The organism is Ureibacillus chungkukjangi (assembly GCF_003217295.1).
GTDB classification, from domain to species: domain Bacteria; phylum Bacillota; class Bacilli; order Bacillales_A; family Planococcaceae; genus Ureibacillus; species Ureibacillus chungkukjangi.
On sequence record NZ_QJTJ01000003.1, the window covers coordinates 57672 to 115342 of the forward strand.

The 57671-nt window shown below is 36.5% G+C and carries 55 protein-coding genes, 2 pseudogenes and 1 other annotated feature (1 of these 58 only partly in view); of the genes and pseudogenes, 44 read left to right on the forward strand and 13 right to left on the reverse strand.

Translation table 11 applies throughout. The features are described from left to right. Nucleotides 1-44: 44 nt before the first annotated feature. The 5 genes from BJ095_RS03680 (at nt 45) to BJ095_RS03700 (ending at nt 3663) form a co-directional block, all read left to right on the forward strand. Nucleotides 45-248, forward strand: coding sequence for a hypothetical protein (locus tag BJ095_RS03680; RefSeq protein WP_107932105.1), 204 nt, complete (start codon nt 45-47; stop codon nt 246-248). 309 nt (nt 249-557) lie between these two features. Beyond that, nucleotides 558-827, forward strand: a complete 270-nt coding sequence (locus tag BJ095_RS03685) for a hypothetical protein (protein WP_146223194.1) — start codon at nt 558-560, stop codon at nt 825-827. A gap of 1183 nt (nt 828-2010) precedes the next feature. Continuing rightward, entirely contained in the window at nt 2011-2364 is a 354-nt protein-coding gene (locus BJ095_RS03690) for a hypothetical protein (protein ID WP_107932108.1), read from the forward strand. A gap of 88 nt (nt 2365-2452) precedes the next feature. Further along, the gene (locus BJ095_RS03695; protein WP_107932110.1) at nt 2453-2791 is read left to right on the forward strand and encodes a hypothetical protein; all 339 of its coding nucleotides are present in this window, start codon (nt 2453-2455) and stop codon (nt 2789-2791) included. Nucleotides 2792-2838: 47 nt separating this feature from the next. Then, nucleotides 2839-3663, forward strand: a complete 825-nt coding sequence (locus BJ095_RS03700) for a tyrosine-type recombinase/integrase (RefSeq protein WP_107932112.1) — start codon at nt 2839-2841, stop codon at nt 3661-3663. 48 nt (nt 3664-3711) lie between these two features. Here the strand turns inward: BJ095_RS03700 and BJ095_RS03705 are convergent, their stop codons facing one another. Then, a complete protein-coding gene (locus BJ095_RS03705) occupies nt 3712-4419 on the reverse strand; it encodes a helix-turn-helix domain-containing protein (RefSeq protein ID WP_107932113.1) in 708 nt (235 codons plus the stop codon). A 198-nt stretch (nt 4420-4617) separates the two neighbouring features. On the opposite strand from BJ095_RS03705, the gene BJ095_RS03710 reads away from it, so the two are divergent. The 4 genes from BJ095_RS03710 (at nt 4618) to BJ095_RS03720 (ending at nt 7428) form a co-directional block, all read left to right on the forward strand. Further along, nucleotides 4618-4941, forward strand: coding sequence for a hypothetical protein (locus BJ095_RS03710; RefSeq protein ID WP_107932115.1), 324 nt, complete (start codon nt 4618-4620; stop codon nt 4939-4941). A 302-nt stretch (nt 4942-5243) separates the two neighbouring features. Beyond that, nucleotides 5244-5393: a hypothetical protein gene (locus BJ095_RS18965; RefSeq protein WP_181417954.1), complete on the forward strand. Its 150-nt coding sequence runs from the start codon at nt 5244-5246 to the stop codon at nt 5391-5393. Then, on the forward strand, nt 5393-5860 hold the full coding sequence (locus BJ095_RS03715; RefSeq protein WP_107932117.1) for a recombinase family protein: 468 nt from the start codon (nt 5393-5395) through the stop codon (nt 5858-5860). Before BJ095_RS18965 ends, BJ095_RS03715 begins: the two co-directional genes overlap by 1 nt. Next, complete coding sequence (locus tag BJ095_RS03720) at nt 5860-7428, forward strand: recombinase family protein (protein ID WP_107932119.1); 1569 nt, start codon at nt 5860-5862, stop codon at nt 7426-7428. The genes BJ095_RS03715 and BJ095_RS03720 overlap by 1 nt, the downstream gene beginning before the upstream one ends. Before the next feature lie 339 nt (nt 7429-7767). Here the strand turns inward: BJ095_RS03720 and BJ095_RS03725 are convergent, their stop codons facing one another. Then, complete coding sequence (locus BJ095_RS03725; protein WP_107932121.1) at nt 7768-8241, reverse strand: winged helix-turn-helix transcriptional regulator; 474 nt, start codon at nt 8239-8241, stop codon at nt 7768-7770. 148 nt (nt 8242-8389) lie between these two features. Here BJ095_RS03725 and BJ095_RS03730 point away from each other — a divergent pair, with 148 nt between their 5' ends. From BJ095_RS03730 to BJ095_RS03770, 9 genes and pseudogenes are all read left to right on the forward strand, one after another. After that, complete coding sequence (locus BJ095_RS03730; RefSeq protein WP_025731574.1) at nt 8390-8908, forward strand: DJ-1/PfpI family protein; 519 nt, start codon at nt 8390-8392, stop codon at nt 8906-8908. Nucleotides 8909-9302: 394 nt separating this feature from the next. Beyond that, complete coding sequence (locus BJ095_RS19210) at nt 9303-9455, forward strand: putative quinol monooxygenase (RefSeq protein WP_235867562.1); 153 nt, start codon at nt 9303-9305, stop codon at nt 9453-9455. A gap of 351 nt (nt 9456-9806) precedes the next feature. Beyond that, entirely contained in the window at nt 9807-10154 is a 348-nt protein-coding gene (locus BJ095_RS03740) for an ArsR/SmtB family transcription factor (RefSeq protein WP_051476243.1), read from the forward strand. Nucleotides 10155-10165: 11 nt separating this feature from the next. Then, entirely contained in the window at nt 10166-11125 is a 960-nt protein-coding gene (locus tag BJ095_RS03745) for a TIGR03571 family LLM class oxidoreductase (RefSeq protein ID WP_107932123.1), read from the forward strand. 43 nt (nt 11126-11168) lie between these two features. After that, a complete protein-coding gene (locus BJ095_RS03750; RefSeq protein ID WP_025727350.1) occupies nt 11169-12191 on the forward strand; it encodes an LLM class flavin-dependent oxidoreductase in 1023 nt (340 codons plus the stop codon). A gap of 337 nt (nt 12192-12528) precedes the next feature. After that, on the forward strand, nt 12529-13041 hold the full coding sequence (locus BJ095_RS03755) for a type 1 glutamine amidotransferase domain-containing protein (RefSeq protein ID WP_025727351.1): 513 nt from the start codon (nt 12529-12531) through the stop codon (nt 13039-13041). Nucleotides 13042-13126: 85 nt separating this feature from the next. Next, nucleotides 13127-13843, forward strand: a complete 717-nt coding sequence (locus BJ095_RS03760; protein ID WP_025727352.1) for an SDR family oxidoreductase — start codon at nt 13127-13129, stop codon at nt 13841-13843. Between the two features lie 175 nt (nt 13844-14018). After that, on the forward strand, nt 14019-14918 hold the full coding sequence (locus BJ095_RS03765; protein WP_107932124.1) for an aldo/keto reductase: 900 nt from the start codon (nt 14019-14021) through the stop codon (nt 14916-14918). A 51-nt stretch (nt 14919-14969) separates the two neighbouring features. Continuing rightward, nucleotides 14970-15137 (forward strand): annotated as a pseudogene (locus BJ095_RS03770) (spore coat protein); the annotation flags it as partial. A 398-nt stretch (nt 15138-15535) separates the two neighbouring features. Here the strand turns inward: BJ095_RS03770 and BJ095_RS03775 are convergent. Genes BJ095_RS03775 through BJ095_RS03785 form a run of 3 tightly spaced genes read right to left on the reverse strand, consistent with a single transcriptional unit; the run spans nt 15536 to nt 19236 of the window. Beyond that, the gene (locus BJ095_RS03775) at nt 15536-16594 is read right to left on the reverse strand and encodes a Ger(x)C family spore germination protein (RefSeq protein ID WP_235867563.1); all 1059 of its coding nucleotides are present in this window, start codon (nt 16592-16594) and stop codon (nt 15536-15538) included. A 31-nt stretch (nt 16595-16625) separates the two neighbouring features. Beyond that, nucleotides 16626-17756, reverse strand: a complete 1131-nt coding sequence (locus tag BJ095_RS03780; RefSeq protein ID WP_235867564.1) for a GerAB/ArcD/ProY family transporter — start codon at nt 17754-17756, stop codon at nt 16626-16628. Nucleotides 17757-17760: 4 nt separating this feature from the next. Further along, on the reverse strand, nt 17761-19236 hold the full coding sequence (locus BJ095_RS03785) for a spore germination protein (protein WP_107932394.1): 1476 nt from the start codon (nt 19234-19236) through the stop codon (nt 17761-17763). A gap of 270 nt (nt 19237-19506) precedes the next feature. Here BJ095_RS03785 and BJ095_RS19485 point away from each other — a divergent pair. After that, a pseudogene (locus BJ095_RS19485) lies at nt 19507-19821 on the forward strand (DUF4317 family protein). A 202-nt stretch (nt 19822-20023) separates the two neighbouring features. Here the strand turns inward: BJ095_RS19485 and BJ095_RS03795 are convergent. Further along, nucleotides 20024-20851, reverse strand: a complete 828-nt coding sequence (locus tag BJ095_RS03795) for a hypothetical protein (protein ID WP_107932130.1) — start codon at nt 20849-20851, stop codon at nt 20024-20026. Next, on the reverse strand, nt 20841-21365 hold the full coding sequence (locus BJ095_RS03800) for an RNA polymerase sigma factor (protein WP_107932132.1): 525 nt from the start codon (nt 21363-21365) through the stop codon (nt 20841-20843). The genes BJ095_RS03795 and BJ095_RS03800 overlap by 11 nt, the downstream gene beginning before the upstream one ends. A gap of 867 nt (nt 21366-22232) precedes the next feature. Between BJ095_RS03800 and BJ095_RS03810 the strand changes: the two genes are divergently transcribed. The 8 genes from BJ095_RS03810 (at nt 22233) to BJ095_RS03845 (ending at nt 32502) form a co-directional block, all read left to right on the forward strand. Then, nucleotides 22233-23015 (forward strand): transporter substrate-binding domain-containing protein, encoded by a 783-nt coding sequence (locus BJ095_RS03810; RefSeq protein ID WP_107932135.1) that lies wholly within the window; start codon nt 22233-22235, stop codon nt 23013-23015. 32 nt (nt 23016-23047) lie between these two features. Then, a complete protein-coding gene (locus BJ095_RS03815; protein WP_107932137.1) occupies nt 23048-23713 on the forward strand; it encodes an amino acid ABC transporter permease in 666 nt (221 codons plus the stop codon). Nucleotides 23714-23731: 18 nt separating this feature from the next. After that, nucleotides 23732-24469, forward strand: coding sequence for an amino acid ABC transporter ATP-binding protein (locus tag BJ095_RS03820; protein ID WP_404427998.1), 738 nt, complete (start codon nt 23732-23734; stop codon nt 24467-24469). 367 nt (nt 24470-24836) lie between these two features. Beyond that, on the forward strand, nt 24837-25634 hold the full coding sequence (locus BJ095_RS03825; protein WP_235867572.1) for an endonuclease I family protein: 798 nt from the start codon (nt 24837-24839) through the stop codon (nt 25632-25634). Nucleotides 25635-25977: 343 nt separating this feature from the next. Beyond that, on the forward strand, nt 25978-26553 hold the full coding sequence (locus tag BJ095_RS03830; protein WP_107932398.1) for a sterol desaturase family protein: 576 nt from the start codon (nt 25978-25980) through the stop codon (nt 26551-26553). Between the two features lie 316 nt (nt 26554-26869). Continuing rightward, entirely contained in the window at nt 26870-27877 is a 1008-nt protein-coding gene (locus BJ095_RS03835) for a GGDEF domain-containing protein (RefSeq protein ID WP_235867565.1), read from the forward strand. 173 nt (nt 27878-28050) lie between these two features. After that, nucleotides 28051-30828 carry a bifunctional diguanylate cyclase/phosphodiesterase gene (locus tag BJ095_RS03840; protein WP_107932141.1) on the forward strand — a complete coding sequence of 926 codons (2778 nt, stop codon included), beginning with the start codon at nt 28051-28053 and terminating at the stop codon, nt 30826-30828. A gap of 30 nt (nt 30829-30858) precedes the next feature. Further along, nucleotides 30859-32502, forward strand: a complete 1644-nt coding sequence (locus BJ095_RS03845) for a thiamine pyrophosphate-binding protein (RefSeq protein WP_181417955.1) — start codon at nt 30859-30861, stop codon at nt 32500-32502. A 43-nt stretch (nt 32503-32545) separates the two neighbouring features. On the opposite strand, the gene BJ095_RS03850 is transcribed toward BJ095_RS03845, so the two are convergent. Beyond that, nucleotides 32546-33172, reverse strand: coding sequence for a hypothetical protein (locus BJ095_RS03850; protein ID WP_107932145.1), 627 nt, complete (start codon nt 33170-33172; stop codon nt 32546-32548). Nucleotides 33173-33554: 382 nt separating this feature from the next. On the opposite strand from BJ095_RS03850, the gene BJ095_RS03855 reads away from it, so the two are divergent. Beyond that, nucleotides 33555-34727: a ParM/StbA family protein gene (locus BJ095_RS03855; RefSeq protein WP_107932401.1), complete on the forward strand. Its 1173-nt coding sequence runs from the start codon at nt 33555-33557 to the stop codon at nt 34725-34727. Nucleotides 34728-34736: 9 nt separating this feature from the next. After that, entirely contained in the window at nt 34737-35354 is a 618-nt protein-coding gene (locus tag BJ095_RS03860; protein WP_107932147.1) for a hypothetical protein, read from the forward strand. A 59-nt stretch (nt 35355-35413) separates the two neighbouring features. On the opposite strand, the gene tcuA is transcribed toward BJ095_RS03860, so the two are convergent. Next, nucleotides 35414-36922 carry an FAD-dependent tricarballylate dehydrogenase TcuA gene (gene tcuA / locus BJ095_RS03865; RefSeq protein WP_181417956.1) on the reverse strand — a complete coding sequence of 503 codons (1509 nt, stop codon included), beginning with the start codon at nt 36920-36922 and terminating at the stop codon, nt 35414-35416. A 136-nt stretch (nt 36923-37058) separates the two neighbouring features. Between tcuA and BJ095_RS03870 the strand changes: the two genes are divergently transcribed. From BJ095_RS03870 to BJ095_RS03905, 8 genes are all read left to right on the forward strand, one after another. After that, on the forward strand, nt 37059-37916 hold the full coding sequence (locus BJ095_RS03870) for a LysR family transcriptional regulator (protein ID WP_107932149.1): 858 nt from the start codon (nt 37059-37061) through the stop codon (nt 37914-37916). A 78-nt stretch (nt 37917-37994) separates the two neighbouring features. Then, nucleotides 37995-39587 (forward strand): ATP-binding protein, encoded by a 1593-nt coding sequence (locus BJ095_RS03875; RefSeq protein WP_107932151.1) that lies wholly within the window; start codon nt 37995-37997, stop codon nt 39585-39587. A 15-nt stretch (nt 39588-39602) separates the two neighbouring features. Next, nucleotides 39603-40310 carry a response regulator gene (locus BJ095_RS03880; protein WP_107932153.1) on the forward strand — a complete coding sequence of 236 codons (708 nt, stop codon included), beginning with the start codon at nt 39603-39605 and terminating at the stop codon, nt 40308-40310. A gap of 157 nt (nt 40311-40467) precedes the next feature. Then, nucleotides 40468-41448 carry a tripartite tricarboxylate transporter substrate binding protein gene (locus tag BJ095_RS03885; protein ID WP_107932406.1) on the forward strand — a complete coding sequence of 327 codons (981 nt, stop codon included), beginning with the start codon at nt 40468-40470 and terminating at the stop codon, nt 41446-41448. A gap of 13 nt (nt 41449-41461) precedes the next feature. Further along, nucleotides 41462-41911 carry a tripartite tricarboxylate transporter TctB family protein gene (locus BJ095_RS03890; protein WP_107932155.1) on the forward strand — a complete coding sequence of 150 codons (450 nt, stop codon included), beginning with the start codon at nt 41462-41464 and terminating at the stop codon, nt 41909-41911. A gap of 16 nt (nt 41912-41927) precedes the next feature. Continuing rightward, complete coding sequence (locus tag BJ095_RS03895) at nt 41928-43436, forward strand: tripartite tricarboxylate transporter permease (RefSeq protein ID WP_107932157.1); 1509 nt, start codon at nt 41928-41930, stop codon at nt 43434-43436. A 69-nt stretch (nt 43437-43505) separates the two neighbouring features. Next, nucleotides 43506-44867: an SLC13 family permease gene (locus BJ095_RS03900; protein WP_107932159.1), complete on the forward strand. Its 1362-nt coding sequence runs from the start codon at nt 43506-43508 to the stop codon at nt 44865-44867. 146 nt (nt 44868-45013) lie between these two features. Further along, nucleotides 45014-45511 carry an LURP-one-related/scramblase family protein gene (locus BJ095_RS03905; protein ID WP_107932161.1) on the forward strand — a complete coding sequence of 166 codons (498 nt, stop codon included), beginning with the start codon at nt 45014-45016 and terminating at the stop codon, nt 45509-45511. Nucleotides 45512-45563: 52 nt separating this feature from the next. Here BJ095_RS03905 and argS read toward each other — a convergent pair whose 3' ends face one another. Then, entirely contained in the window at nt 45564-47243 is a 1680-nt protein-coding gene (gene argS, locus BJ095_RS03910) for an arginine--tRNA ligase (protein ID WP_107932163.1), read from the reverse strand. Between the two features lie 36 nt (nt 47244-47279). After that, nucleotides 47280-47502 (reverse strand) — a binding site (T-box leader). A gap of 55 nt (nt 47503-47557) precedes the next feature. Then, nucleotides 47558-48235: an NAD(P)H-dependent oxidoreductase gene (locus BJ095_RS03915; protein ID WP_107932165.1), complete on the reverse strand. Its 678-nt coding sequence runs from the start codon at nt 48233-48235 to the stop codon at nt 47558-47560. Nucleotides 48236-48416: 181 nt separating this feature from the next. On the opposite strand from BJ095_RS03915, the gene BJ095_RS03920 reads away from it, so the two are divergent. From BJ095_RS03920 to BJ095_RS03930, 3 genes are all read left to right on the forward strand, one after another. Next, nucleotides 48417-49403: a LacI family DNA-binding transcriptional regulator gene (locus BJ095_RS03920; RefSeq protein WP_107932167.1), complete on the forward strand. Its 987-nt coding sequence runs from the start codon at nt 48417-48419 to the stop codon at nt 49401-49403. Nucleotides 49404-49605: 202 nt separating this feature from the next. After that, nucleotides 49606-50886 carry a histidinol dehydrogenase gene (gene hisD / locus BJ095_RS03925; protein WP_107932169.1) on the forward strand — a complete coding sequence of 427 codons (1281 nt, stop codon included), beginning with the start codon at nt 49606-49608 and terminating at the stop codon, nt 50884-50886. A gap of 30 nt (nt 50887-50916) precedes the next feature. Further along, on the forward strand, nt 50917-52233 hold the full coding sequence (locus BJ095_RS03930; RefSeq protein WP_107932170.1) for a GntP family permease: 1317 nt from the start codon (nt 50917-50919) through the stop codon (nt 52231-52233). 111 nt (nt 52234-52344) lie between these two features. Here the strand turns inward: BJ095_RS03930 and BJ095_RS03935 are convergent, their stop codons facing one another. After that, a complete protein-coding gene (locus tag BJ095_RS03935) occupies nt 52345-53388 on the reverse strand; it encodes a DUF2804 domain-containing protein (protein ID WP_107932172.1) in 1044 nt (347 codons plus the stop codon). A 204-nt stretch (nt 53389-53592) separates the two neighbouring features. Next, nucleotides 53593-55029: an anion permease gene (locus BJ095_RS03940; protein ID WP_107932408.1), complete on the reverse strand. Its 1437-nt coding sequence runs from the start codon at nt 55027-55029 to the stop codon at nt 53593-53595. A gap of 516 nt (nt 55030-55545) precedes the next feature. On the opposite strand from BJ095_RS03940, the gene BJ095_RS03945 reads away from it, so the two are divergent. From BJ095_RS03945 to BJ095_RS03960, 4 genes are all read left to right on the forward strand, one after another. Next, nucleotides 55546-56160: an NUDIX hydrolase gene (locus tag BJ095_RS03945; RefSeq protein WP_107932174.1), complete on the forward strand. Its 615-nt coding sequence runs from the start codon at nt 55546-55548 to the stop codon at nt 56158-56160. Between the two features lie 229 nt (nt 56161-56389). Further along, nucleotides 56390-56659, forward strand: coding sequence for a hypothetical protein (locus BJ095_RS03950; RefSeq protein WP_107932176.1), 270 nt, complete (start codon nt 56390-56392; stop codon nt 56657-56659). A 116-nt stretch (nt 56660-56775) separates the two neighbouring features. After that, nucleotides 56776-57465 (forward strand): DNA/RNA nuclease SfsA, encoded by a 690-nt coding sequence (gene sfsA, locus BJ095_RS03955; protein WP_107932178.1) that lies wholly within the window; start codon nt 56776-56778, stop codon nt 57463-57465. A gap of 55 nt (nt 57466-57520) precedes the next feature. Next, a protein-coding gene (locus tag BJ095_RS03960; RefSeq protein WP_107932180.1) for a gamma-glutamyltransferase family protein crosses the window boundary here: on the forward strand, nt 57521-57671 show its start. 1451 nt of this gene lie beyond the right edge of the window; only the first 151 of its 1602 coding nucleotides appear in the window; it begins with the start codon at nt 57521-57523; its stop codon lies beyond the right edge, outside the window.

The window sequence follows — 57671 nt, forward strand, 5'->3', positions numbered from 1 at the left end:
AAGTTACTTTAGTTACTTAATTGTATCTCTAGGAGGTGATTCTGGTGTGCAAAGAACAGTTTGAAGAAATTCTTACAGAAATCCGAGCAGAACTTCTCCTTCCTTTAGTAGACCAACTATTCGATGGTAGAGAGAATCGATTCGTACTCTCTGATTTAGACGAAATGTTATATGAGTTTCAAATTCGTATAGAGCAGCGATTTGGTGCAGAGGGAAATGAGACAAACGCATTGATTAAATGTAAGTAACCTTCTTTATATTAGGCTTTTAGACAACCTTCCCACTTTTTTTCTCCTTTTTTGCAGGAACAAACAATTTAATGTTTAAATGATAAATTGTGTTCAGTTCGTTCTGAACTACCTTTCTATAGTGTATATGTACAATCCTATAAAAGCAGTGAATTCCGCTGCTTTTATAGGGACAAAAAAATTAAGAAGTTTGTAAGAGACAGAACAATATAAATGTTTCACAAGGATATTTACTAAAAATAATCCTTGCTTATTAAGCAAAAATATAGGAATGGAGGTGCAGAGGACTTGAAATATTATGGAAACGAGGTGAACGGAAAATTAGTTCATGTGAAACAACTCTATGGTTCTAAATACAACATAATACATCATGGTTATGTAGATTTCTTAGGGGCAGAGCAATACAATATTCAGCAATATTACGTACTCAGGAAATTTGAACATGGAAAGTTTCTATTCAAAAAGACCGTCTCAGAAGGTAAAGCAAATGCCTTAGAGTTAATGGGGTGGGAATTAATAAAAACTAAAGGTACTAATCATGTAGACGAATCTTATAAGGAAGTAATTGAACACAGATAAACCGGATCAAACCAATACATAACAACAAAACATTGTTCCAAATATTTGATTAAATGGAGTAAGAGCAATGAAAGGCATTCGGTTAAAAAGAAGAAAAGGAGAAGGTTACAAACCAATTGCAATTTAATCTTCTCTTCTTCTTTTTTAAATACAGTTTTGCTGATAAAAAAAGAAACTTTATAAGAAAGTTATAGTGTTAGAAGTTCATAATTAAACGGTAAAGTAGTAAGTTCAACTATGGATGATGGAGATTCTTCGCAATAAGAAACACATTTTTGGTGATGTCATCAAAACAAGTCTTATTTGGGGTTGAAAGGATTAAGTAAGATTCGTTAATAACGGTTATGACCAGATATGGTTAAATATGAATGATTATGAACGGTTAATACTTATTCATAATGTGCGTGATTGGTTATTAAATACGATGAAATGTTATGAATCGGTTTACCATTAACAAGTGAGGAAATCTTTTTTTTCAGGAATTCTTTTAAAGTCCTGAAAAAAGTCCTGAAAAAAATCCCTATAGAGAGCAGAAGAAAATGAAAGTATATGAAAAAAATGAATAAAAGAGAAAGGATAAGAATAACTTCTTCTTTTTTTAATTTTGCAATTAAAATCGACTCAAACGACTGAAAATCGGTTAAAATAGCGAATCGAAGAAAAAGACCATTTAAAGGTTTTCTAACTGATTTCCATAATTATAAAAAGGGGGACAAAAGAAAAAAAGCCGGCTCAAAAGTTAATAATGCTCCCTTGGTGCTGCTTGTGCCATTAAGCATGCTAGTGGCATTAGTCGTAGCCACGTTACATCAATCAATAATTACTTTTTACTTTTAAATTTATAAAGTAACAACAAACGGGTGATCTAATGTTCGTGCAAACATTAAATTGCCCGTTTGTTTTTTATTCTCATATAAACTTCTTAATTTTATAAGTTGCGTAGAAAGACTTCGTAGAATTTGTATACTATGCCATTTCAAAATCCATATTGGCGGAAAAAACACCGATATTTTGTAAATAACGATAGAAAAAAATTGCGTAGAATTATTTAAGTTCAAATTCTTAAGAATTGTGTAAGTGTATTACTGACTTTTCATAATGACAGTAGATTGCAATATTTGTTAAATCGATTCGGTCCGCGTTAAACTTTTATTAAAAGACTGAGAAATATGGAGGAATGCTTATGGAGAAATCTGAAATGCAAAACTCAAAGATCTATCTGGGGCTTGTGTGGGGCGATAATAACACATTGAAAAAGTATCAGTTAACTAAATATGCTGCGAAGAAGGATTACGATATGGAAATTGCTCATATTGTTCATATGGATTTATTGGATTTAGTGCTGACTGATTTTGGAATTGAGCAAATTGAACGAGTGATAGTTCATTGTATTAGTGATTTTAGGGATATGACAGAGTTCTATATGTTATACCAGTCTTGTAAAGACTTAGGGATTTCGTGGGTTGTAGCAAATCAGTGTATACGGAGCGAGGATTTTAAAAGGGATTCTGAGTTTAGGTCTTTTATAAGTTTCTAATATACAAAAAATTAGTCAAGTTAACTTGAAGATGATTCAGATGCGCGTTAAGTTTTCAGTAGAAATAAACTTACTAGGAGTTGATTGTATGCTGAAACTTGATGAAGAAGGTTTATATCGTGGTGAAGTGAAACAACTTGAAGACGGAAGTTTAGAACTGGATATTACATTAGAAAGCGAAGGAAGCGGTATCTATGATATTGATAGCACAATTATTGTTTTTCTAACACAAGAGTGTAATCCAATAAATATACGTGTTTTTAGATTAAATAGATTGTCGTTAATGAGAATGGATAATACCAATGATTATCTTGGAAATGACGGCATATATCGTATATCTATCATTGATTACTTTACGATTGAAAAAACAAAACAAACCGTAATGTTTATTAATATTAAGCCCGTAGTGAAGAAGTCAAGTGTTTAGTAGTTTTGCTTAATATTTTAAGTAATGAATGAGGAGGTAATTTTATTATGCTGAATCAATTTTTAGAAGAAGGGCTTTTAGGCAAATCCAAAACAACAATCCAAACTTACGCCAATTCACTAAAATTATTTTCGGAATGGTTAGACGGTGCTGGGGCAAGTTTAGAAAACTATTCAAGAAGTGATGTGCAGCAGTATATCGATTATCTTGTAAGTCGAAGAAAAAACCCATCCACTATTAATAAGCATTGGAGTGCCATAAAAAAATTCAGTTGTTGGTCAGATAATGAGCGTGCAATTGAAGAAATTGCGGTTATTAAACCAATAGAATATACTAAATTGTCTCCAAAATCTCTTAGCAGGGTAGAAGTTAATCGCCTTATCCGGGAAATTGATAGGGAAAATAATTCACGAGATATGGCAATTACTCAATTATTGCTAAATACAGGCATACGTCTTTCTGAATTGGTTTCTTTAGATAAAAGGGACATTGAGATTAGTGAACGTAAAGGTGAGTTATTTGTTCGAAATGGGAAGGGAAATAAAACAAGACATATTCCGTTAAATAAAGAAGCACGTAGAGCCGTTAACAAATACTTATGTGAACGTAATGATAACATAGAGGCTTTGTTTATTTCTAACAGAGGAAAAAGAATAAGTGTCCGCAGCGTTCAGCATATCTTTGAGAAAAAAGGGGTTAATGTTCATGCGTTACGTCATACGTTTATTACCCATTTAATTCGCAACGGTACTGATTCGAGTATCGTACAGTCTTTAAGTGGGCATTCAAGCGCAGAGATGCTGTTTAGATATTCAGTGCCAACCGAGGAAGATCAACTACAAGCGTTAGAGTCAATTTGGTTAAATCAATAAATAAAGGCAACATAGTGCTGCTTCAAACAGTGCTATATTGCCTTTTTATTATTCATTTTCTAGTTCGTTTAGCAAATTGATTGCTCTTTGTGTTGTAGCAATATTTTGTTGTAGGTAAGACTTTAATAATGCAATTTTTTCCGAATGCTCTAATTCCGTATTCTCCTCTAAGTTGCTTATGATTTGTTCATCTGTGAAGCGGTAATCCCCATCATTATAAAGTTGAATGTTCTCATGCAATAATTCCGCTTCTGCTATGCTAAAATGTGGGCTATTCGGCATGTCTATAATATTCATGCAGGTTTTAACTAATGTATCAACAGTAAAAATAAACTTCTCCTTTTCTTCACCTATAAAATCCTCTAATGTTCGTCCGTTACTTAATGAATTGAACACTATATAAAAAAGCAGTGTATAATGTGTATCGGATGAAGGTAAGGTGTAATTACCGCGTTTGATAAAATAATCATTAATCTTCTCTTTTGAAAATTCGCCAAATTCTTTTAAAAAATCATAATCCCATGTATCTAGAACATAGTCAGTATATCCAACAATGTAATCAACGGAGGTATTGAAAATTCTTGCCAAGTTAACAAGATGCTCGAGTGAAGGTCGTCTTACATTAGTTAAATATTTTTGCATACTAGATTTTGCAAAACCAAATTCTGTTAGTAGGGTATCCTTATCAATATCCATACCATTTTCATTTATTAAATGTTTTAAGCGATCTCCAATCATTATTCTATCTTCATTCACACATAAGCCCCCTTTATTATTATATATTTTATCCCGTTTAGTCCGTTTTGTAAAACAAAAAATACACTTAGTCTTTACAAAAGTATTATATTTGGTTATTATAAAGTTATGAATTAGATTATTCTAATTTATTAAAAATATATGGGTGCCATCAAAATACCACATCAAAACACATCCCAAAATAACGGGAGTGATTTTATGTACAAAAAATTAGTATTTAAATCAAAGCAAGAGGTTAATGAATTCATTGCTGAGATGTTTGAAAATTACGGGTATGAGACAAGTTTTAGTTCACCAATGTCTAACGGGATAAGTGTTTATGGGGAGTGGGTAACAATAAAACTTTATAATGGGTTTTACCACTTTCTTGAATATGATGGTGAGGAATATATTCACTATTGGACAAATGGCAACACCCGTGATAGAGAGATTAGTTATATTTCCAAAGACACAATTATTGATTGGTTATGGGAAGACAGAAAATATGCCTTTGTGCGATTAAATGAAGCATATTACAAGTAAAATCAAAAAGTGAAAAAAGGTTTTCTTTGAACAGGTATTGTTTAAAGAAAACCTTTTTTCATTATATAGGGAGAATAGATTAAGAAATATTAGTTATTACTCAAAAAGGTATATATTACTTAAGTATTTCCTGTTTAGTCTCTTTTATTAAAAATAAAATGCGTTTGGTCTTTACAAATTTTCCAAATCACCTTATTATGTAGACAAGGAATTAAGGAATTCCAATTTAATTTAAATACATAAGGGTGCCATCAAAACACTACATCAAAACATATCCCTTCCAAATTAGGGAGGATATAGTTATGACATCATTAAAAAAACCATTAAAGAAAAGCAACATTTTTGAAGTAAAAACAAAGGAAGATCTAAAAAGGGAAGAATTTTTAGATGTGTTAGCAGAAATGATTTATTTCCATATCCAAAAGAATAATGACAAGGAGGCTGTAATGTAATGACAAAAGAAAATCCTAAAGTAGCAATTTACACTCGTGTAAGTACAGAAGAACAAAAAAAGGTTGAATCCTTGTTAGAAGCACAAAAGGAGGCGCTAACAGCCTTCGCTGCACAAAAAGGATATGAAGTATACGATTATTATTCAGATATAGATTCTGGTAAAGATTTTAGTGGACCGGGCATTCAACGCCTCTTTATTGACATGCGAAATGAAAGGTTTGATGCCATTATTGTTTGGAAAGTAGACCGTATTTCGCATAATAATAGTGATGTAATTCGTTTGGTTGACGAGGAATTAAGACCTAGAGGTGTGAAATTATTAGTTTCAACATGTGATATTGATAGTAGTACGGCAAATGGCTACATGTTCATTTCCCTTTTAGGGGCTTTTGCTGAATATCAAGTATCTTGTAGAAAAGACTTATTTCAATTCAAAAAAATAATGAAAAAGGAGGTTGTAATGTAATGACAAAAGGAAATCTAAAAGCAGCAATCTACACCCGTGTGAGTACAGAAGAACAAAAAAGAGTTGGATTCTCGTTAGAAGGACAAAAGGAGGATCTAACAGCCTACGCTGCACAAAAAGGATATGAAGTATACGATTATTACACAGATTCAGATTCTGGTAAAGATTTTAATAGATCAGACATTCAACGCCTCTTTATTGATATGCGAAATGAGAAGTTTGATGCGATTATTGTTTGGAAAGTGGACCGTATTTCACGCAAAAATAGTGATGTACTTCGTCTGATTGATGAAGAATTAAAGCATAGAGGTATGAAATTATTAGTCTCAACATGTGACATTGATAGTAGTACATCAAATGGCTATATGTTCATTTCTCTTTTAGGGACTTTTGCAGAATATGAGAGATCATTAATCATTGAACGGGTATCAGCAGGTATGGAGAAAAAATCAAAGTTGGGTCAATGGAACGGAGGAGCCTTATTAGGTTATAACGTTATTGATAAAAAATTAGTGGTAAACGAAGAAGAAAGTTTAATAGTTAAAAGAATATTTGAGTTAAGGGCGCAAGGGAAAGGTTATAAAGCAATTGCTCGTGATTTAAATAGTCGAGGCTACAGAACTAAGAAGAATAGTTCCTTTGGTATTAATGCTGTTAAAACAATATTGGAAAATGAAACCTATATTGGTAATGTCCGTTGGGGTAGATATAGAAACTGGGCTGCACTTCGAAGAAAGGGGAAAGATGCAGATTATCATGTAGAAAAAGGTATTCATGAGCCAATCATAGATATGGATACATGGGAGTTGGTTCAGCAAATTGCTACTGTGAATCGAGAAGCAGCCGTCAATGAAAAGAATATAAAAACTGATTTCTTGCTTTCAGGCATTTTAAAATGTCCTGAATGCGGAAGTGGAACAGTTATGAGCAAAGTTAAAAAGAGAAAAGACGGCTATTATTATTATTATATATGCCAAAGTTACCATACTAAGGGGATAGAGGTTTGCCGCCCAAATGTAATTAATAAGGATTGGATTGAAAAATCAATTCTAGAAATTATTAAAGAATTAGTGGCGAAAAGAACTATTGTAGATGAACTTGTAGAAGAAGTGAATCAAAACTATATTGAAGAAAATGAAGAGATAGTCCTTCAATATGAGGAGAATAAAAAGCGAATAGTAGAATTAGAAAAGGAGTTAAACAAACTGGACCTTGATTATCGAAAGGGGGATATTACTCCTAAATCATATGGTAGACAAACAAAGAATATTGAACTTGATATTGAAACTTTAGAAGAGCAAGTTGTTGAGTTTGAAAGAAAGAATGCTGTGCAGAAAGAGACTATTTCTGCTGAAAAAGTGAGTGAATTATTAAAAGCCTTTGATCAAGTATTTGATCAAGCAGATATGCCTTCAAAGAAATTACTCATTCGTTCACTAATAAAAAGTATCGAAGTAAATTTGGACAGAAAATCACTAAAACGTATTGTCTTCTGGAATTCAGAAGACAGTACAATTTTTTCAGAAATTGTTTTACCACAAGAACCGAGACGGAGAACCGTACCATAAGTAAATGAGGTTTTTGAGGGAATATAAGAATCTAAATATTGAAAAACAGTTAATTTATCTAATCAAGTTTTTAAATTGACTAGCACTTTGAAAGGATGTTGACAGGCTAGTAAAGCAAAAAGGCTGACTAAAAAAAGAAATTTCTTTTAGCCAGCCTTTTGGATTATACAGTTTTGGAAATGATTTAGTTATTTTTTAATAAGACCCTTGATTCATCATTAGTGGAATAGAAACTTTTTCCTATAGTTCTTTTATGTATAATTTATTTTAAATAAAAGAAAACACAATCCCCGTTCAGTTGAACCAATCCACAGCATAAATGATCTGAATACTGCGCAATTAAGCATAAGAAGCACCTTCCTTACAGTTAAGTGAAGGTGCTTCTTTTCTAATAGGTTTTGTAAAGCAACATTGTAAATGTAAGCTTATGCTTAATTCCGAAATATCCATTTCTTTTATGATTTCTGCTATCCGATTTTTTCCCCATTCATACATCATTTCAACGATAGGAAGTAAAGTCATCCCCAATTCAGTCATGGAATATTCCACTTTCGGTGGAACTTCTGGATAAACCTCACGATGAACTATTCCATCTTCCATCAGTTCTCTTAATTGATTCGTTAATATTTTATGAGATATTTTTGGAAAAAGCCTTTGGAGATCACTGAATCGATGTGGTCCTTCTACCCCTAAATGCCATAAAATAACAATTTTCCATTTACCACTTATAATTGATAAGGTAAGTTCTTTTTCACAATTATAATCACCATTTATGATCTTTTCTTTAACTTCATCTCTAAATGTACCTGGCATAAATTCTTACCTCCTTATTTATATCAATTGTAACCTGTCGGTAACCTCCTTACAAAAAAGTGCATTCTTCACAGTGAAGAAAACAAGCAGTAGAATGAAATGGTCGTCTTACCGGCAAATCTTTTACATTAATGAGGAGGAACTACTAATGAGTAAAAAAGCACTTTTAATTATACCACCAGAACGATTCAATGAAGACGAATTATTTCAACCAAAAGCGGAATTGGAAAGCAACGGAATTGAAGTGACAATTGCAAGTACAAAAACAGGTGAAATCATAGGGGATTATGAAGGTAAAGCAACCGCTGAGGTCATTTTCTCAGACGTTTCTGCTTCTGACTATGATGTTGTATCTGTTATTGGTGGATCTGGTACTAACGATCATTTATGGGAAAATCAAGAATTACAAGACTACTTGAAACAAGCGTATACTAATAAAGTTCTTGTAACAGGAATTTGTGCAGGTGCGGTTACTGTAGCTAAAACGGGTTTACTTACTGGAAGAGAAGCAACTTGCTATCCAGTAGATATACAAAAAGACCAATTAAAAGCGAATAAAGTAACATATGTTGAAAAACATGTTGTTGCTCATGATGATATTATCACTGGTGATGGTCCAGATGGCGCTAAAGAATTTGGAGAAGCTTTAGTAAAAGCATTAAGCTAATTCTACAGTCTCTTCGCTGAATTTTCATATAAACGAAAGCCTACGGAATTAATTCCGTAGTCTTTTGGCTATCCAAATGTAAGAAAAATACACCAAAAATTAACTCAGATTCAACATGAACCGTGTTACGATATTTATATAGTTTTACTAGTTCGTCTTTTAGTTGAATATCAATCAAATTCAATTGAAAACAAGCCTCAACTTTTTGGTCATACTAAAAAAGTTAAGAGTAAACAGTTAAAAGTTTACATAATTGAAGCGGATAAGAGATTTAAAAGGGTATATTTTTTACACGATGCTGGGAAGAACATAAACTCCACTGCCACCTTAAAAACTTTATAAAAGAAAGGCAAACCACTCATTATTAAGAGGGATAAAAATGGAGCATATTATAATGACTGCTGTATTAAAACCAAAAGAAGGCCTGCAGGGGCAACTATTATCAGAACTCAAAAATGTACAAGCGGCATCAAGGGAAGAGGCAGGTTGTATAAAGTATGACTTGCACCAATCTGAAGACCAAACTTTCGTTTTATATGAAGTTTGAAAGGATGAGGAAGCGCTGGAATACCATATTCAGTCTGCTCATTATCAGGAATACAGGAACAATATTGCAGACCTTGTATCAAATAGAGTAGTGTATAAGCTAAAAAAAATGGAATAAGTTCAAAGATGGAGTGGCGGAACCGTCGAACAAACCTGTTATTTGTAGATTTTTTAGTGGTCTTTTTTAAGATGGGAGCTTTTCGCCGTATCTCCTTCGAAACAAATCATTTGATTTGGAAGGATCAGATGGCTAATATGGTAATATCGTAAATTATCGATTTGGCATGATGCTTTCAAATCATCTATGCAGCTTCCATTGGGATATAGTGATAATCGATATAGAAAGAGGCAAATGACATTGAAGCAGGAATTGGAAAGCTTAAATGATGAACAAGCCGTTGAAATTTTTAAGGCATTGTCGAACCAGACGAGGGTGAGCATTCTTCAAATGTTAAAAAATCCCCACAGTCATTTTTCACCGCAAGCCCATATTATTGCTGATGAAGGATTTGAAGGCGGGGTTTGCGTAGGGGATATCCGAAGCAAGGCGGGGATTTCGCAATCCACTACTTCACAGTATTTATCGATTCTGCTGCAAAGCGGACTTGTTGAAATAAAGCGAATCGGACAATGGACGTATTATCGCCGTAATGAGGAGACGATTAAAAAGTTCGAAAAATACATTGGTACAAAAATTTAAGGAGAATTGAAGTGAGTTTATTACAGCATCGAGCATATAACAGGTTGTATCAAAAGGATAAAATGACGCTTGGTTTCGCGATTCCGACGGCAAGGATGTCCAAATATCCGATTATGGAAAATCAGCTGTCGCTTGCCCGCAAAATTGAAGACCATGGTTTCGCGGCATTGTGGCTTCGGGACGTTACGATTCAGAATTTGAATATTGATGATAATGGTCAAATGTTTGATGTATGGATTTATTTGACCTATCTTGCGGCCCATACAAAGGATATTGCACTTGGGACGGCTAGTGTGGCCCTCCCTCTGCGCCATCCTGTCAGAGTTGCAAAGGAAGCATCATCTATTGACCGGTTGTTTCCCGAACGGCTGATCATGGGAGTGGCTTCAGGAGACCGGGATAAAGATTTCACAGCTTTGGGAATATCCAAGCTCGAAAGCGGAGGGCTGTTTAAAAAGAATTATGCATTCCTTGAACGGCTATTAAAGGAGGACAGTCCGACAATCAACAGCGATTTAGGCGTCATCGATGGAACGGATATGAGAATGATCCCCAAGCCTTTTTCTTCGATTCCGACCATGGTGACAGGATTCAGCAATCAATCGATTGAATGGATCGCCCAGAATGGGGACGGTTGGATCCAATACCCGAGGATTATCCCACAACAAACTCAATTGATTAACGAGTATCGCGAGTTGTCGGAAATTCACGCCCCAGGAGTGTTTAAACCTTTCACTCAGACTTTATTTATCGATTTATCGGAAAATCCCGATGCGTTTCCTATTCCGATTCCTTTAGGATTTCGTGTAGGGCGCAAACAGTTATTAGAAATTTTATATCAATTTCAATCCATTGGTGTCAATCACCTGGCATTTGTATTGTATTTTTCAAAGCGCCCTCCCGAGGAAGTCATACAGGAGCTTGGAGAGTTTGTGCGGCCTTACTTTCCGACTCATGAAATTCCAGTATGAGATTAGCTTTTAATAAAATTAGATAAGGGAAGAAGATGAACTTATGTCTAAACATGCAATTAAACTAAACGAAATTCCATTCTCGGTGCTGGATCTTTCACCGATAACAGCCGGAAGTACTCCTGCTGATTCTTTCCGCCATACATTAGAACTCGCACAGCATGCTGAAAAACTTGACTACAACCGTTTTTGGCTCGCTGAACACCACAATATGCCGTTTATCGCCAGTTCCGCCACTTCTGTGGTGATGTCCCATGTGGCAGCCGGTACATTAAAAATCCGGGTTGGTTCAGGAGGAATCATGCTGCCGAATCACGCTCCACTCGTCATCGCTGAGCAGTTTGGCACTCTTGAATCCTTATATCCTGGGCGAATTGACCTTGGTCTGGGGCGGGCACCCGGTACAGATCAGGGGACCGCTCGTGCATTGAGACGCGACTTGGGAAGTACCGGAGATGACTTTCCTGAGCAATTAGCGGAACTCCGCGGTTACTTTGATCCATCCTTGGCCCAAGGAAACCCTATAAAAGCGATTCCGGGTGAAGGTTTGAATATTCCAATCTGGCTGCTGGGTTCAAGCGGCTTCAGTGCGCAGCTGGCCGGAGAACTGGGTTTGCCATTCGCGTTTGCCTCCCATTTCTCGCCACTTAACACTCTGGGTGCTCTACAGATCTATCGTAAGGCGTTTAAGCCTTCGAATGTTCTCGATAAGCCGTATGCGATGGTGGCATTGAATATCATTGCAGCAGAAACGGATAAAGAGGCAAAACTCCTTTTCACAACCCTGCAGCAGCAATTTTTGAATCTGATGAGCGGCAACCTTACACAGCTTCAACCACCGGTAGATGACATATCCGAAGTGGCCAGCAGCTACCAATTAAAGGCTCTCGAGCAGCAATTAGGCACATCGATTGTTGGCAGCCAGCAGACGATAAAGGACAAGCTTCATACATTTTTGAAGGAGAGCCAGGCTGATGAAATCATGGCCATTGCCCAAGTTTACGACCACAAAGCTCGCCTGCATTCATACGAGCTTCTGGCAGAAATTATAAAAAGCGAAAGGTAAAAAGAGGACATCAGCAAGGAAACCTTCTTGATGATTTTTCTAAGGCATTGAATATGGGTGAAACCGTGAGATCAGGTTATGAGGTTGTTTACAGGATTCCTTAATTAAAAGGAGATCTGATCAAGTATTTCTATGTGCCGCAAGCAGGATTTGACATCACGAAATCTTCCAAAATACATCATCATCATTAAACAAGTGACAGAGCGATACTAATTGTTTTTATACTCCCATAGATCTAGCAGTAACATATACTAAACACGGTAGATTACTTATATTTATTGTGTTAAATGAGAATAATACCAACGATGCTTTTCCAAATTTAAGGGGGCTTATCATTATGAGCAAAAAAATCGCTACACTAATAACAGACTTATTTGAAGATGTAGAATTCACAGAACCAGCACAAGCATTTAAAGATGCTGGTCATCAAGTGATCACAATCGACATACAGGCTGGAAAAGATATTACTGGTAAAAAAGGTGAAACAGTAAAAATAGATAAAGGAATTGGGGAAGTTAATCCTCAAGACTTTGATGCTTTACTAATCCCTGGCGGCTTCTCTCCTGATTTATTACGTGAAGATGACCGTTTTGGTGAATTCGCAAAAGTATTTATACAAGAAGGTAAACCTGTTTTTGCGATTTGTCATGGCCCACAAGTATTAATTGATACAGACCTATTAAAAGGCGTCGACATAACAGGTTTCAAATCAATAAGGAACGATCTCAAAAATGCAGGTGCTAACTACAAAGATGAAGAAGTTGTGGTAAGCAATAATATTGTAACAAGCCGTTTTCCGGATGACATTCCTGCCTTTAATCGTGAATCCTTAAAATTATTAGCTGAATAATAGGTACTGAATAGTATCGTTTTAGAAATAAATTTCACAATGAATGATCAATACAAAAAGGGTTTTAAGAAGGAAGGGTTTTATTATGTCACTAAATGGTAAACGAGTAGTTGTTTTAGGGGGTACTTCTGGTATTGGTTTAGCAACTGCTAAAGCGTTTCTAGATCAATCTGCTCAAGTGATCATTGCCAGCCGTTCTGTTTCCAAATTAAATGAAGCAAAACAAGTTCTTCGTGGCAGTGTAGAAGCAATTGAAATCGATTTTCGAAGCGAAGAAAAAGTAGCAGAATTTTTCAGTAAGGTTGGAAAATTTGACCACCTTGTGGTAACAGCAGGTGAAGGCGCAATGGGGCACTTTAGCGAACTGCCTGTGGCAAGTGCTAAAGAGGCGTTTGATAGTAAGTTCTGGGGGCAATATATTACTGTCCGTTCAGCACTTCCATATTTAAGCAATGAGAGCTCAATCACCTTAACCTCTGGTGTATATGGCGTTCGTCCTCCTCAAGGCGCTACTACGTTAGCGGCAATCAATTCAGCCATTGAAGGATTGGTTCGAGGACTTTCCGTAGACCTAGCCCCTATTAGGGTAAACGTGGTTTCACCTGGAATTGTAGATACTCCAATCTATGCTGGAATGTCAGATGATCAGAGGCAAGCACTGTTCAACGGCATTGCACAACAGCTCCCTGTTGGACGGATTGCAAAGCCGGAAGACATAGCTGAAACCTATGTATACCTTGCTAAAAATGGTTTTACTACTGGGACGGCTGTTCTTATTGATGGTGGAGCTCACTTAGTATAATGCCTAAATGGATGTTGAACCGAAGCTTACCACCCTACCAAGCAGCAGCTCTAACTAAAATAGAAATAAGGTAAGAATTGAGTGATTTACTGGTGGCAACACTGCAAAAGAGTATTGCCGCCTTTTTTTGTTCATTAGGCACATAAAAAGATACAAAAGGAAGTGTTGATTTTTAATGAGTGTACAGGACGAAAATAAATTAACAAAAATAAAAAATTCCCTTGAAAGTCGTGTAGTTACATTGCCTGATGGAACTTCTCTACCAAGAATAGGACAAGGAACTTGGTACATGGGAGAAAATCCTCAAATGAGAGAAAGGGAAATCAAAGCTTTACAACTCGGAATAGATTTAGGAATGAAACTTATAGATACGGCGGAAATGTATGGTGATGGCGATTCTGAACGCTTAGTCGGTGAAGCAATTAAAGGACGTAGAGATGACGTCTTTTTAGTATCAAAGGTGTATCCTCATCATGCAGGATTAGATATGATTGCCAAAGCGTGTGAAAACAGTCTAAAAAGGCTGGGAACCGATCATCTTGATTTGTACCTTTTACACTGGCGAGGACGTGTGCCATTAGCAGAAACCATTGAAGGAATGGAAAAGCTACGCAAGGAAGGAAAAATAGTAAGGTGGGGAGTCTCCAATTTTGATACCGATGATATGAAAGAGTTATGGAACACCACTAACGGAAAAAATTGTATGACTAATCAAGTGTTATATCATCTTGGTTCAAGGGGTATAGATTATGATCTCTTACCATGGCAGCGAGAACATCACATGCCTATTATGGCATATAGCCCGCTAGCTCAAGGAGGTTCATTAAGAAGACAATTGTTAACGGATCCAACCATTAAAGAGATTGCAGAAAAATACGCTGTACAACCCTTACAAATCGCTCTCGCTTGGACAATCCGTTCTAACGATTGTCTAGCTATTCCAAAAGCTGTTCAAGAAGAACATGTACTAGCAAATGCGAAAGCTACTATAATTGAATTAACAAAAGAGGATTTAAATAGACTTGATGAGGTATTTCCGCAACCGACTAGAAAAATGCCTTTGGACATTATATAGAAATTTTAGAGGATAGACAAAGAGATAGGGGATTGAATGTGTATGTCAACAGAGGTATTGGAAGATTTACTCCAGATGCAGCTAAAACCTCTTGATATGCATGAACAAATTTCTAGTTATATGGTAGAAAAGGGATGGTACCACGCTTGGGATATGAACGAACAAATCAATTTGGATCTCGATAATATTAATACAGCATTAAACTTACCTAATCTATAGAAAATTTTTAGGAACAGTTTAACATTGACCAATAAAATTAAGCTGTATAATATGAAAAACACCTATTTATATAATTGATTTTTCAACCAGATTCAATTGAGAGTATCTTACTCATCTAAAAAGGCAGATTTACTTAGATGCTCTCCAGCAACAATTAGGCTCATCGATTATTGGTAGCAAACAAATGGTAAAAGAATAGCCGCAGACATTTTTGGAGGAAAGCCAGGCGGATGTGATGAAATCATGGTTATTTCCAAAGTTTTCGACCACAACGCTAGCTTGTGTTATTGTATAATATGACAGAAATTACGCAAAGCAATAGATTGTAAACAAAATGCCCTAGAATCTTTAGATTCTAGGGCATTTTGTTTGCGTTATGGGTTATTCGATAGGGAAAATTAAAGGTTTTGCCTTTTTGAATTTGCATCCGTCAAAGGATCAATATTAATATTGTATTTTATTTTAATGTCCATCTTCTCAAACATTTCAATCCATTTTTTTTCTTCCATTGGTTTTGAGAATGGTCTTTTTGTTTGTATGCCAAGCTGTAATGGATCCACTTTCAATTCTTGCATCTTTTTAACTAGTTCATGTGTTTGTTTTTCAAGATGGGTTTCGATATCTTTTTTCATATTTTCTAACTGCTTTGGGTCAAATAATTGCTTCTCTCCCCGGTATTCCTCAATCCTAGTGTCTATATTCACGGTATAGGTCATTGTAGAATAACTGCTATCGATATCTACTATTACTTTAGATCTAACATGACCCAGTACAATTTCAAATTTTTGAATCGGTAAAACAACTAAGTAGTGATCGTTGTTTATCAGCTGGAAGATACGATCATCTAAAGATGAAATAGTTTCAACTAGCTTGTCATCTTTAAACAAGGCTGTACCTTCATAGTTGACCCCATCCTCTTCTAATTTGAATACAGGCAAGAAAGGATCTGAATAAGGAGTATAGAGCAAATTTTTAAATTCATGAAGATTAACGACAGTTAATTCTCCTTGGTTTTTTTCCTCATAATGCTTCAGCATTCGGTAAAACGAGTAATCAAAGTTTTCATCTTTGTCCAATTGACTTTCCAAGTATTCATCAAAATTTCCTTTTACGATTACTAAATAGATTCTCGGAGAAATATCCGGATCAGTCAATAATACATTTATAATGGACATAATCCCGTCTCTTCCAAGTTCATCACTAATTACCAGCATCCGCATTTGTCCGGATTTCATTTCCTGGTAGAAGTTTAAATTGTACTTCTGTACTCCCTCCTTTAATAAGCTGACTTCTTGCGACATAACAAACTTCTTTTCTTTACTTAGAGGAGGCATAATTGTACTGACTGTTAATTTCCCTTTATCCCCCTTACTAATTGACAAAAAGGTAACGGGAGAAATTTCTTCAATAAGCTTGTTTTCAGTAAAAGGGGCACAGCCAGATAACCAAAAAGTCATAAAAAGGAGTATCAATCTTTTACATATCTTTTTATGTAGACGCATGTTTTTTAACCCCCTCTTTTTTCATTACTAAAACAATAACAAGAGGAACAAGAAAATAGCTTATGCTTCCAGCTATAATTTGGAGATTAAGTAAAAAGGTCTGCTTCTCCTCAGACTTCCAAAATAATTCATTCATAAGAACCATTCCGATAAAAATAAGGAAAACATTGGATAACAAACCTTTTCCACTGGTTGGCTTGCTCATTTTACCAAAAGCTATTTTAGATGCTCCATAAAACAATAGTAAAAATAGAGAAACTGCAAAAACTAGGTTAAATAATTCAAAGGAAAGCAAGATCATATCAATTCGTTCAAACACTGGGTTTTGAAAATAACGGGACATATTAATAATTGGATATTGAGTTTTACTTAAATAATTGGAACCGAAAAAAAATAGGGATGCTATAAATAGGAATACATACTCTACAACGGTGAGAGCGTTGCCGTAACACAAATAGCGAAAGGTTTTATTGTTTGTTTTAAGCCATGGTCCCAAAAATACCAGAAATTCCGGACCAGAATAGGAAGACAAAATTAAAAAAAAGGCTTTCCAATTTTCTACTTTCCACTCCATTGGAATAAGCGGATACAAATCACTGAGTTGAGCTATTGGGGGAAAGAAGAAAAAAACGAAAAATGTGATCATCGAAAATGTACAGAAAAAAGAAATCAACACAAAACGAATGGTATGTTCAACGCCCTTACCTGCGACATAAAAACAGAACAACAAAATAAAAAAGACAAGAAAATTTGTATCTGTTGCTGGAAGCATAAATGTTTGAACAATTTGGCTGAATCCTAAGGTTATGACGGAAAGTTTAAGCAGAATAAAGAACAACCCGATGAAAGAGAGAAATCGTACCAATTTTTTTCCAAACATTTGGACAAATCCATTATATCCATTGCTAGATAAACGGGTTAAAAGCCACTTCGATAAAAGAAAAAGGTTTAGTTGGGATAATATCCCGACAGCTATAAGCACCCAAATCATATATGGATGGATCAAGATATTTGGCATAATCAGAAAAAAGTAAAGCATTTGGAGGCGATTTACCAACAACATGGCATAGAGCCCATTATAGGTTTCATTCTTTTTAAATAATTGGTAAGTTCCCATCAAGTCATCTCCTAGTTTTATATCTCTTCAGTTTTAGAGGTTTAAGATGCTCTGGACGCTCCAACATCTTGGTTAATGGCCCTCGAATGAATAAGTCTATCCAATCCTTTCTAAAGAAAGGGGAAACTGGTGAAAAATAGGGTTGCTTGATTGAAGACAAGCTATTAAGATGGGCTAAAATAGCAATGCTTCCTAGTGCAATCCCAATTATCCCAAGTAAAGAAGAAAAAACAAGAAGCATCAATTGCATTAATGAATTTGCTTTTGTCATAAGGTAGTTGGGGATAAGAAAGGAAGCTATCGTCGAGATCCCAACCATGACAATTAATACGTTGCTAGCGAATCCAGCCTCAACAGCCGCTTGGCCAATCACAATACCACCAATAACCCCAAGTGTTTGACTTGTTTTTGTAGGCATCCTTAAACTTGCTTCTTTTATGATTTCAATAAAAATTAACATGATAAATGCTTCCCAAAAAGGAGTGAAAGGAAGCTTGCTCCTTGAGTCGACCAAGACTAGAAGTGTTTGTATAGGAATCATTTGATAGTGATGAGTTGTCAATGCCACATAGATAGGAATCAATGAGACTGACAGAAGAAAACAGACATATCGGATGATGCGCAAAAAACTGGCAACTACCCATCGATTAATATAGTCCTCGGGTGATTGGAACAAATGGAAAAAAGTAATGGGTGCAACAAGAGCAAATGGTGTATTGTCTACCAGAAGGGTGATCTTTCCTAATCCCAGAGAATAAGCAACTACATCAGGCCGGTCAGTTTGCTGAAACTGAGGAAAAATACTGTTTTGATGATCCTCCAGGAATGCCGCAACTTGAGAGGAGTCAAAGAAGAGATCAAAATTAATTTCAGAAATCTTCTCTTTGACTGTTGAAACAAAATCTGGATTAGTCAGCCCCTCTATGTACATTAAAACAACACTTGTCTCACTCATAGAACCGACAGTAAACTTCTCTGCTTTCAGTTCATGTATGGGGAGTCGTCTTCGAATAAGCGTAATATTTTGTTCTACTTGTTCACTAAAGCTGTCTTTTGCTCCGAACATGATGGTTTCTGTTTCAGATGTTTCAATGGCACGTCCAATAGGATTTTTTAATGGCACAGCTAACCAAAGGTTTTGCGAAGAATCAAATAACAAAATGGAACCTGAAAACAACTGTTTTTTTGCCTCTATAAAATTAGGAATGTGAATAATGGAGGAATTCGTAATACAATCTTGAATAGACGGTTTGGAACATTTAGTTAAAGGTTTTATAATGCTTTCATTTAATTTTTCTTGGTCAATGAGAGTTCGTATGTAAACAAGATGAATTTTTCGAATAACGGAAATGTCAATTTCCACAAATTCTGCATCATCCATTTGAACGAGGCTTTTTTTCAGAGCTTCTATCGATAATTCTGATTCAGTTATTGATTGAGCAACAAGCTTATTTTCAATTTGTTTTTTTTTCCAAAACATGTACATCGCACCCCTCTTATTGAGAAAAAACATTTCTAGTCGTACTTAAAAATTCCTTATTCATACATATTATTAGCAATTTAATTTAAAGTATACAAAACACGTAGAGGTACATAACGATCCAAGAAGAACAAAGGTAATCCATAATAGATAGGCCTTCTTCATCTTAAAGATTGTTATAATAAAGAAGTGTCAGAAGCTAACTGTAGCTTTGGATGCTCTTTTTTGTCCAAAACACGAATCTTACTAACCAGGGAGTTAATTTTAGAGATGAATAACAAAGATATAGCGAAGATTCTAAAACAATTTAAGTTGGATAACGATTTACTGAAAATAGTGGAAAGGGCATTTCAGCAGGTGGTTGAAGACAAAACGTATGAAATGAAAGCAAGCCATATCGTTCCGAGTTACGCGTCCAAGTCCATTAAGATCAGCACAAAAATAGCGAATATTGCGATCAGCCCTTAAGACTTGAGATATGTCAAACAGGTCAATTACAATGGCAAACGCTGTTTATTGATCGAGGTGGAAGAAGACACGATGATTAAAGGATTTAAGCTGCTTACGGAAGAAATATTGGAGTAAGAGAGATTGGGTGATCCTTCAGCCAGCTAACTAAAATGGACAAGGGAAAAAACCTCATTTAGCCCTGCTACGGTGAACCGTATCATAAATAAGAATAAATACAAAATAAGCCATCGAACTAGTACTGTCCCTAGTCTGATGGCTTGTTTCTTGTTTTACTTTTGTTGTTAAAAAACACTAAAGCAGATATCTAATTTGCAGGTTAAGGAGTAAAGAGATTGTTGACTATTGCCACTAGACGCCACGCACCTTCTTCATCTTGTTCGAAAACCAGGTTGAGACTTCTCCAATCCATTCCACTATATTGTTCGGTACCAGCATGATAAAATTCAACGATCTTTGAATCAGGAAAAACCGTTTTTAAATAATTGGTAGGGTCCACTTCTTGATTTTGTGTATCGACAAAGACTTCATCCGATTTAAAGAATCGCTTTACTTGAAGATGCTTGTCGAAATAGTCCGCTGGCGTCAATTGTATTTCCGTGTTCGCTTCTCCATAGCCCCACAAATACGTTGCCTCATTTTCTAATAGTGATGGTACCTCATTTTTTTCAAATCTTACTTTATCGTCCATCACAGAAAAATAGGGGGAAAGCAGTAAACCTTTCTCTGGGTGTACATGACTGGATAGTACATCCATATCATGGTCATCGATCGCCTGAAGAATCTCTGAAGCTTGTTGCTCGAGCAGGACGGGATCATACAAATTGTTGTCCTCTTCTTCTCCAGGACTCTGTTCGATTTCTTGGTCAACGTCCTGATTAATGGGTATAGGATTCTCTCCACTGGATGAGTTTGGATAATCATTTAATAGACTTACGGATAGAATACTAACAATTATGACTGCCGCTGCCGTAACAATTCCTACTTTGGCTTTAATGAGAAATACTCCTTTTCGTTTTTGTCGGATTTCATTATCTTCAAGGGTGTCCATCACTTGTTGATGGAGGAGAGCTTGAGTAGACTGGCTCATGTGATATGGCGGAAATTCGTTTAATTTCTTCTCGACATTTTTTAGATTATCCTTCATGAGATTCCCTCCAATTCAATTCATTTTGTAATGCCTTGACTGCACGATGATAGTTGGTTCGAACGGCGGTTTCTTTGCATCCAAGTATTTGTGCTGTTTCACTCACGGACAATCCTTGAATGCCCCTTAAAATTAGCACATCCCGATATTTCTTTTTTTGCTGATTGATCCTACTGTACAATTCTTGTTTCTCCTCATGGTCTATCAGAATTTGCTCAGGAGAAAATCCGATGTGCTGATCCAAAGTCTCCTCATGGAAAGCCACATTCGTCCGACTGATCTTTGTTTTGTTCTTTCTTGCTTTGTCGATGGCTAGATTACGGGCAATGCTAAAGAGCCAAGTTTTGGGCGTCGCATGTTTTCGGTAGGTGCTCATACCTTTAGCTGCCTTAATAAACACTTCTTGAACGAGATCTTCTACATCAAGAGTTCCTGAATAGTAAACTAAAAAATTGAAAACATCTTGGCTATAGAGAAAAAACCAATTGGAAATAATCTCTCTTTCGTTTTGCATTTATTTTGATCCTCCTATATAGGTCTCTGCTTATTAGACGATTTTTATTTCATGATGTGTCAAAAAATGGAACAATAAGTTTTTTGTTCTAAACACTGGATGGATTTACTCCAACAAGGAGGTAATAGATACATATATTGGAGAATTTGATGGAGGGGTTATTATGAACCAAAGTTTAAACGTGTGACAGCGTATATAGATTGTCTGTTTTATTGTGTATTCTCATCTCACGAAAAAAAGGGAACTTCCTGGTTAGTAGGTGTTCCCTTTAACGATAGGGGATTACATGAATGTGAACAGAAAGAATTCGGCCAACTGCTAGAAAAAATAGCTGAGGTGCGGGAGAAAAATAATAATTATATATGAGTGTGGCTTTATTTCACGCCTCCTGTTGGTGTCGAGAGGTCATGATAAGAAAGAACCCAATCTACTAAATAAGCGAAGAAATTCCGCTTAATTTGAATTTAACGTGAAAAATAACTTAAATAGAAGGAGAAATTCCTGCTATTGGCTCAGAATACATGAGAATGAGGGGTTTTTCTGTGAATAACCGGAAAAACTTCCCCTATTTCCCCCTAACTGTCGCTCTATCTTGCAAATAACCGAAAAAACTTCGCTTATTCCTCTAGCTACTTACTTGAAGGAATGGAGTCGTAAGCATACGCATCACCGTCTTTTTAAATCAAAAAGCTTAGATGGATAATGGACTAATTCTATAATTTATATGTTTGCAAATCGTTAGGTACCAGGAAAGGTACCTGACGATTTTTGTTTTACCGAGAGTAAATGGGGTATTAAATTTCATAAGCAGCAAGAGATTTAGCTTGTAGCATTATTGAAATATATACGGAAGAGGACGGATGGCACATGTTATTAAAGAAAAAGTTATTTCTGGTTACTAGTATTATCGTAGTCTTCTTTTTATCTGCCTGTGCTGAAAAGGAGAAGCTCGATGATGGATCTGAGCTGATAAATAAAAATCAATTTGTATTTGCTGCTTCGGGAGAATTTAAGCCATTTAGTTACATAAATGATGATCTCACTATGTCTGGCTTTGATATTGAGGTTGGCGAAGCGATTGCGAAGCAAATGGGCCTTGAACCAGTTCAGAAGCGAATTAAATTCAAAGGGATTGTAGAAGGGGTAAAAACAGGTCGTGCAGATGCAGCTGTTGCTAGCCACACAATTAACCCTCAGAGGAGCAAGCATGTCTCCTTTTCTACCCCGTACTATTATTCGGGACCGAAAATTTTCACCAGACCTGATAGCAACATTAAGACTGTGGAAGATTTGAAGGGTAAGGAGGTTGCTGTAGCAAAAGGATCAACCTATGCCGATACAGCTTCCAAGTATACAGATAAAATCAAAACTTATGACAGCGATATTACAGCCTTAAAAGCATTAAGTAGCGGACGCCATGATGCGGTAATCACTGATTTTGTTACAGGTAAAACAGCTGAAAAGGAAGGATTCAAGATAAAGGGGCAGCAGTTAATTAATCGTAGTGAACAAGCGATTGTACTGCCTCAGGATAATCCAAATCTATTAAAGCGAGTAAACGAAACGTTAGAGCAACTCCGGGAAAATGGGACACTAACTCGGATTAGCATCAAATATTTTGATGAGGACATTACCAAGAAACCAGAGTAATTCAAGGCTATGGTAAGAAAGGGAGTAGTATTTTGCCAAGTTTTTCGCATTTTTTTCAAATATTAAATGAAACAAAAGGTGTTTTCTTAAAAGCTATGCTTTTAACGTTAGAGCTAACGGTTGTCTCTATTATACTAGGGATCGTCATCGGGCTAGTATTTGCTTTACTTAAGATATCCAAAATAAAGATTTTAGAGCTCATTTCAGATATCTATGTGTATTTGGTGCGTGGAACACCACTGATTGTTCAAATTTTCATTCTCTATTTCGGGATTAGCGGAATTTTTCTTCTCCCAGATTTTTGGGCTGCTTCAATTGCACTTGCGTTACATAATGGAGCCTATATTTCTGAAATTCTTAGAGGGGCAATTCAGTCAGTCGACAAGGGACAGTTTGAAGCTGGACGTTCTTTAGGGATGACAAAGACACTTACATTGAGAAGAATTATTCTTCCTCAGGCATTCCGCCGTGCATTACCACCTTTAGGCAATCAATTTATTATAAGCTTAAAGGATTCTTCATTAGCCGCATTTATCTCCATGAATGAGCTGTTCAATGTGGCAACAACCCTAGGGTCAAATAATTTTGATGAGATGACCTATTTACTAATTGTGGCAGTATACTACTTATTACTAGTAGCGCTGATGACATTGATAGTAAACCGAGTTGAACTGAGATTAGCGGTAAGCGACAGATAGGAGGCGTAGACAGTGGCCATGAAGGAAATGATTAAGATAAATCAATTGAATAAATCATTTGGAGATTTACATGTATTGAAAAATATCGATATGACTGTTTTTGAGAGTGATGTTGTGTGTTTAATAGGATCGAGTGGCTCAGGGAAAAGTACTCTACTTCGCTGTTTAAACTTCTTGGAAAAAAAGGATAACGGCGATATTATAATTGAAGGAAATACAGTTAATCCACGTACCGATGATCTCAATAAGATTAGGGAAAAGGTTGGGATGGTGTTTCAAAATTTCAACCTATTTCCACATAAAACGGTTTTAGAAAATATTATTGAAGCTCCTATCAGGGTAAAGGGTGTAGACAAAGAAGAGGCTATAACAAAAGCAAAACAGCTATTAAGTAAAGTTACTCTAGAGGACAAGGCGGATGTCTATCCTAGTAAACTATCAGGAGGGCAAAAGCAACGGGTGGCGATTGCTAGAGCACTTGCTATGGAGCCTGATATTATGCTTTTTGATGAGCCAACCTCTGCACTTGACCCCGAGCTAGTGGGGGAAGTTTTAACAACCATGAAAACATTAGCTGATGAAGGAATGACAATGGTTGTAGTAACACATGAAATGGGCTTCGCCAAAGAAGTAGCCGACTGGATTGTGTACATGCATGATGGGAAAATTATCGAACGCGGCACTCCTGATCAATTTTTCAACCATCCGAAAGAAGAAAGAACGCGGGAATTTTTAAATTCAACAATGCTTAAATAAAATAAGAGGTCTTGTCTATATGTTTTAGGCAGGACCTCTTTTTTTAGTACTTTTTAAGTCAATAACTTATAGTCTATCAGGGTAAGTCTTTACTCAATCTACCTCTATTTATGCTTTGCAGGAAATCTACACTTTCCCTATTTTTTACTAGACTAAAATACGTCAAAAGTTACTAGGAAATAATATTTTGAATTGTTAAACTATTGATAACATCATGAGTTAGCTTCAATTTAATCCTATAGGAGGGAAGAAAATGGAGCGTAAAGTGAGTTTGATTCCATACGAAGTAGTAGAACAGATGGAGCGGGTTAATGAAAATCCAAAAGTAGTAGAATTGACTCAGGAGCAGAAAATTGAAATTCAGGAAATGCTGCTACAGGAACTGGAAACGGCAAAGGCTACCTATTTTGAGTACAGTGAAAACCGAGTCTATTATGAAGAAGCTAGGGACGAAGAAATTAAACAAACATACTATAAAGATATTTTACTTGATAGAAAAAGCATTCATGATTTACTAGAAAAAACACATGAAAATAAGCTAGGCTACTCACCTCACCGTTACGTCTATCCATGGGTGGATTTGAATGAGAATGGCAAACTGAAAAGCATCTATTCGGGCAAGGAAATGGATCCACTTGCTGTCATTGAAGAGGATATCCGAATTCTTGAAAATGCAGGAGTAAATACCTTATCTGATGAAGTGAAGTTAAATTGTGAGCATGTAGTACCTCAGTCTTGGTTTGATAAGCGTCAGCCAATGAGGGGGGATTTACATCATTTATTTGCCTGTAATCCAGGCTGCAACAGCCGTCGTGGAAATTATCCGTATCATGACTTTTCCGACTATGTACCTGAAGCTCATATTTTAGGGATTGAGGAAGGCTGCGGCAAGGCGGATGAAGGGAAGTTTGAACCTGAATATGGAAAAGGAATTGTTGCAAGAGCAACCCTTTATTTTATGACACGTTACTCAGGAATAATTGATAGTCGTCTAGAGAATTTAGAGCTTTTACTAGAGTGGCATCAGAAATTTCCGGTCTCTTTATATGAGAAGCACCGAAATCTTGCCATCTATGATTTGCAAGGAAACCGCAATCCATTTATTGATTTTCCAGAGTTTGCAGAAAAATGGATATATGAAAGAGAGGATTTTAAGGAAAGCTAGTGTTTTTTGAATCCATAGAATTAAATACGGTTAAATAAGAACAGCATATGGTTCATGCTGTTCTTATTTTTATACAAAAGGATATCCTAGTTATTTAGCATAAAAACGGTAGGATTATTTAGTAAAATGGAGCATAAAATGGAATGATCGAATGAAAGCGCTATCTTACTGGTGGTCGTAGTATTCAGTTTCTCATTGCTAATCAAACAGACTTATGTAATCAGCTTTGTTCTCGTATAGAAGAATATGACGTTATTTATACCTTGAAAATTTAAAATGAAAGTGAGTGAAATGATTGAAAAGTAAGGGACTGTATCGGGATTTCTTTTTTCACTTTGATATTATGATTTTGATGATTCTTTTGCTGGGCATTGCAAGTGTATTAATGGTAATGGCTAATTCGGCAATGGTCCTTGTATGGATTGCCTTTGGTCTTGTAATCTATATGTTTGCTGAATACCTGACGCACCGCTTTTTCTTCCATTTAAAGCCGCCGAAGAATAAGATGTTTTTAAAATTTTTAAAGCGCATTCACTATGACCATCATAAATTTCCAAATGATTTAAAGTTATTATTTCTTCCGATTTGGTACAGCCTCCCGAATTTCATAATCCTATCATTAATTTTTTATTTCATTACCAAAAATTTAGACTGGACCTTAGCGTTTAGTCTGGGACTAATTCTCATGTTACTTGTTTATGAGTGGAAGCACTATGTGGCACACCGACCATTAAAGCCTAAATCAAAATTTGGTGTCTGGTTAAAGAAAACCCATATCCTTCACCATTACAAAAATGAAAACTTCTGGTTTGGCGTATCCAACCCGTTTTTCGATATTATTTTCGGTACATTAAAGGACGAAAAAACCGTTGAAAATAGCAAGACAGTAAAGGATTTAGAAAATAGGGGAATCGATTGAGAATGCTTGATATTGTGAGGTGAGTATAAATAAGAACGTAAAAGTACTCATCCTTTCTTGTAGTTGAGATTGTTCTTGATTACTCAGATTAAAACAAATGATGTATTTAAATTACATTTTCTAAAGGGTATTACTATATACCTGCAAATTCTTCTCTTGAGGGTTTTGGAAGTACCATATAAATATAAAATGTTTTTTTTTTACATGACTTTAGTAATATTTTATAGGATATAATATAGTGATTAGGTAAAATTAGATTGTAACTTTTATACCTTTCAAACTCTTACCTATACTATAGAACAGGAAGATTTAGTTAATGAATGGTAAAGAATTAATGCATCGTCAGAATTCAATCTTATTCATATTAGTAAGTGTCTTTTATTTTATTCAAATAATGGTAAGTATTGTTATTGGAGGATTTGAAAGCATATATTCTTTAGCAATGCTTTTCCTTGTATTTGCTATAATCCCTATAGTGCTGATTTACATAAAAGTAAATCCAAAGATTACAATGTATGTAATAGTTAGCAGTATGTATCTCTTCTTTTATTGTTTATTAAAAGATCGGCCTTATTTAGTAAACTATTTATTTATGTGGTTAGTTCTTCCTTTATGTGCCCTTTATCAAAATGCACGATTGGTAGTAATAGCAGGCATTGCTTCAACCATTCTTACTTTTTATGCTTTCTTTTATCTTCGTGAGGAAATTTTCCCGAATGTCGTTATAGAAGACTTTATCTATTTAGTTATGTTTGGTGTATTTACTACAATCTTTCTTTTAATCTTCATTCGTAAGATTAGTGAGGTTAACGATAAGCTGCAGCAATTAGCGTATCAAGACCCTTTAACTGGGGCGGCCAATCGGTTATTACTGAAGGAAAAGTTTAATTTTCTAAAAGAGAAAAGAACTCATTCTGTCGCTTTATTATTTATCGATATGAACGGGTTTAAAAAAATCAATGATACTTATGGACATGAAGTAGGAGATCAATTATTGAAAAGGGTTGTCTCTAGATTGGGTGACGAACTGACTGATACAGATTTGCTTTGTCGATTAGGTGGAGATGAATTTGTGATTTTATCTTCCAATATTGAAAATTCATTTCTAGAAAGTCTTGTAGAGCGAGTACAAATGGCTCTTGATGAGGCAATTTCCTTAAATCATCAAACAATAAAGGTCTCTGGAAGTATTGGATGGTCATACACAACAGATATTTCTCAGGCAGATTTAGAAACGATGATTCGAGATGCAGATAGCGCTATGTATAGAGCAAAAGGGAGCGAATTGCAAGACAGTCACTCCACGGATATCGTAAAGGATTAATCAGTATTTTATGAGTTAGGAGGATGCCCTCCTAACTCTTTCTTTATTTTCCAATAATTATTCCAAATTGTCGGAAAATATTGTAAAATGATAGAAGGATTTTGTCGAATTCATTTGTTTGGTATAGTGAAAAGATAGATATTAAAAAATGTCAGAGAATGGAGTTCATTTGAATGTTTAAGGAACAAACGAGATATTCTCGACTTGCAAATATAACAAAAATGATTAATACAAAGCTTGATCTGAGAGAGGTTTTGGAGCAGGTAACAATTGCGATCTCAGAGGAAATCGTACAATGTGACTCAGTGGGTATTTACTTACCACAGGAAGATGGGACATACAGAGGATATGTAGGAAAACCAGAAGTTATCAATGGATGGACACTTGATATGCATGTCATTGATACAGAATATGATCTATTAGCAAAAGAAGTTATTGAAACAAAAAAGGCAATATATATTCCTGATACGTCAAAGGATAATAGACCAGATCCACGCGCAGTTGAAGGATTCCAAATCAAATCCTTATTTGTCCTTCCAATCTCTTTTGAAGAAGAGTTGTTCGGACTAGTATTTTTATTTGATTATGGAATTCCGATGAATTTAACAGAGTCAGAAATTCAGACAATTGAAGCATATGTCAATATGGCTGCTGTTGCTATCCAGAATGCCAATAATTTAACCTATAAGGAAAACCTTATATCGGAAAAGCAGCTTTTACTTGATGTAACACGTGATTTGTCGATGTGTTCTACAATGCAGCAAAGCTTAGATACGTGTTTCTCCTATTTAGGGAAGGTCTTAGATAACTATAATGTTGGTGTACACTTATTAGACCCTATTGCTGAACGAGCGATAAGACCAGCCAAGCTAAGCAAGGATTCCGATTGGACAGAAGAGGACTGGATTAACACCCATAACAAAATTCAAATCGACCAAAGCAAAGACCGAGTAATGCAAGAAGTAATGGAGACGAAAAAAGCAGTTCTCATTCCTGATGTATATGCAGATCCGAGGCCAAATCATGATCTTTGCCGAAATTTTGGAATGAAGGGCCTCTTTATGCTGCCTTTAGTATCATTAGGTGAGGTGTTGGGGCAAATCTCCGTTGTTAACTTAGATGATAATAACCTTCACTATACTGAGACTCAGACACAGTTAGCCCAGTCTATCGTTGATGCTACAGCCTCGACTCTATCAAACCTTCTTTATATGGAAAAGCAGGAGGTTATTATCGAGGAAAGAACCTCTGAAATTACAGTGAAGAATCAGGAGCTGGAACGAGTAATCATTGAATTACAGCAGCTTAGCCGTGAAAAAGAGTTGATACTTAATTCGGCGGGAGAAGGAATTTTCGGGTTGGACCTTAATAAGAAGATTACTTTTTGTAATCCCGCTGGAGCCGCAATGCTGGGATATGATGCTAAGGATGAACTAATAGGGAAGCATTCCAGTTTAATTTTGAAAAACCATGAAAATGATTCTAGTAATACTGTTCAAGAAAATGGAAATCCAAATCATTTCAATAAATACGATAAGTTTTTTAGAAAAGATAATTCCAGCTTCCCAGTAGAATATGTAATTTCCTCTATAAAGGAAGGAAATGAGATTGTAGGGGAAGTTGTTACCTTTAAAGATATAACTGAAAGAAAACAGATGGAAGAAGAAATTAAATATCATGCTTATTTTGATAGTTTGACAGACTTACCAAATCGAGTTCTCTTAAAAGATCGATTAAATCAAGGTCTTTCCTTCGCCCAGATGAATAATCAAAAACTAGCAGTTCTGTATTTAGATTTAGATCGATTTAAGCTAGTAAATGATACTTTAGGACACAGTATTGGAGATTTGCTGTTACGAGATGTAGCCAATCGTTTAAGTGCATGTGTACCCAATAATGCAACCGTTTCTAGGCAGGGCGGGGATGAATTTACTATTTACCTACCTAATATTAAAAATGAAAACGAAGTATTAAAGGTAGTAAACAGTGTCATTAATTCCTTCTCTAAGTCCTTTAAGTTAGTCGATAATGAAATTTATATGAAAACAAGTATCGGGATTAGCCTATATCCGGAGAACGGTGATACGTCAGAAATCCTGATTAAAAATGCAGATACAGCAATGTACAGATCAAAAGAGATATCAGGAAATAGTTATCATTTCTTTAGTGAAGAGATGGATAACAGAACATTTGAAAGCATTAAGCTTGAAAATGACTTGTATAAGGCTTTAGAGCAAAATGAGCTCGTCATCTTTTACCAGCCGCAAATAAACAGCAAAACAAACAGTATTGAAGGTGTAGAGGCTTTACTGAGATGGAATCATCCTGAAAAAGGGATGATCTCGCCGGATAAATTTATACCTATCGCTGAAGAAACGGGGTTGATTGTCTCTATAGGTGAATGGATTTTAAAAGAGGCATGCAAACAGGTAAAGGCTTGGCATGATCAGGGCTATCCGTTGATTAGTGTGTCAGTGAATCTATCAGTCCGTCAGTTTGAACAGAGTAATTTATTTTCTATTGTAAAAAATGTTTTAAATGAAGTGGGATTATCTCCAAAGTATATACATCTAGAGCTCACTGAAAATTTAATTGTTAAAAATACAGAATTAATCGTAGAAACAATGAAGCAACTAAAAGGATTAGGAATAAGTATTGCCATTGATGACTTTGGGACAGGCTATTCATCCTTAGGATATTTGAAAAATTTACCTATATCTACTTTGAAAATTGATAAATCCTTTATTCAGGATATGACAAAAGATGATGCAGCCATTACGAATACAATTATTACTTTGGCTAAAAACTTGAACCTAAATGTGATTGCAGAAGGTGTAGAGAAAAAGGAACAGGTAGACTTTTTATATGCAAGAGATTGTTATATGATGCAGGGCTATTTCTTCAGTCGTCCGATGATAGCAGAAGATATTGCGCAGAAGTATTTTTATTAGTGAAAAAGATGATTACAAAGGAGAATGAACATGAAAGCAGCTCGTGTTGTATTAGAATATTTAAAGGCAAGAGAAATTAAACATATATTTGGTATTCCGGCAGGCTCTGTAAATGCCATTTTTAATGAGCTTTATGATATGCCTGAAATAACACCAATCATAGCAAAGCATGAGGGTGCGGCTTCTTATATGGCTGCTGCCTATGCAAAATATACAAATCGTTTGAGTGTAAGTATCGGTTGTAGCGGTCCTGGATCTACTAATCTAGTGACAGGTGCAGCCAATGCTATGAGGGAGCATTTACCTGTTCTATTTATAACAGGTGCTGTACCTGTAAATACGGTAGGCTTGAATGCATCACAAGAATTAGATGTAGAACCACTTTTTAAATCTGTTACGAAATATAGTGTAACTATTAATAATTCAAAGGATGTACTTAAAGAAATCGTAAAAGCTACTGAAATTGCTATTTCTGGTGTTCCGGGTCCTGTACACATTGCTATTCCAATTGATGTACAACACGAGAATGTAGAGAATGTTGAATTACCTGCTCCAGCAAAAAGAGAGCCGCTTATTCCTGAGCTTGATACAATTAAAAACGTAGCGAAAGAGCTTATGAAAAGAGAGTTAGGCTATATTTTTGTAGGGCAGGGAGTAAGAAACTCTGTTGAGCAATTAGTTGAGTTAGCGGAATTACTGAACTGGCCGATTGTTACAACGCCACAAGCAAAAGGGTATATTCCTGAGGATCATCCACTTTTAGTCGGTGTCTATGGTTTTGCTGGGCATGAGACTGCTTCAAACCTATTAAATGAAGGTGACGGTGAAGCATTATTGATTGTTGGCTCTAGCTTAGGAGAGACAGCAACAAACAATTATAATACCAATCTTGTAGGAAATCGTTTCTCTGTGCAAATGGACTTTGACCAATCTGTATTTAATAGAAAATACAAAATTGATATGCCTGTACTAGGTGATATCAATCTAAGCTTAGTATTTCTAATAGAAGAATTAAGAACTTTAGGTTTAACTAAAGAAAGCTCTAAGTATGTGATTGAAAAAACCGAAGCAAAAGAAGAGCCTACTGAGGAATATAATACGAAAAATGTTCTTCTAAATATCCAAAAATATGTACCAGCTTCTACTAGATATACAATCGATATCGGTGAATTTATGTCTTATATAATTCATCATATGAAGGTATTAGAATCTGATACATTTGATATCAATGTTCACTTTGGTGCAATGGGAAGTGGAATTGGAACTGCAGTTGGTTCTATACTTGCTGAACCAGAACGACCTGTTGTATGTGTAACAGGGGATGGCTGTTTCTTTATGCATGGTATGGAGATTGCAACGGCTAAAGAATATAATCTACCAATCTTATTTGTCGTAATGAATAATGCCCGACTAGGAATGGTATATCACGGTCATGCACTACAATTCAAAAGAACGCATCCAACATTTGAACAAGAACCAATCAACATTAGTGCAATGGCTGCTGCCATGAATATTCCAAGCTTCAGAGTTAATAAGTTAGAGGATGTTAACCAAGATATCATCAACGAATTAATGGGAGCTAATGGACCAGCAGTTCTAGAGGTAGCCTTAGTTGATAACAATACACCGCCTATGGGAGATCGAGTTAAGTTCCTTTCATCCTTTGGTAAATAATAAATCCTAAAATAAAAAGTATAGGGCAGCTGCCCTATACTTTTTATATATTTTGATAAGAATTTTGAATAACCTTTAAAACGGAGCCTATTGTTTGTCCCTTAAAGGAATCTTGAATAGCTTCACCAGTAGGGTTTGAGTAATAGAAGCTTCCAATATTTTCGTCATAAGAGAATCCAAGCTTTGTTAATTCCTGCTGCAGTTCATCTGGAAGGGTAGTTAAGCCTGTTTGTTCGATGAAGTAGTCTGTAGGGAAAATTTTCACATCTACGTCTGCAAATCCCGTATGAACAACAAATAAATCATTTTTTTGTTGCATTATCCACTGTTCCTTAGAAAATAGGGAGATTCTTGAGCCATCTAAGGAGGAGATAGCATCTAAGTTAATGCCGAAAATGCCATTGATAAGCTGACGAATCTCTGCTCCTGATATGTTTCCTCCGTGCTTTGCAATTCCTAAATCAATAGCATATTTTGCAGGGCTATTTGATAGAGGAAGCTCCCCAGATTCTAAGAATTCTTTAGATAGAATAGGCTTCGTTTCTAAATCAAAGCCGAAAACAGAATTGACAATGCTACAAATCTCAGAACTCGTAGTTACATCTTGCGTATCAATATAGTCATCCATAATTTCAATCTTTTTCAATCCTACAGAAATTTTCTCTACCATATATCTCAAACTCCTCTATAGTAAGATGCCTTCAAAGGAAGGGGAACTAATATATAAATTTTACCATATTTATCTAATATAAATCACTGTAAACAAATAGTTTGCAAGTATACAAAGTGTAAACAAAATGTGTACAAATATGTATACATGTAAACAAAGCTGTATACATATTGATTTATAAGGATGTAAACGTATTTGTTACCAAAGTTTACATAATTGTATACAAAGCGCCAATGTTTACAAAAAGTTTACGTTTATATTACTTTTGGTTAATTCTAATTGAATATTCTTGTAATTTCCTATACTCTTTAAGTAGGCATAATAGTTTACAAAATTATCCTTTAAGAAACCATACAAATTAAAGAGAAAAGGAATGATTAATATGATTAACTCTAGAACAGCAGCTGTAGATGTTGGTAATGACTCGATTAAGGCAATCTTTGGTGAAGTAGAGTACGAATTAAATATTCCTAATATCGTGGCTAGGGATACAGAGGATCGCCCTGTTATTGGAATTGAAGAATTAGATAATAAAAATCCACTAGATGGAATTCATATCAAGGTGCACTCTCCTGCATTAAAGGATAATAATGCAATTTACCGAGTAGGTAATTTAGCAACAAAAAGTAGCAATGCAACTGAACTTGATCCAGGCAGTTCAAAATCAGAAGAAGATCAAACACTGATTATGCTATTTGCTACATTAGCGTTAGACGCTGTAAATGAAAACAATTCAAATGCATTTCCACGAGTGAAAAATGTAATAGATGCAAATTATACGCTTGGTACAGGCCTTCCCCTACGTGAAGTTAAGGAAGGAAAGGATGCAGGCTACCGTTCAAAACTAGTTGGTTCTGTCCACCAAGTCGAGTTCCTTGTTACGCCAAAATACCAGGGCTTAAAAGTAAATATTAAATTTAATGAAGTAAAGATTTACCCGGAAGGCTTTGCTGCTTATATTAATCTTGTAATGGATAATCAGCTTAAAATTATTAATAAGGATTTAATCGATAAACGCATTATCATTCAGGATATCGGTGGGCTATCGACAGATATCGCTGTTATTAAGAACCGGAATGTTGATGATGATAAGGCACAAGGCTTCAATCTAGGAGTATCCGAATCTCTAGAGGCTATCAGAGAGGAAATCCGTTCAAGACATGGCATTGAATTAGACAGCCGTCGTGATGTGGTTGAGATTATCACAAGAAAAAATGATCGCAATCATATCATGGTTAAAGGAAGTCGCACAAGTGTTCATGATATTACGGACCGTATCCTACTTGAATTAGCTAAAAAACAATATCGCTTACTACGTAATATATGGCAAAAGAATTCACAAACAGAGATCTGCTACTTTGTTGGTGGTGGAGCAAATGTCTTAAAGGATTATATTAAGACATTAAATAATAATTTAGATGGCTATAATATCGATTTCTTTGAAGATGAAAAAGAAAGTATTTGGATGATGGCCAATGCTTATTATAAACTAATCAATGACTTTATCAGAAAGTCAGAAAAACCAAAGCAAGCTCAAGAACCTGTGAAAAATTAGGGTGATGATATGAGTGCGCGGGCGAATGAGATTAAGAGAGGACAAGCCATTTCATTTCGTATTCCTTCAGATACGCCTGATCATCTTTTAAAGCATTTACAGAAGCTAAAGGAATCAGAAAGAAGGAATTTTTCGAGCAAGATGGCTGAGTTTGTCTTGCAAGGAGTAGGTCAATCTTTTACAAAGGAAAGGGAAACAATCAACATTCCTCTACCTCATAAGCTGAGTAAATCACAGCGAGATTGGCTAAAGCATGAGCATTCGGAGGCTCTGTTGGGAACGATTGTATACCAGCTATTAATGGACCCAGTTCGTGCAACATCCTTGCTTGCATCTCTAAATAGCAATGCATTGGATATAAATGAAGCATTGTATTTGCAAGAGGAATTAACAAATACACAGTTGCCGGGAATGGAGTCTGAGGTTTCCCAAGTGGATAACTATGTCCAAGCCATTGAAGAAACAGCTGCTGGTAGTGATTCAGAAATAACAGATGATTTAGATGCCTTTGAATGGGAAAGTGCAACACATCACCAAGTTGTAGATACTGAGGAGAACCAGGACGACGAGGAAGAGTTAGATTTAGACAGTCTTCTAGGCGATTTCCTTAATAAAATGAATAAGTAAACAAGAAATCCGCATTGTGAAAGCTACAATGCGGATTTTTTCAACTTCAAAACTAACTATTAATTTATTGTTGCATTTTCATGGGCATCGGCATATTTTGCTGCCTGGGAGCCAGAAACTTTTCCAAACACTGCTCCTGACATGAGACCAGAACCCCCTGGATAGTTTTTATAGAAAATACCGCCAACCATTTCACCTGCAGCAAATAGCCCTTTAATTGGTTCTTCAGCTGCATTTAAGACTTCACCATTTGGATTGACATGAAGGCCGCCGAATGCGAATGTAATACCGCAAGTTACCGGGAAAGCGTAATATGGACCTTTTTCAATTTTCATAGCCCAGTTCGTTTTTGGTGGCGTGATTCCCTCCGTCCCTTTTGCATCCTTGACAGAAGGGTTATAGTCTCCGTCTTGTACTGCATTGTTATAGTCTTGAATGGTTTGAAGGAACTGCTCCTTGTTCACAGGTAATTGTTCAACTAACCCTTCAAGTGTATCTGCTTGATAGAAAGTTGCCTCTTCTAAATTATATTCTTTTCGAAGAAGTGGACGAACCTGCGCATCAAAGATTTGGAAGGCTACATGATCAGGCTGCTTTAAAATTTCACGTCCGTATTTTGCATACGTATAATTTCTAAAATCTGCACCTTCATCTACAAAACGGCTTCCGTCCTTGTTTAGCATAATGCCTAAAGGATAGGAATGCTTTTTAAAGATGTCGCCAGGCTTCTTAAAGTCGCCAACCTTAGGAGCATTATAATCTGTGCCGATTGAATGGCAGCCATCCCACTCCCCGAACTTTTGGGCGCCAATTTCAAGAGCCATTTTAATACCGTCTCCAGTGTTATACTCTGTACCTCTTACAATAGCCGCTTCCCATTCAGAGCCCATATATTTTGAACGCAATTCCTTGTTTGCTTCAAAGCTTCCACATGCTAATACGATACTTTTTGTATTCACAAGTGTCTCAGCGTCTTGTTGCGAAACGATTACTCCAGTTATTTGGTTATTCTTCGTTTCAAGCTTTGTTGCTTGTGATTCATACCATACATCTATACCAAGCTCCTTCGCGCGTGCGAATAATTGCTTCATTAAACCAATGCCTTTTTCCTTTGTTTTTACTGGAAGACCACCCCAAAAGTGAATTTTTCCGTCTTGTTTAAAGGATTGGTTATCGTAGTTAAGTTCAAATTCAACGCCATGCTCGCGCATCCAAACGATTGTTTCATAGGATTTCAAAACTAATTGATTGGCTAAATCTGGCTGGCTTTGTCCATCCGTTACACGCATCAGATCATTATAATAATCAGAAGTGCTGTATTCCGGCATTACGAGTAAATCAGCTTCTTCATCTGCAAGGGCAGGCATAATTCGTCTAATATCCTTTAATTCATTGTAAGCAAAGCGGATTGCCCCATCTGTGAAATAAGAGTTGCCCCCACTTTTTTGCTCGGGTCCCTTTTCAAGTACCAGCACACTAGCCCCATTTTCCTTTGCAGAAATAGCAGCACATAAAGCCGCATTACCTGCACCTACAACGACAACATCATATGAATATATCTTTGACATGTCCAATTCCCCCACTCCATAATGTTTACAATATTCTTACAACCAGTATAATGAAAAATAATAAATAGATAAAATATGGAAAATTGATAATCATCGATAAAAAATTTCTATAACTAAAAAGGTGAGGGATGACTACATGGATGAAAAGGACTGGCTTATTCTGCAAACGATTTATAAGGAGAGAAATATTACAAAAGCGGCCGAGCAACTATATATATCTCAGCCATCTCTAACCTATCGAATACAGCAGCTGGAGGAGCAATTAGGAGTAAAGATTTTATCAAGAAGAAAGAGAGGTGTCGATTTTACAATAGAAGGAGAATATTTGGTCCAATATGCCACGAGTATGCTATATCAGATGAATGAGATGAAGGACCATCTTGCGAACCTCCATGGCAAAATTAAAGGGACATTAAGGTTAGGTGTATCACAAACCTTCGCTAGATACAAATTACCAGCTATTTTAGCTGAGTTTATAAAACAATATCCGGAAGTGGATATCAATTTGAAGTCCGGCTTTAGCTACGAGGTTATACAAATGATTAATAAAGAGGAAGCGAATATTGGTATTGTTCGTGACGTCTATGATTGGAAGGGCTCGAAAATCTTGCTTGGCGAGGAGAAGATTTATCTTGTGTCCAAAAGTAAGATTGATATAGATCAATTACCGTATATGACGAGAATAAATTACAATACAGATTTATCCTTAAAAAATGTAATTGACGGCTGGTGGAAGGAATCCTTTGACCATCCCCCTAGAATTACGATGGAGGTAGACCTGATTGATACATGCCGGGAAATGGTGCTAAATGGATTGGGCTATGCATTTTTACCGGAAATTTGTCTTAATGGCTATGACAGTTTGCATACCTATGAATTGTCCTTAAACGAGGAAACGCTAATTAGAAATACATGGCTAATTTTTAACGAACGCTCTATGGATCTTTCAGTTGTGAGGGCATTTAAAGAGTATATGGAAAAAGGAAATGCTTAAAAACTACTGTAGTATTCTGAATATTCATTGTTATAATAGAGTAAACATTTCAGCATTGTTTCGTAAACGGAGAATGATATGAAAAGAAAAATGAGGGTTTCGTTAAAAGTTAAAATATTAGGCTTAGTTATTCTACTAATTGCCTTTATTATTGGGTCATTGTCCTTGATGTTTATCTATATGAAATATAGAGATGATATTGTGAAGGTAGAAGAGCTATCCTTACAAACTGCCAAAACGCTATCGTATACACCTTCACTGCATGACTACTATAATACCAATAGCAATCATGAAGAGCTCGGCGTTTTGATCAATCAGATTACCACTCAAATTGAACCTATAACGGTTTTTATTCAAAATCGAGATGGTTCGATTTTTGCTTCAACAGATGGCAATAAATTATATGGGAAGCTTAAGAGTGAGGATGCAAATAAAGCGCTTACTTTTGGCAGTTATTATGTTATTAGAACCACTGAAAGCAATAAAGAGGTTTTAAAGGCAATTGCACCTATATCGATAGATTATGGAAATTACAATAAGGTAGAAGGTGCAGTGGTTGTACTTTATGATTTGAGTACACTAGATAAAGAGATTTGGAACGATGTAAAGAAAATCCTCAAGGTGTCTATTTTAATCTTAATCATGGGGGTGATTGGGAGCTACATGCTTGCTAGCAGTATCCGAAAAGACACATTAAACCTTGAGCCTTATGAAATTGCAGCAATGTTCCGAGAGAGAAATGCTATTCTTCAATCTGTAAAAGAGGGAATCCTTGCTATAGATGAACAAGGAGCAATAACGATGATGAATGCATCTGCACGATATTTACTTGATGTAGAGGAGCATTCAGAAGGAAAGCTTGTATCGAATGTCTTTAAATCCGAGGAATTATTAAGCATCCTTAAAAATAGTGAAAAACAAATGAACGTTGAAATTCAATCTAATGAAAAAACGATGATTATTAATACACAGCCGATTATTGAGGGCGATAGAAACATAGGAATTGTTGCTAGCTTTCGAGATCGTACAGAGGTAAAGCATATGGTTGACGCACTTTCTGAGGTAAAGCAATATTCGGACGACTTGAGGGCTCAATCACATGAGTTTACTAATAAACTGTATGCCATACTTGGTCTTCTACAGCTCGATAAAAAAGAGCAGGCAATTGAATATATTAAAAGTGAAACACATATTTATACAATTGAAGAAGATTTGATTTTTACAAAAATAAATGATGAAAGAGTACAGGCTATATTACTTGGGAAAATTGCACAAGCGTCTGAAAAGAAAATTGACTTTGCTATCGAAAGTGAAAGCTCATTAGCCCATATCCCACAAGAGATTACTTTATCTTCTCTTATTATTATCTTAGGAAATCTCATTAATAATGCCTTCGAGGCTGTTAAAGATACCCAGGAGAAAAAAGTAAGCTTTTTTGTAACGGATATTGGAAATGAGATTATTTTTGAAGTATCTGATAGTGGACCAGGGATCAATAAAGATATTGAACATCAACTATTTCAAAGGGGTTTATCCTCAAAAGGAAAAAATCGAGGATATGGATTGTTTAATGTGAAAATAGAAGTAGAATCACTGAATGGAATAATTGAATATAGCAGTGAAGCTAGTAAAGGGACTGTTTTTACAGTATATTTGCCAAAGGTTTCCTAAGGGGAGGGAAAGCAAGTGGATCTAATCAATGTTGTAATAGCAGAGGATGATTTTCGTATTGCTCAAATACATGAGGAGTTTTTGTCTCATATTAAGGGTTTCAATGTAATAGGAAAATCACTGAATGCAAAGGAAACAATGGAACTACTTAATAATCATACTGTCGATTTATTGTTAATGGATATTTATATGCCCGATCAATTGGGGATTGATCTTTTAAGTGAGATAAGGGAAAATTACCCTACCTTGGATGTTATTCTAATCACCGCTGCCAGGGAAAAGGAGTTCTTAAATAAAGCATTAAAATTTGGTGTTGAGCATTATTTGATTAAACCAGTTACATTAGAAGTCTTCATAAAAACTATAGAAAAATATAAAGAGAATCGCCATCTACTAAATTCAATTACAGAGATAAACCAAGATATTATTGATCATTTTTTTGCGATGGATGATAAGAAAAAGGCGCAACAAAAAATTGATTTTCCTGCTGGAATTGATTACTTAACGTTAGAGAAGGTAAGCAATATCCTTAAAACCGAAAAAACTGGCTTAACGGCTGATAAAGTCGGGGATAAGATGGGGGCGTCAAGAACAACTGCCAGACGATATCTTGAATATTTGGTTAGTATCAAACAAGCCTATGTAGAACAAGTATATGGGGTAGTAGGGCGACCAGAAAGAAATTATTTTTATAACGAGCTATTAAAGGAAGGGCGCGCATAGCGCCTTTTCTTTTTTAATTTGTGAATGCTTTAACATGTGAACAATATGAACTTAATTTTCTTAAAATTTTAAATAAACATATTTTAGAAAACGTTTACATTCAATTTCAGAAAAATTATGATTAACTCAATTAAACACCATAAGGGGAGTGGAAATGTTGAAAAAATGGGGGATTTTGTTATTGGCTGTTGTATTTTTAACAGCTTGTTCAGCATCAAATGGGTCTTCAGGGGATGGAGAGTACCCGAGTAAAAATATTGAAATTGTGGCTCCAGCATCACCAGGGGGAGGCTGGGATTTAACAGCTCGCTCTGTGCAAAAAATTCTAAAGGACAATGAGTTAGTAGCAAATAATATCAACGTTATCAATAAGCCTGGTGGAGGCGGAGAAGTAGGATGGAGCTATTTAAGCACAAAGGATAGCCATTACCTAGCTGTTAATTCAAGTTTAGTCTTAACAAATAACTTACTTGGTCAAAGTAAACTGACACATAAGGATTTTACACCTTTAGCGACTTTAGCTACTGAGTGGCAGGCAATTGCTGTTTCTGTTGATTCACCTTATGAAAGTGTAAATGACTTATTTGAACAAATTAAAAAGGATCCAAAGTCAATTAAAATTGGTGTCGGACCAGGATTAGGGAACGATGATCACTTAGCCTTTGTTCAAGCAACTGGCATGAAGGGCGTTAATGCAAAAGATTTGAACTTCCTTGTATATGATGGCGGAGGTGGAGATGTTGTTACAGCACTTTTAGGTAACCATGTAGATGTTGTTACAACCTCTTTATCAGAAGTAAAGGAACAACACCTTGCAGGAAAGCTGAAAATTTTATCGGTTTCATCTGAAGAGAGATTAGAAGAGTTGGAGGATGTACCAACTCTACAAGAGGAAGGGTTAGACATGGTATTCCCTCACTGGCGCGGTATTATGGGGCCACCTAATATGACAGAAGCTGAAATTCAGTATTGGGATGAGAAATTAGGCGAAATGGTAGAGTCAGAGGAATGGGCAACCCTGCTTGAAAACAATGATTGGGACACATTCTATCAAAATAGTAGTGAAACAAAACAGTTTATGGATGAACAAGAAAAGCTGTATAAGGATTTAATAGATAAGTCTGGATTAATTCAATAAAGGAGCGATTAAGATGAAAATAGTCAAAGTCGGAATGCCAGTTTTAATGATTTTGATAAGTGTAACCTTTTTAATTAGCTCTTTTGCGATTCCCAAAGCCAATCTTGGGAATCCAAATGGTCCATTATATTTTCCAATCGGGCTAAGTGTTCTCATGCTTATATTAAGTTTAATTTACCTGTTCAATGAATTAAAAACGATGGATGGAAGCTATGAGAAAATTAAAGATTTGTTTGACAAAAAAACGCTCGCTCGTATCGGAGTGACAATTATTTTAGGTATAATTTATTCTTTGATTTTTGAGACAGTAGGCTTCTTAATATCTACTATACTCTTCCTGGGATTACTTCTGTTTTATTTGAATGGAAGAAAAAAGTGGCTTGTTAATATCGCTGTTACAGCTGGTTTCTCATTCATCACATGGTATGGATTTAGTCAACTGCTAGGCGTAAGTTTACCGTAGAACAGGGGGAAATAACATGGAAGGTTTTTTAGAGGGATTTTTGACCGCTATCCAGCCTATTAATATCTTATGGATTGTTCTAGGTGGCTTTTTAGGAACGGTGGTCGGAATGCTTCCAGGATTAGGACCAGCGACGGCAGTTGCAGTCCTTATCCCGGTGACATTCGGAATGGATCCAACCAGTGCGATTATTTTAATGGCTGCGATATATTATGGTGCGATGTATGGGGGTTCAAGAAGCTCAATTTTGTTAAATACACCAGGAGATGGTTCGGCGATTGCCGCAACATTTGATGGGTATCCAATGGCCAAGAAGGGGCAAGCCGGACAAGCAATGGCCATTTCGGCAGTCGCTTCCTTTATCGGAGGGGTATTGGCAACTATTGGTTTTGTATTCTTGGCAAAACCATTAGCAAGCTTTGCACTAAAATTTGGTCCAGCAGAGTATTTTTTATTGATGCTATTAACACTTTCAGCTATCGTTTCATTGTCAATTGGCAAAATGATAAAAGGCTTTATTGCTATGAGTATAGGGCTCCTACTAAGTACGATTGGCATTGATCCACAAACAGGTATCCATCGCTTTACGATGGGTGTTCCCCATTTAAGCGAAGGGATTGACTTTCTAATTGTAATTATTGGGGTTTATGCAGTGGGTGAAGTATTTTATAACTTCTTAACCATTAATAAGGAAAAGAAGGGTCCAAAAGATGGTGGCGACAGTATGGGAAAAATATGGTTCACAAAGGAGCAATGGAAAAGATCGAAATGGCCAATGCTTCGTAGTGCCCCATTAGGCTTTATCATTGGCGTACTTCCTGGTGCTGGCGGCTCCATTGCTTCAATGATTAGTTATTCTACCGAAAAGCAGATCTCCAAAAAGCCAGAGGAATTCGGTAAAGGAGCTGTAGAAGGGCTAGCTGCTCCTGAATCAGCCAATAACGCAGCCTCAGTAGGGGCAATGATTCCTCTTTTAACAATGGGTATTCCAGGATCGGGGACGACAGCAGTTATGCTTGGTGCACTAATCATGTTAGGTGTAAGACCAGGACCAATGCTGTTTGAAAATGACCCAGTAATGGTATGGGGACTTATTAATAGTATGTTTATAGGCAATATTGCTTTAGTTATTATTAATGTACTTCTAGTTGGTCTACTTGTGAAGGTTTTAAAAACACCTGCTAAGGTACTTTATCCTTTAATCATTATGTTAGCCTTTATCGGTACGTATACATTAAGTTACAGTACGGTCGATTTCTATCTATTATTACTATTTGGTGTTATTGGGCTGTTGATGAAGGTAATGGATTTCCCAATTGCTCCACTTGTATTAGCTTTAATTGTAGGGACAGATATGGAGCAGAATTTCCGTATGGCGCTTACGTCATCTAATGGAAGCTTTAGCATCTTCTTCTCATCATGGATTACAGTAGTATTAATAATTTTAACAGTATTGTCATTATTCTATCCTTTGTTAATAAAGCTGTTTAAGAAAAAGAAAAATGATCATACCATTGCTAGCTAAAATAATATAGGAACAAAGTCTACCAATGAAAAAAGGTAGACTTTCCTGCTTTAAAGGGAGTCTTTTCACATGCAAAAGAGAGCTTTATTGTTCATAGTGATAGTACTATATCTGATTTTTTTCATTATTCCATGGGAAATGAATATCAAGATTCAAGCTATTGCAGCACTTATGATTATTCAAATTCTATGGGTAGGTAAGGTGTTTCCTTTAGCTTATAGTTCGCTCCTGGTAATACTATTATTTTCATTTCACTTTTTTTCCTACGAGGAGACATTAACATATTTAGGCTCCGATGTGGTTTGGCTGCTCTTTTCAACCTTCATTCTATCAAATGCCTTAATTGATACGGGGCTCGCAAATAGAATGTCCTTGTCGATTTTAAAACTATCTCGTGGTGCTAGCAGAACACTTTTGCCGATCTCTTTTGCATCAGTTTTTGTCATCTCCATTTTGGTCCCCTCCAATGTGGGAAAGGCAAGCTTAATATCTTCTGTTCTAGATAGTTTAATCAAAAGCTTAGGGGCGATTCAAAATGCTAAAAATCTAGCAAAATCACTTTTTATAGGCATTACATATCTCGTACCAATTGCAGGAGCTTTCATAGCAACTGGCGCAAGTTCAACGATTTACGCTTATAGTCTTTTTGCGCAGCATGGGACGACAATCCATTTTTTAAATTGGATTTACATTTTTGGGGTACCTATTATCATTTTTGCTATTTTCCTATGGATCCTCTTTTTGTTCATGTATCCTCCTGAAGCAATTAATAGAGAATATTTACTAACACTTATAGAAGAAGAGATTCATAAACTCGGTAAAATGAGTCGTAATGAAAAGAAAATGCTCTGGATAATCGGTTTTACGCTTCTTTTATGGATGACTCAAGATATTCATGGCTATTCGATTCCATTGATCGGCTTGTTGGGTGCCTGTTTAACAATGCTTCCGGGTATAGGAATTTGGGAATGGAATCAAGCAAAGAAATCAGTGAATTGGGATATTATCCTCTTTTTTGCCTCGACTTTGATGGTATCAGGAATGCTTATTGACACGGGGACCATTAATTGGCTGTCAAAATATTTAAACGTCTTGATAGATTCACAATCTCCATTTGTGATTGTGCTAATCTTGGTTTTAATAACCTCGTTACTTAGAATTATGTTTGTTAATGTACTTGGGTTTTTGGCCATTATGCTACCTCTTGCTTTTACCTTGGGTGATACTTTGAGTGGAGTTTCAGCATTACTGCTGGCAAAAGCGGTCTTTCTTGCAGGAATACCTGGCTTCTTTTTTATCACTCAATCACCTGTACATTTAATTAGCTATTCCTATGGGTACTTTACTGAGAGGGAGTTATTTCGAGTAGGGGTAATTGCTTCTTTAGTATGGGTGGGGATTATCTGCTTAGCTTTTTGGGTGTTTTGGTAGGAAATACAGTATTATGGGCGTGTTAGGTTTTTCATCCTAGCATGCTTATTTAATGTGAGTATGTATATACATAAATTGGTTAATTTTGTTATATTGAAATTGGTTAAAAAGAACGTAGCATATTATAAATCTAAGGAGGTGCTTGAATGAAACACTTGTATATAAAGCAAAAGGTTTTTAGTTTAAGTGGAAAATTCACCGTAAAGGATCAGCAGGAGAAGGATGTTTATTATGTGGAAGGGAGCTTTATGAAGCTTCCGAAAACGTTCTCTATTATGAATACAGCAAGAGATGAAGTAGCACTTATTACAAAAAAGATGTTCAGCTTTTTGCCTAAGTTTTTTGTTGAGGTGAATGGCAAAGAGGCCGTAACGATTAAGAAGGAATTTTCTTTTTTTAAGCCACGCTATACCATTGAAGCAGCTGGAATTGAGGTAAAGGGCAACTGGTGGGATATGAATTTTCAGGTATTGCAGCATGGAGAAGTAGTCGGAAGTGTTAGCAAGGAGTGGTTTACATGGGGCGATAGCTATAAGGTTCAAATCATTAACGAAGAGATGGAGACAATCATTATTGCTCTAGTTGTGGCAATAGACTGTGTAAAGGCAGACCAATCCGCAGCAGCCAACTCAGCAACAATGTAATATTGACTAAAAGCCGGTTCAATTAAACGCATATTGAATCGGCTATTTACTTTTACATTTCCTTAGGTGCTTTGATGCCTAATAATCGTAAGCTTTCTTCTAAAACAATTGAGACAGCATAGGCGACCTTTAATCTGTCCTTTTCTAAGCTTTCGCCTGTTAAGAATTTCGTATTGGCATAATATTTATTGAAGCTTCTTGCTAATGACAAACTATATTTTGCAATGATTGCCGGGCTAGCCTGAGAAAACGCATTTTCCACGACATTAGGGAAGGATTCGAGTAGCTTTATAATTTCCCACGCTTCTGTATCTAGGTAATGCAGGTAACTATCAGATAAAGTAAATTCTCCCTTAGCTAAAAGTGTATGAATACGGGCATTTGTATATTGAATATAAGGACCTGTTTCACCTTCAAAGGTAACCATTTTTTCTATTGAAAACTCAATGTCATTCATACGGTCATTTTTAAGATCATTGAAGATTACGGCACCAATACCAACTTCATTTGCAACTGCGGCTTTATTTAAAAGGCCAGGATTCTTCACTTCAATATTATTCTTGGCAGCTTCAATCGTTTCCTTCAAAACGTCGGCAAGCAAGACCACTTTTCCTTTACGAGTAGACATTTTCTTGCCGTCCTTTAGCATCATGCCAAAGGGGATGTGTTCGCAGTTCTCCGCAAAGGCATAGCCCATTTTTTTAAGAATAGCAAATAGCTGTTTAAAATGAAGGGACTGTTCATTGCCGACTATATAAAATAGTTTTGCGGGCTGATACATTTTATGACGATAAAGAGCAGCAGCCAAGTCTCTTGTTGCATATAAAGTAGCCCCATCCTTCTTTGTTATCAAACAAGGAGGCATGTTTTCTAGTTGGACAACCATTGCACCATCAGACTCTTCAAGTAATTCTTTTTCAGTTAGCTCTTCAACAACGAATTCCATTTTATCGTTATAAAAGGCTTCACCACTGAAGGAGTCAAATGATACCCCAAGCATGTTATAGATTTGCTCGAATTCCTTTAACGATGCCAAACGGAACCACTTCCATAAGGAAAGCATTTCATCATTACCTTCTTCTAGAGCTTTAAAGGTCAGGCGTGCTTGATTATTTAATGCTTCATTGTGCACAGCCTCATCATGGAATTTTACATAAATTTTAAATAGCTCTTCAATGGGATTTTGCTCGATAGCCTCTTTGTTTCCCCATAATTGATAGGCTACAATCAGCTTTCCAAATTGTGTTCCCCAGTCACCTAAATGATTGATGCGGGTTGCTTCATATCCTTGTTTTTCAGAAATATTGGCAAGGGCGTTTCCAATAACAGTGGAGCGAAGATGCCCCATTGAAAACGGCTTTGCAATATTAGGAGAGGAAAAATCTAAAACAACCATTTGCCCATTTTTTGGTTTTCCCCCATATTGATTTTTGTGTACTAAGACGTTATGAATAACTTCTTTTGCAAATTGTAATTGATTGAAAAAGACATTGATATAAGCATTTTCAACTCTTACTTCTTTGATAAATTTCCCGTGAATTTTCGTAGCTAATTCTTCAGCAATTAATGTAGGTGACTTTTTATATGCTTTCGCTAAGGTAAAGCAAGGGAATGCCAAATCGCCTAAACCCGTATGCTTTGGTGTCTCTAGTAGGCCTTCAATTTCCTGGGTAGAATAACTTTCTTCTAAAGCTAATGAAATAATCCCTGCAAGCTTTGTTTTCACCACCATAACCTCCTTAAAATATAAAAAGCCCTCGTCTCTATATAAAGAGACGAGAGCTTAGATTCCCGTGGTACCACTCTAGTTGCTACAATATAATGTAGCCGCTTTTTTCGTTGTTAACGAGGTGTCTTCCCCGGTATTCTCTACGAACTGTGTTCAAGAAACTTCTCCAAAGTGCGTTTCGCCAATACTTCCAGATTAGGCTCCCACCATCCCTAACTCGCTTTGCTTTTCATATGGCTACTCTCTTTTTCACGGAATTTTCGAAAATTAAATTAAATTGATTTTATCCAATCATTTCCTAAAAAGCAAGGAAATTATTATTCCACCCATTTCACAACATCATCAAAGGGTCTGCGAGTTTTTGGACGAGGATCATTTGTACGATAACCAAAGGCTACCATGACAGAAATGCCAAAATGTCCATCCTCCAACAAGGCTTCGTCAGCAAGAAGCTGATTCATTTTTTCAATATTAAAGCCTTCAATCGGGCAGGAATCGATGCCGATTTGAGCAGCAGCGGTCATCATATTGCCAAGTGCGACATAGGTTTGCTTACATGCCCAGTCAAAAATATGGCGAGCTCCATCTAATAATTTGAAATCATCTCTTTGGAACTCTTCCACGCGTTCTAAAAAGGTCGCTAAATGCTCCTCAGGGAAATGGGTAACATTTCTTAAGTGATCCTGTAAATAATCCGAATTGTACATTGTGTCAAGCTTTGTTCTAGCTAGGATAATGACAAAGTGACTTGCATCTGGAAGCTTGCTGAACGCTCCCCATGATGAGTTTTTAATTTTTTCACGAAGCTCGGAGCTTTGCACTACAACAAAGCGCCATGGCTCAAAACCAAAGGAACTAGGTGATAATCGACCTGTTTCTAAAATAAAGCGAAAATCGTCATCGGATATTACCTTGTTAGCATCAAATTCCTTAGTAGCATGTCTAAAATGATAGGCTTTTAAAATTTCTTGTTTTAAGTCTTCTTTATTACTCAACTTGACTCACTCCTTTGTTTCACTAGAAATTAGTTGTTAGTATAGTCTTTATAAAATAATCTATCATTTATTTTGATTCCCTGATATTCGCTTGCTTTAACATTCTACTATTAGTAAAATGCTGCGTTGGTGTATAATTTACTATAATTATTGATTTGATGAGGGTAGGAATGGATGGATTATGAGTAATGGAATTAATGCTAGGGATGTAGCTAAGCTTGCAGGAGTATCACAATCTTCAGTTTCCAGAGTCTTTTTTGGGGGAGCTTCAGTTTCAGAGAAAACACGTAAGAAGGTGTTGGCTGCGGCTGAGGAATTAGGGTATGTTCCGAATGAGTTTGCTCGTAGTTTAATTACAAACAAAACGAGGCTAATTGGTCTTGTGATGAAGGGCGTTCATAACCCGTTCTATCCACAGGTTTTACAGGAGTTTACTACGCATTTTAATGAGCTTGGCTATACGATTTTGTTTGTTCACACAAACCATGATGAGATTCAAAAAGAAGATATAGAAATGCTTTTACATTATCATGTGGCAGGAGTGATAATTACGGACGCTACGCTTTCGCTAAAGGTAATAGAGGAATTCAAAAACAATAAAATCCCGGTAGTTTTATTTAATCGAAAAGTGGAAGAGCCAAACTTCTTTTCGGTAGGTACAAACAATTTAGAGGCAAGCCGTCAGATTGCCAAATTTTTAATAGAAAAAGGCTGCAAAGATATGGCCTATATTTCAGGTGCACGAAATACATCCACAAGTATCGAACGTGAAAAAGGCTTTTCGGAAATGTTAGCAGAAAATAAGGTGCCATATAAGATTTATCATTCGGATTATTCCTATGATGGAGGCTTTAAAACAGCGAAAGAGATTATACAGGCTGGGGATATACCATCTGCATTTTTTGTAGCAAATGATATTATGGCATTAGGTGTGTTAGATGCGCTTCGTGAGCAATCAATCGATGTACCAGCAAAAACTAAGGTAATTGGCTTTGATAATATCGAAATGGCGGCTTGGCCAATCTATAATTTAACCACGTGGGAGCAGCCAATCGCACAAATGGCCAAAGAAACCGTTTCTTACATCATTTCTGAAATAGAGGAGTACACAGATAGAATCGGCAATATAGAGATAAATGGAGAGCTAATCGAGAGAAAAACAACATAAGGGTATTGACAATTTGTTATTATCAGAATATTCTAGTGTTATAGATTAATTGCATACGTATTCATAAACTTGTGGATACGTTTATTTTTTAGAAGCTTTTGCATACGTATTCATTTTTTAGGCACTAGTTCTTTTAATATTTTTGAACACGCTTTCAATACGTTGTGTAAGCGTATTCACCACTCATGAGGAGGAATTGTTAATGGTAAAGGTAATCAAAGCTGGTAAATCAAAAGAGGAAGTTTCAAAGAATGATTTAGAAGTAACAAAAATCGTAGCAAATGCAATTCAAGATATCGAAAATCGAGGAGACGTAGCTGTACGTGAATATTCCGAGAAATTCGATAAATGGTCTCCAGAATCATTCCGATTATCTGAAGAACAAATTCGTGAAATCGTTGCAAAGGTTCCTGAAGAAACAATTGAAGACATTAAATTTGCTCAAAAAAATATCCAAGCATTTGCTGAAGCTCAATTAGCTTCTTTAAGTGATGTAGAAGTAGAAAATATTCCTGGTGTTATTTTGGGTCATAAAAATATTCCTGTAAGCAGTGTAGGCTGCTATATTCCAGGAGGACGTTACCCAATGGTTGCGTCTGCACATATGAGTGTTCTTACAGCTAAGGTTGCCGGTGTAAAACGTGTTATAGCATGTACACCACCAATTAACGGTGAAGTACCAAACGCAACAATTGCTGCTATGTATCTAGCAGGAGCAGATGAAATCTATCTTTTAGGTGGAATTCAAGCAATGGCAGCAATGGCAATCGGTACAGAAACAATCGAATCTGTTGATATGATTGTTGGACCCGGTAATGCATTTGTTGCTGAGGCCAAACGTCAATTATTCGGACGCGTTGGAATCGATTTATTTGCAGGTCCAACTGAAACATTAGTAGTAGCAGATGAGACATCAGATGCTGAAATCATTGCTACAGATTTACTTGGTCAGGGTGAACACGGACCAACTTCACCTGGTGCATTAATTACAACTTCTGAAAAGTTAGCACAGGAAACGATTGAAGAAATCGAAAGACAGCTTCAAGTATTACCGACTGCTGATGTGGCACGTATTTCTTGGGAAGACTATGGTCAAATTTTGTTAGTTGATAGTTTAGAAGAAGCGGTGGTAGAGGCAGATAAATTAGCTTTCGAACACGTGGAGATTTTAACAGAAAATCCTGATTACTTCTTAGAAAATATGAAAAATTATGGCTGTCTATTCTTAGGACCAGAAACTAACGTTGCCTATGGTGACAAGGTGATCGGTACAAACCATACGCTTCCAACAAAAGGCGCTGCACGTTATACAGGTGGTCTTTGGGTAGGGAAATTCATCAAAACAGTAACTTATCAAAAGGTAACAGAAGAGGCTTCTGCTTATATCGGTGAATATGCCGCTCGTTTATGTCAGCTAGAGAACTTTGCAGGACACGCAGAGCAAGCTCTATTACGTGTGCGTCGCTATGGCAAAAAAGCATAAGCATTTCTATAACTATTAAGGGGTGAACACATGGTTTTGGGATTTATTGGGTTATTTGGTGGATTAGCATTACTAATCTACTTAACCATGAAGGGGATGAACTTACTAATTGTAGCCCCATTATCAGCACTATTCGTTACTTTGTTAAATGGACTGCCGCTATTTCCACAGCTCGCTGAGGAAGGTGCAGCAAACTTTTTAACGAACTATATGACCGGGTTTTCGGGCTTTATAGCCTCCTGGTATTTAATGTTCTTAACTGGAGCTATATTTGGTAAGGTCATGGAAGACAGCGGTGCAGCCGAGAGTATTTCAAAGTGGATTGTCTCGAAAATTGGAATGAAGCGCGCAGCTCTAGCAATTATCATTGCCTGTGCCGTATTAACTTACGGTGGGGTTAGCTTGTTTGTAGTTGCCTTCTCGGTTTACCCAATGGCATTAAGTTTATTTAAAGAGGCAAATCTACCAAGGAGATTTATTCCAGCGGCGCTTGCATTTGGTTCGACAACCTTTACAATGACTTCTGCAGGTTCACCTGAAATCCAGAACTGGATTCCTATCGAATATCTAGGAACGAATGCTTATGCAGGCTGGCAAGTCAGCTTAATTGTAGCTGTATTTATGATGATTTTTGGTTACTGGTGGTTAACAAAGGTTATTCAAAAAGCTGTTAATAACGGTGAAACATTTATTGAAAGAGAAACAGACCATCATGAGGTTAGAGAGGAACTACCAAATCCATTCCTTAGTCTAATTCCTTTAGTCGTCGTATTAGTAATATCATTTATATTCCACGATTCCTTAAAGCAGTCGGCACTAATTATTGCTTTAACCAGTGGATCTATTGCTACATATTTGATTAATCGCAAATACTTCACGAATGTCGGAAAAGCGATTACAGATGGTACAATGGGGGCGATAATTGCGATTGCAAATACTTCTGCTGTCGTAGGCTTTGGTGGAGTAGTAAAGGCAACCGAAGCCTTTAAGCAAGCGGTAGGGTTTATGACGGATATACCTGGAAGCCCATTGATCGGTGGAGCGTTAGCTGTTGCGGTTATTGCCGGGTTAACCGGTTCATCTTCAGGCGGTCAGGCTATCGCATTACCATTATTGGCACCACACTATTTAGATATGGGTGTAAACGCAGATGCCTTACACCGTACTGTAGCAATATCCTCAGGTTCCTTGGATTCACTTCCATCTGGAGGCTATGTTGTAACAACGATTCGCTCGATAGCTGGAGAAACCCACAAGGATGCCTATCCAATGTTTGGGGCATTAACGGTGGTTGTTCCATTAATCGGTGCAATTCTAGCGGTTATTTTGTTCTCAATCGGTTTATAATAGTGAACACCCAACAGACGAATTTGTTTGTTGGGTATTTTCTTTTTATAGGTAAAAGAAAAACTGGAGGCTAGAAGGAATAGCTCCAGTTTTTAAATTAACCGCTTTCATTTAAAGGCGAGCTTTCATGGACTCACATACACCACGCATATTGTTTACTTCAATGCCGGCCACTGTACCGGAATAAGTTCCAACCATTTGCCAGTAGTCGATAGATGCGAGGACAAGCTGGTGCTTAACGTCCTTGCGATCTTCTGGCGTAAAAGTTACATCCAGTCTGCCATCAGCTGAAGTCATGCGCCATTTTGCTAGTGGATCGCTGGATTCCTGAACGAAAGTAATATCCGAAAGTGCTTCACATTCACCCGGTGTCCATAGGCAAGACTCTTCATCCGTTCCGGGCACAATTGGTCGTTGGGCAAAGTTTGCACCAGCAATACCATCTGGTGTAATGCCGGCAAAGGTTCCCCATAGCCAAGTAGTTCGGTATGGAAGAGCAGTGCGATGTTCATCGAGTACAGCCAAATCACGAGTTGGATCAAAAATGTATGTACGATCTCCAACAGTTACCGTGCCAGATGCCGGGTAAGCTACCTTATGAGTGTACATCGATCCTCCTGGTAATGGTGAACTCACAGATAATGGCCCCGAAGCTGTGGAACCATCAAGCTCAAGGTCCATTTTAATCGCTTCCTGATTTGGTGAAGCGTCAACTGATACGCGAATTCGGTGAATACCTTCCGGTTTTTCCGCCCAGTCATAAGCAATTCGGTAGCCTTTAGCGTCAATGAATGGTTTACTTGGGAACAATACATGAGGGAGATTTAGTGATCCACCACGGACATTACGGCTGTGCTCAACCATTCCTTGTTTGTCGCGTACATAGATTTCTGAGCTTGCCAGGTAATGCGCCTCCTGTAGAATCATGGATGACGAAATTTCCGGATGGAACAGTGTGAAACCAACCCATTCCTTTAGACGAAAACGGCGTAGAGCTCTTGGGATTTTAGATGACTCGTCCAAAGGATCAGCATCATGAGGTCTCACTTTAAATCGACCATATTGGCGTACACCATCAATAACAAGTAACACATTTTCTTGGTGATTGGACTGGATTTGCAAATCATTATGTGCATTAAGATCTTGTTGTTTCATGTAAATCAACTCCCTACATTATTTACTCGCTATTATAACGAATGTTCTACTATTTGTAACGAAAATTCTGAAAAATGAAAGAGATTGAAATATTGATAGTGCACGAGTGAAGACAAAATGATAGGCTTGCCACTTAAAACACAAAAAAACCGTAAATAAACTAGAAATTACTCCAGCTCATCTACGGTTTATAAAGAATTTAATTTACCAAAGTCCAAGTATTTTCCACCATAATCCGCCGATAACTAGCCAAATCACAATGTGGATGATGGAGATGACAAGACCGATTCCCCACCATTTTTCCTGTGTTACATAGCCTGTCCCAAAGAAAACGGGAGCAGGTCCGCTGCCGTAATTAGTTAAACAGCCGAAAAGGTTACTGAAAAATGCAAGGAGTAATGCTGCTACTAATGGTGGCGCACCAGCAACTACCATAACAGATAAAAATGCTGCATACATGGCACTCACATGCGCGGTATTACTAGCAAAAAAGTAATGAGAATAGAAATAGACAATCGCAAGTACTATTAGTGCTAGCATCCAAGAGGTTTCACCAATCATACCTTGAACCATTTCACTGAACCAAGGAATCATCCCTGTACTATTTAAGAACATAGCCATCATGACCAAGACTGAGAACCAAATTAATGTATCCCATGCCCCCTGCTCTTGCTTAATATCTGACCATGTTAACACCTGAGTTAGTAGTAAGAGTACTAAACCGATAAATGCCGTAACAGTCGTATCGAGATTGATGCGTGAGCCGAATATCCATAGAACGATTAAGAGAACAAAAATGCCAATCATATACCATTCTGCTTTTTTTAAAGGACCCATTTCCTCAAGTTTTTTTGTAGCTTCTACTGCTGCAGAAGGGGTCTCTTTCACTTCAGGCGGGTAAATTTTATAAATCACAAAGGGTACTACGATTAAGCTAAGGAGCCCTGGAACGATTGCCGCAACCATCCAGCCGACCCACGTAATTTGTACGCCTGCAATTTCCTCCGCCATTTTGGCAGCAAGAGGGTTGGCCGCCATTGCAGTTAAGAACATGGCAGATGTAATCATATTAGCCTGGAAGGAAGTTGTTGTTAAAAAGGCACCAATTTTTCTTTCTGTGCCATCACCAGTTCGTGAACCATATGTTTCTGATAATGAACGAATGATCGGTAGTAAAATTCCGCCTGCACGCGCTGTATTTGACGGCATTGCTGGGGAAAGAATTAAATCACTCGCAATCAGGGAATAGGATAATCCTAAAGTCTTTTTACCAAACAATCGAACAAAGAGGTAAGCAACACGTGTACCAAGTCCCGTTTTAATAAAACCTCTGGAAATGAAGAATGCAATAACAATTAACCAGATTGTTGAGTTTTGGAATCCACTTAATGCCTCCTGTAGAGTTAAGGTGTTTGTAACGGTAATAACCGTTAAAGCTAAAATAGCCATACTTCCCATCGGAATTGGCTTTATAATCAGCCCAATAATAGTGGCAACAAAGATAGCAAATAAATGCCAGGCTTGTATTGGTAAATCTCCAGGCGCGGGAATAAACCAAATAATTGCTCCTATTATGGCAATAACTAATAATGGAATAATTTTTACTTCACTTTTTTGATTCAATTTCTTGAACCTCCTCATCGAAACAAACAAAATAGCTGCATAGTAGCTTGCAATCCTAAAATGCAAACTTTATTCAACAAAAAAGGACAAATGAATCTACTTTAAAGTGTCCGATAATCTATAGGGTTATTCATTTGTACGAACTCATTATTTCAAGTTTTTTCGAAAAAAGCGATATTTTTGCCCGGTCAAATCATTGATTTATAACAAAAAACAGCTATCTAATAGTTTGATTGAGCAAGATTTATCAAAAATAAGCTAATTTTGCATTTGAGGTTGTAAGCTCGAAAAGGAATATTAATTTGTTCGAAGCTTTGTAAGGGAATCTAAAAGTTTTGAATAAAATTGCTCCAAAGACAAAGTCTAATTTTGTGGTTCGTTTGAAAATGAACCGAGAACCAATTGAATATAAATCGTATATCCTCATTCATCTTAAAATCGATTTTAAAGTTATAATTATCACCTGAGAAATCTTCTAACCGTTCTGTTGTCATGATACGATAGAAGAGAGAAAGTAAAGTTGGGGGAAATATTATGGGTGAAGATAAACTGAGGGAGCAATTAAATCGCAATCAGCCCCTATTTATAGGAGAGGATACAGCATTTCGTTCGGCGGTCTTGATTCCATTAGTACAAATTGAGGAAGAATGGCATGTTGTTTTCGAGGTTCGCTCATTGAGGATGAGAAAACAGCCTGGAGATATTAGCTTTCCTGGAGGTAAAATTGACCCGACTGATGCCTCACCTGAAGCAGCTGCTATAAGGGAAACCTATGAAGAGCTAGGAGTTAACCCAGATTCGATTGAGATACTTGCTAGCTTGAGCCCTTTTATCACGTCTTCTTCTTTTGTTGTTTATCCATTTGTGGCTATTCTTCATACTTATCCATTGGATTCTTATAATCAGGATGAAGTAGAAGAGGTGTTCACCGTTCCGCTCAAATGGTTATTGAATTGCAAGCCCTATTGCCATTTAGTTTCAATTGAACCACGTCCATCCTCTGATTTTCCGTTCCATAAAATTATGAATGGTGCCGAATATCAATGGAGAGCCCGTGCGATTGAAGAATGGTTTTTTGATTATGAAGGCTATACGATTTGGGGACTGACAGCACGTATTTTAAAATATTTTGTAGAACGCTTGAAATAGGAACCTTTTAAAAATCCCTACTCAAAATTTGAGATAAGGTTTTTTGCAAAATCTTCAATTTCTGAATAGGACTCCAAAGGTTCTAATAGTTTTAAAAACATCAATATTAGTGCATCAATTTCTCAATATTTTCTTCCCTTTAAGTTGTGCATATTTTCTTGTCTTATTACAATACTAAGTCTAGATAAACGTCGTGTTATCTAATTCTGTATGAAGGGAAGATGCAAAATTGGCTAAACATTCAGATACAAGCTGGAAACAAGACCATCCAAGTACGTTATTTAGTAACTCTGTTCAAAGAGTAGATCGTGCGGTAAAACAAGCGATGTCCCATCCACAAGAAATAGCGATTGAGCATGCCTTCAATTCAATAGAACATGCAGAAAATGCATTGCAAAATGCAGTTCAACAAAACGAGCATTTGGATACTGTTGAACAAAATAAAGAGCTTTTAGAGCAAGCAAAGCAGCAATTAAATGAGGTTTCAAAGAAATTGTAAACAGTATTGCATTTTACTCCCGTATGTTCTACGGGAGTTTTTTTGATGAAAGGTTTAAGCGTTTTTCGATTAAATCCGTCATAATAGAGGAAAAAGTATTTAGGAAGTGGAAATATATGAAGTATGGTGAAATTATACGTGGTCAGTTTTGTAAGCGTATGAACCGATTTATAGCCGAGGTTATCATCGAAGATCAAATAGAGCGAGTACATATTAAGAATACAGGACGCTTAAAGGAGCTTTTTCTTCCCGATGCAGACGTTCTTTTAGAGAGAAGTAAAAACCCAGAACGAAAGACTAAGTTTTCACTTATAGCCGTAAATAAGCAGGGTCAATGGGTTAATATTGATTCACAAGCGCCCAATAAGGTGGCTTTTGAAGCGCTGCTTGAAGGGAAGATTTCTGAACTTGGCAATGTAAGTACCCTTAAAAGAGAAGTTACTTATGGGGCATCTCGCTTCGATCTATATTTTGAACAGGGTGAACAAAAGGGCTTCATTGAAGTAAAGGGTGTTACTCTTGAAAGAGATGGAATTGCTATGTTTCCAGATGCACCGACTACTAGAGGAACGAAGCATGTCCTTGAATTAGCAAAAGCAGTCCAAGAAGGATACAGCTGCACGATTCTTTTAGTCGTGCAATTGAAGGGCTGCGAGTATTTCGTACCTAACCGAGAAACTGACCCTAAATTTGCGGATGCATTACTATTTGCTGCTCAAGCAGGTGTACAGATTTTAGCTTATGACACTATTGTCAAAGAAGATGAAATGATTCTCAATCGGGCGATTCCAGTACATCTGTCTTAATTGTACTCTCTCTTAAATTGATGGCTAACTTCAATTATTAAGAAGGAGTGAAACAATGGATTATTTAAATCATCCATTCCCATCCCAAAGGCATACTGTTTTTGCAAAAAGGGGAATGGTCGCAACATCACAACCATTAGCAGCTCAAGCCGGGCTTGATATACTTAAAAAAGGTGGCAATGCAATTGATGCAGCCATTGCTACTG

Bases quoted from the DNA above. Each gene is read 5' to 3' on its own strand.
- BJ095_RS03695 (WP_107932110.1), top strand. From the start codon at position 2,453: ATGCTGAAACTTGATGAAGAAGGTTTATATCGTGGTGAAGTGAAACAA.
- BJ095_RS03930 (WP_107932170.1), top strand. From the start codon at position 50,917: ATGGTTTTGGGATTTATTGGGTTATTTGGTGGATTAGCATTACTAATC.
- BJ095_RS03810 (WP_107932135.1), top strand. From the start codon at position 22,233: ATGTTATTAAAGAAAAAGTTATTTCTGGTTACTAGTATTATCGTAGTC.
- BJ095_RS03800 (WP_107932132.1), bottom strand. From the start codon at position 21,365: ATGCAAAACGAAAGAGAGATTATTTCCAATTGGTTTTTTCTCTATAGC.
- BJ095_RS03945 (WP_107932174.1), top strand. From the start codon at position 55,546: ATGGGTGAAGATAAACTGAGGGAGCAATTAAATCGCAATCAGCCCCTA.
- BJ095_RS03740 (WP_051476243.1), top strand. From the start codon at position 9,807: ATGACATTGAAGCAGGAATTGGAAAGCTTAAATGATGAACAAGCCGTT.
- BJ095_RS03845 (WP_181417955.1), top strand. From the start codon at position 30,859: ATGAAAGCAGCTCGTGTTGTATTAGAATATTTAAAGGCAAGAGAAATT.
- BJ095_RS03855 (WP_107932401.1), top strand. From the start codon at position 33,555: ATGATTAACTCTAGAACAGCAGCTGTAGATGTTGGTAATGACTCGATT.
- hisD (WP_107932169.1), top strand. From the start codon at position 49,606: ATGGTAAAGGTAATCAAAGCTGGTAAATCAAAAGAGGAAGTTTCAAAG.
- BJ095_RS03785 (WP_107932394.1), bottom strand. From the start codon at position 19,236: ATGTTTTGGAAAAAAAAACAAATTGAAAATAAGCTTGTTGCTCAATCA.
- BJ095_RS03755 (WP_025727351.1), top strand. From the start codon at position 12,529: ATGAGCAAAAAAATCGCTACACTAATAACAGACTTATTTGAAGATGTA.
- BJ095_RS03725 (WP_107932121.1), bottom strand. From the start codon at position 8,241: ATGCCAGGTACATTTAGAGATGAAGTTAAAGAAAAGATCATAAATGGT.
- BJ095_RS03730 (WP_025731574.1), top strand. From the start codon at position 8,390: ATGAGTAAAAAAGCACTTTTAATTATACCACCAGAACGATTCAATGAA.
- BJ095_RS03920 (WP_107932167.1), top strand. From the start codon at position 48,417: ATGAGTAATGGAATTAATGCTAGGGATGTAGCTAAGCTTGCAGGAGTA.
- BJ095_RS03825 (WP_235867572.1), top strand. From the start codon at position 24,837: ATGCTGCTACAGGAACTGGAAACGGCAAAGGCTACCTATTTTGAGTAC.
- BJ095_RS03720 (WP_107932119.1), top strand. From the start codon at position 5,860: ATGACAAAAGGAAATCTAAAAGCAGCAATCTACACCCGTGTGAGTACA.
- BJ095_RS03780 (WP_235867564.1), bottom strand. From the start codon at position 17,756: ATGGGAACTTACCAATTATTTAAAAAGAATGAAACCTATAATGGGCTC.
- BJ095_RS03750 (WP_025727350.1), top strand. From the start codon at position 11,169: ATGTCTAAACATGCAATTAAACTAAACGAAATTCCATTCTCGGTGCTG.
- BJ095_RS03850 (WP_107932145.1), bottom strand. From the start codon at position 33,172: ATGGTAGAGAAAATTTCTGTAGGATTGAAAAAGATTGAAATTATGGAT.
- BJ095_RS19210 (WP_235867562.1), top strand. From the start codon at position 9,303: ATGACTGCTGTATTAAAACCAAAAGAAGGCCTGCAGGGGCAACTATTA.
- BJ095_RS03820 (WP_404427998.1), top strand. From the start codon at position 23,732: ATGAAGGAAATGATTAAGATAAATCAATTGAATAAATCATTTGGAGAT.
- BJ095_RS03795 (WP_107932130.1), bottom strand. From the start codon at position 20,851: ATGAAGGATAATCTAAAAAATGTCGAGAAGAAATTAAACGAATTTCCG.
- BJ095_RS03895 (WP_107932157.1), top strand. From the start codon at position 41,928: ATGGAAGGTTTTTTAGAGGGATTTTTGACCGCTATCCAGCCTATTAAT.
- BJ095_RS03940 (WP_107932408.1), bottom strand. From the start codon at position 55,029: ATGAGGAGGTTCAAGAAATTGAATCAAAAAAGTGAAGTAAAAATTATT.
- BJ095_RS03690 (WP_107932108.1), top strand. From the start codon at position 2,011: ATGGAGAAATCTGAAATGCAAAACTCAAAGATCTATCTGGGGCTTGTG.
- BJ095_RS03765 (WP_107932124.1), top strand. From the start codon at position 14,019: ATGAGTGTACAGGACGAAAATAAATTAACAAAAATAAAAAATTCCCTT.
- BJ095_RS03900 (WP_107932159.1), top strand. From the start codon at position 43,506: ATGCAAAAGAGAGCTTTATTGTTCATAGTGATAGTACTATATCTGATT.
- BJ095_RS03715 (WP_107932117.1), top strand. From the start codon at position 5,393: ATGACAAAAGAAAATCCTAAAGTAGCAATTTACACTCGTGTAAGTACA.
- BJ095_RS03890 (WP_107932155.1), top strand. From the start codon at position 41,462: ATGAAAATAGTCAAAGTCGGAATGCCAGTTTTAATGATTTTGATAAGT.
- BJ095_RS03775 (WP_235867563.1), bottom strand. From the start codon at position 16,594: ATGACTTTTTGGTTATCTGGCTGTGCCCCTTTTACTGAAAACAAGCTT.
- BJ095_RS03860 (WP_107932147.1), top strand. From the start codon at position 34,737: ATGAGTGCGCGGGCGAATGAGATTAAGAGAGGACAAGCCATTTCATTT.
- BJ095_RS03700 (WP_107932112.1), top strand. From the start codon at position 2,839: ATGCTGAATCAATTTTTAGAAGAAGGGCTTTTAGGCAAATCCAAAACA.
- BJ095_RS03710 (WP_107932115.1), top strand. From the start codon at position 4,618: ATGTACAAAAAATTAGTATTTAAATCAAAGCAAGAGGTTAATGAATTC.
- BJ095_RS03760 (WP_025727352.1), top strand. From the start codon at position 13,127: ATGTCACTAAATGGTAAACGAGTAGTTGTTTTAGGGGGTACTTCTGGT.
- BJ095_RS03870 (WP_107932149.1), top strand. From the start codon at position 37,059: ATGGATGAAAAGGACTGGCTTATTCTGCAAACGATTTATAAGGAGAGA.
- sfsA (WP_107932178.1), top strand. From the start codon at position 56,776: ATGAAGTATGGTGAAATTATACGTGGTCAGTTTTGTAAGCGTATGAAC.
- argS (WP_107932163.1), bottom strand. From the start codon at position 47,243: ATGGTGGTGAAAACAAAGCTTGCAGGGATTATTTCATTAGCTTTAGAA.
- BJ095_RS03835 (WP_235867565.1), top strand. From the start codon at position 26,870: ATGAATGGTAAAGAATTAATGCATCGTCAGAATTCAATCTTATTCATA.
- BJ095_RS03935 (WP_107932172.1), bottom strand. From the start codon at position 53,388: ATGAAACAACAAGATCTTAATGCACATAATGATTTGCAAATCCAGTCC.
- tcuA (WP_181417956.1), bottom strand. From the start codon at position 36,922: ATGTCAAAGATATATTCATATGATGTTGTCGTTGTAGGTGCAGGTAAT.
- BJ095_RS03840 (WP_107932141.1), top strand. From the start codon at position 28,051: ATGTTTAAGGAACAAACGAGATATTCTCGACTTGCAAATATAACAAAA.
- BJ095_RS03875 (WP_107932151.1), top strand. From the start codon at position 37,995: ATGAAAAGAAAAATGAGGGTTTCGTTAAAAGTTAAAATATTAGGCTTA.
- BJ095_RS03830 (WP_107932398.1), top strand. From the start codon at position 25,978: ATGATTTTGATGATTCTTTTGCTGGGCATTGCAAGTGTATTAATGGTA.
- BJ095_RS18965 (WP_181417954.1), top strand. From the start codon at position 5,244: ATGACATCATTAAAAAAACCATTAAAGAAAAGCAACATTTTTGAAGTA.
- BJ095_RS03905 (WP_107932161.1), top strand. From the start codon at position 45,014: ATGAAACACTTGTATATAAAGCAAAAGGTTTTTAGTTTAAGTGGAAAA.